The organism is Marinicella meishanensis, assembly GCF_019931145.1.
Classification (GTDB): domain Bacteria; phylum Pseudomonadota; class Gammaproteobacteria; order Xanthomonadales; family Marinicellaceae; genus Marinicella; species Marinicella meishanensis.
Map to the genome: position 1 here is coordinate 346029 of NZ_JAIOUV010000002.1, position 57285 is coordinate 403313.

Genomic DNA, 57285 nt, shown 5'->3' on the forward strand with positions numbered 1-57285 from the left:
ATCACCCACACATCGGCCGGCAAGCGCAACCACTCGGCCCGCACAGATGGGTTGGTCACCACGTCGAAGCACGGGGCCTGCACCGCTTGCAGGCCGGCGGCTTGGTACACGGCGGCGGCTTGGGCGACCACCGGCTGGGGCCGGGTGATGATGACGGTGGTCATTGATCAACCAGCCATGGCCAGGATCGCGGCCGCGCCTTGGGCCTGCAAATCTTCGGCCACCACAGCACCCAGTTTTTCCGGGTCGTAGCCTTGTTGGCGGGCGGTGATGTGGCGGCTGCCATCGGGGGCGAACACGCCAGCCCGCAGCACCAGCGAATCATCGGCCAATTGCATGGCCAACGCGCCGATGGCCACTGAACAAGAACCACCCAGGCGTTGATTCAAGGCCCGCTCTGCACGCACACATTGCCAAGTGCGTTGATCACTCAGCGGCGCCAACAATGCGGCCAGGTCTGGGCGGTCAGCACGGCATTCCACACCCACCGCACCTTGGGCCACAGCCGGCAACCACTGGGGTGCGGTCAGGCGACTTTTGATGCGTTCATCAAAGCCCAAACGCAACAAACCAGCAGACGCCAAAATGATGGCATCGTAGTGCCCATCATCCAGCTTTTGCAGGCGGGTGTTGACGTTGCCACGCAAGGGCTCCACCTTTAAATCGGGTCGCAGTGAGAGCAACTGGGCTTGGCGCCGGAGGCTGGATGTGCCCACCACCGCCCCGGCTGGCAGGTCGGCCAGTTGAGGGAATTGGTTGGACACCCAGGCGTCGCTTTCATCGGCCCGCTCAAACACCGCACAAATCTGAAACTCTGACGGCAAATCGGCCGGCACGTCCTTCATTGAATGCACCGCGATGTCGGCTTGTCCTGCCAGCATGGCTTGTTCCAACTCTTTCAAAAACAAACCCTTGCCGCCAATTTTATTCAACGACACTTCCAAGCGCTGGTCCCCTTCGGTGGTCATCGGCAACAACTGGGTCACATGGTCGGTCTGGGTTTCTATGAGTTCGGCCACAAAGCGGCTCTGCCACAGGGCCAAGGCTGACTCCCGGGTGGCGATGGTGATGGTTTTGTTCATAATTCCTTCAATAATTTTTTCACCGCGGGCAATTGCCGCCTGCTGATCACCGGCTGGATGGTGACATTTTCCAGCATGGCCTGGGGTGATTGGCCGGGACTGAGGTGGATGCCTTTGAGGTATTGGGTGTTGATCAAAGCATTGCGGTGCACCCGCAAAAACACCGGGTGGCTGTTTTCGATTTCCGCCAGGCTCTGATCCAGCAACAGCGTTTGATCGCTCAAGTGGGCCGTGACGTATTTATCTTCGGCCATCAAACAAACGATGTCATTGACACTGACCATAATCACGTCATTGCCACGCTTGACCCGTATTTTATCATGACTGCAATCCAATCCCACTTTTTCCATGGCCTGTTTCAGCCGCTCCAAAGACAAAGGCTTCATCAAGTAATCGACGGCCGACAAATCAAAAGCTTGCAAAGCAAATTCATCGTGGGCGGTGGAAAAAATGATGGGGATGCTGGGGTGCTGTTGTTTGATCAAAGCGGCGGCTTTGGTGCCACTCATTTCGGGCATTTCAATGTCCAAGAACACCAAATCGGGCAGGTGCTTGCTGACCATGGCCACCCCTTCGGCCCCATGGTTGGCCTCCAGCACTTGTTCAAACGCCAGTTGTTTCAACATCGACTTCAAGCGCATGCGGGCCAATGGTTCATCATCAACGATCAATATTTTCATGTGTTCACTTCCCAGCTGGCAGTGAACAGCTCACCGGCGTCCACTTGCATGTTCACTTGGTTGCCATAGGTCAAGGCCAACCGTTGGCGGATGTTGTCCAAACCGGTTTGGGAGCCCGATTGGACAGATCCCGGGCGATAGGGGTTGGTGACCTGAACCTTGAACCCCTGCTCGGTGCGCCTGACCTGGATGTCTATGGTGCCCCCCTCGGTCAGGTGGGCAATGCCATGAATCACGGCGTTCTCCACCAAGGGCTGGATTGACAACAACGGCACCATCTCATATTCCAAGCCCTCATCCACCGTCAGGCGGTGGTCTAAACGATCCATCAGCCGCAACTTTTCGATGGCCAAATACTGGTTGATCCATTCCAGTTCCTGATGCAAAGGGGTTTGGCTTTGTTCGGTGTGGGTGAAGGCTTTGCGAAACAGGCCCGACAAATTCAACACCGCTTGTTCAGCCGCTGCCTGATCCAACGGAATCAAAGATGCGATTGAATTGAGTGAATTGTACAAAAAATGGGGCTTGATGCGGGCTTGTAAGGCATTCATTTGCGCCTGGGCCAAGGCTTCGATTTGGCGACTCCATTGGTCTTGCACAAAGAAATACCGCAACAAGGCCAGCAAGGTCATGCCCGTGGCGACACTGATTTTCAAGGCCGTCAATCGGTTGTCAGAGATCAGGTCAAACATCAAAGCCTGATCAATCCACCCCAACAGCACCGTGTATGTGGCCGCCAACAACACCGTCAGCAACAACAACAGCATCAAGCCGAGCAACACCGGCAGGCGATTGAAAAACGGCCGCATCAGGGTCAACAGCAGGATCACACTGATGGCGATCAACTGCGCCAACAAACTCAACACCGCCAATCGATTGAGGTAGGAAAAATCAAAACTGAGGAAGCTCAGTGAATACACCAACACCATCATTTCGGCCACCACAATGACGGTGAAAATGCGCACGGGATCAGAAAAATCTGACAACCAAGGCGTGGATTTGGGGTGGTTTTGTGTATTCATGTGCAAACTAATTTCAGGTTTTGCATCAATTTCTCGTCGTTTTGGTTGATTTATCAAGCATTTTATAGAAAAATTCAAACTGTTTAAGCAGTCATTTTGGATTTTATATGAAAGTGGGCCTCTTCATCACCCTTCTGTTGTTGGCATTTGGCATGGCCAAAGCCGGTGATGTGTCCTGCCAAGCTGATTTGCTGAAACCCAAATTCAAGGCCCCGGTGATTGAAGAAGAAGATCACAAGCCTGGCTCATTGACCTTGGCCGAAGCGCGTTTGCGGTTGCAACAAAGCCGCCAGGAAATAGCGGCCATCGATGCGGCCAAAACCAGCCCCCAAACCCCGACCGAAGAAGAAGAGCCCACGCCCGAAGAGGACAGTGAAGTCACCAACAAGTCGGCCAAAAAAGAATCTCGCATGGGTGGATTGTTTGACATCCTGTTGCCATCGAAACTGAGAAACCCGGTCAAATAAAACCAACCTTTATTGCCCCACACCCACCATGGACCAGCCAACCGGCGCATTGCGCACGTTTCAAGCCTTCATTGATCAACACATACCGCTGGTGCCGCACATGCAATGGCGGCTGCAAAACATCAATGCCGAATCGTTGTCGGCCAGCGCCCCATTGACGCCCAACATCAACGACAAGGGCACGGTGTTCGGGGGCTCAAGCGCCGCCTTGATGACCATTTGTGGTTGGTCCCTGATCAAGTTCAACCTGGAACAACAAGGGCTGCATAACGACGTGGTGATTCACCGCACGCAAATCGATTGGCAACTAGCCCAAAGCGATGACCTGCGACTGCAGGCCCGCTTGGAAAAACCCATCGACTGGACCGCATTGTGTCAACAATTACAAACCAAAAATCGGCCACAAAAAATCAATGTTCACATCCAATCATTGAATCAAGCCGGCGTCCCCTGCAGCCAAATGCAGGGACGTTATGTGATCCTCAAGCAATGAGACCTCGCCTGAAAAATTAATTCTTTTTTAATGTTTGTTGTGTCATACTCATGACCACTTGGATCGCAACCCGTTGGGAAAACCGCATGAAAAAGATCACCATCATCATTTTAATTGGCGTGCTGTTGACCGCTTGTGGCGGCCGCATGAGCAAGAAACAATCCTTGGACCACACCCTCTATCAATACGCCAAAGTGATGCGCTGGGCCGATTTCAACACCGCCATGACCTTCTTCAGTCCAGACATGGAACCGGCCAACAAACCTTCCAATACCGACATCGAACGCCTGAAACAATTCGGCGTGAGTTCTTATGTGTCCTCACCCATCTTGCCGGGTGAGACCGAGAACCAAATCATCCAAGACGTCCAGATCAAGTTTTACAACCTCCACACCAAACGCGAGAAAGTGGTGATCGATCGACAGGTGTGGGAATACGATGACGAAAACAAGCGTTGGTTGCTGGTCAGTGGCCTGCCCAGAATCGTGAACTGAATCACCCCGTTCGTACTCCAACCGCCGAAGATGGCTGATCAAATCCTCATCAGACAATTGCGCGCCGATGCCGTCATCGGCATTCATGATTGGGAAAAACGCCACCCCCAACCGCTGTATTTCGACTTGGACTTGAACACCGATTGTGCCCGCGCGGCTGCCAGTGATGACATCGCCGATGCGCTGGACTATTTTGCCGTGTGTGCCGACATCCAAACGTGGGTCAGCCACAGCCGTTGTGAATTGATTGAGACCCTGGCCGAACACATTTGCCAACGCCTGTTGGCCCATTACCCCATCGACCAAGTGCAATTGACCTTGCGCAAACCGCAGGCGGTCGAGGATGCCCAAACCGTGGGTTTGCGCATCACCCGCCGCCGTTCGTAAAGCTCCGCAATCAGGGGTTGTAATAAGTCGCCGCGCCGGGGCCGACCGGGAAGCCCATAACGAACACCCACAAATAGAACAACAGGGTCCAGCCGACAAAAAAGATCATGCTGTAAGGCAGCATCGTAGCGATCAATGTACCGATACCCAGGTTCTTCTTGTATTGAGTTGCCACCGCCAAGATCAAGCCAAAATAACTCATCATCGGGGTGATGACATTGGTCACCGAATCACCAATCCGGTACGCCGCCTGGATGGTTTCAGGGGCATAACCAATCAACATCAGCATCGGCACAAAGATCGGGGCCGTCACCGCCCACTGGGCCGAAGCACTGCCTAAGGACAGGTTCACCATGCCACAGACCATGATGAAGAAGACAAAAATCATCGGCCCATCCAGGCCCAGCATTTGCAGCATGGCCGCCCCTTTGACCGCCATCACCGTGCCCAGGTTGGTCCACTTGAAGAAGGCCACAAACTGCGATGCAAAAAACACCAGCACGATGTACATGCCCATGCTGCTCATGCCTTTGCTCATGGCATCGATCACGTCGCGGTCATTTTTCATGGTGCCAGCGAATTTACCGTAAACAAAACCGGGGATGGCAAAGGTGATGAAGATGTACACCACGATGCCTTTGAGGAACGGTGAATTCTTCACCGCACCGGTCTCTGGGTGGCGCAACACGCCCCATTCTGGCACCACCGTCAGCGCCAGGATACCACAGATGATCAAAAAGGTCAGTCCGGCCATGCGCAGGCCTTTCTTCTCGGCCGCGGTGACTTCATCCACCGTTTGCTGCCCCAGTTCAATGCTGGCTTCTTTGGGGTTGTAAGGCCCCAATCGAGGCTCCACGATTTTTTCGGTCACAAAAGCGCCCATGAGGACGATCAAAAAGGTACTGGCCATCATGAAATACCAGTTGACTTCGGCCCCGACCAAATAAGTTGGATCGAGCATTTGTGCCGCCTCTTGGGTGATGCCTGACAACAAAGGGTCCACAGTGCCGATCAACAGATTGGCGCTGTAACCCGCCGAAACTCCGGCAAAAGCTGCGGCCAGACCGGCCAACGGGTGCCGGCCAAGGGAATGAAAGATCAGGGCCGCCATCGGAATCAACACCACATAACCCAACTCGGAAGCGGTGTTGGACACCACCCCGGCGAACACAATCATCACCGTCACCATGCGCTTGGAAGCACCGATCACCAAGGACCGCATCAAGGCCGACAGCATGCCAGAGTGTTCAGCCACTGACACCCCAAGCAAGGCCACCAACACCGTGCCCAGTGGCGTGAAGCCGGTGAAGTTGGTCACCAGGTTCTGCACAATCCAGCGCAAACCCTCGGCCGACATCAGGGAATTGACCTCGATCAGACCATCCAACTCACGTTTCGATGAGCCCTCGGGTCGGGGGTCGGGCACGCTCATACCGATCCATTCGGCGAAGCCACTGAACAGCACAATGAACACACAGAACAGGGCAAACAAGGTGATCGGATGCGGCAATAAATTACCCAACCATTCCACGGTGGCCAAGAAACGGGCAAACCAGCCACTGGATTGTTCGGGATTTTGCTGCGGTGACGGATTGGGGGTTTCGGTGGTGGTCAAAGTCTTCTCCTTATATATGGGCGACAAAAACCAGTCATTTTCCCCCAAAGTCTGCGTTTTTACAACCGCCTGCCCACAGCCCTGGGCCAGGTTCCGCACAATCGAATGGAACCCCACCCCAAAGCTGCGGTCAGAAATGACAACCCCAGCACCCAGCTGGCATTGATAAAACAACCGCAAAAGAGGAGCACATCATGCAACACAAGACCCGCTTTGGCTGGCTGGCTGTCATCAGCCTGTCCTGGTCATTCAACGGCCAAGCCGCCCCATCAGAGGCACCCGAAAATTGGCGTACACTGCCACAGTACCAACCACTGATTCAACAATTAACCCAACAAAACATGACCATCAAAAGCATCGAGGACAGCGCGGTTGATGGCCTCAAAGAAGTGGTGATTCAGTCCGGACCCAACCAACAAGTGATCTACCTCACCGCCGATGGCGAACACCTGTTGGACGGTCAAATGATGCACCTGAAGAGCAAACAAAACCTGACCGAAATGACCCAACGCAGCCTGCGCAAAGAATTGATGGATTCGTTCAAAAAAGACCACAGCAGCATCGACTTTTTGCCCCAGGAAATGACCGATCACATCACCGTGTTTACGGACATTGATTGTGGCTATTGCCGCAAGCTGCACTCGGAAGTGGCGGCGTACAATGAACTGGGCATCGGGGTGTCCTATTTGTTTTTCCCCCGCGGTGGCTTGCACTCACCTTCACACCAAAAAGCGGTGAATGTGTGGTGTGCCGATGACCAACAAGCGGCCATGACTGCCGCCAAAAGCGGTCAAGAGCTGCCGGTGTTGATGTGCCCCAACCCCATCGAATCACAATTCAACCTCGGTATCGGCGCCGGGGTTCACCAGGTCGGCACCCCTTCGGTGGTGTTCGCCGATGGCACCTTGATCCCTGGCTACTTGCCACCTGAGCGCATGAAACAACGCTTGGATGCGATGAAAAAATAACGGCCTAATCGCAGCCCTGGCAGCGCCGCATGCTCATGGTGCGGCCAGGGCCGCCGAATCGGCACACATAGTTGCGGATTTTTCGGGCCAATTGCGGTACCATAGCGCACTTGATTGCAACCGGCACCCAATATTAGCGACCCATGGCCTTGTCTGAAGACCCCAACATCAAGATGCTGCAGCAAACCATTTACAACATGGAACTGGAATTGTCGGCCGCGTCCTTCGGCGGTGACCGCAAAAAAATCCCCCTGCTGATGAAGCAACTCAAAGAAGCCCGCAAAATCCTGGCCAAGATGACTGGGGAGTATTGAAGGCGAAGCATCATGAATGCAACCGAAGCTTTGATTCATTTCCTGTCGCAAACTTTAGTTAAAAAAACATCGCCTGATCGGATTTGCGCAAAAACCCAAATCCCAGGCCAAATTTTTACAAGCCATTTACCATGATCTTGAGGGGTGTTGGGACCCTGCCAAAATAATCCACTCTTTGCCCGATGGCCTGTAACCATTAAAAGGCCATCTCTTTCAGCCACCACAGACTTTCGGTGAATCAATCAACGACTTGGGTGATTATGCCGAGTCGTTAGATCACTCGTTTCTGGTTGTCTCTGAAGATGGGAAATTGGCCATATACAGCCCTGAAACATTCATCGATTCTCGTGTGATCATAGCCACTCAATACACCCTGACTTAAAAACACATTCAATTTTTTGACGTCATCCTGCGGCTGGACCGCAGATTGAAATGCATGGACTGCTTTTCAACCACGCGAAGCAGCGCCTACAGGGATGTGGGTGTGCCGAGCAAGCATGGAGCAATATCGGCCAAGAAGGGTTGAGTGCAGGGGCACGAAATCAATCCAGGTGTGTGATGTCTCCCCAGCTCGAGAATCTTTGAAAAACACATTAAGTGCTGCCTGGATGATCCGGTCAAGCCGGATCATGACGTCATAAGTTGGGTGACTGATTTTCGTGACATGAACGCAAAAAGTATTCATCGTCATTCCCGACCCCAATCGGGAATCTTGGCAATTCAGCGCCGCATGGGGATTCCTGCCTGCGCAGGAATGACGTGCCCTGCCCCCAGCCGTCATTCTCGACCCCGATCGGGAATCTTGGCAATTCAGCGCCACATGCGGATTCCTGCCTGCGCAGGAATGACGTGCCCTGTCCCCAGCCGTCATTCTCGACCCCGATCGGATTGAAATGCATGGACAGCATTTCAACCACGCGAAGCGACCCGTAGGGTTGAGTGCAGGAGCACGAAATCAAATCTGATCAGCGCCACATGCGGATTCCTGCCTGCGCAGGAATGACGTGCCCTGCCACCAGCCGTCATTCCCGACCCCGATCGGGAATCTTGGCAATTCAGCGCCGCATGGGGTTTCCTGCCTGCGCAGGAATGACGTGCCCTGCCCCCAGCCGTCATTCTCGACCCCGATCGGGAATCTTGGCAATTCAGCGCCACATGTGGATTCCTGCCTGCGCAGGTATGACGTGCCCTGCCCCCAGCCGTCATTCCTGACCCCGATCGGGAATCTTGGCAATTCAGCGCCACATGGGGATTCCTGCCTGCGCAGGTATGACGTGCCCTGCCCCCAACCGTCATTCCCGACCCCGATCAGGAATCTTGGCAATTCAGCGCCACATGCGGATTCCTGCCTGCGCAGGAATGACGTGCCCTGCCCCCAGCCGTCATTCTCGACCCCGATCGGGAATCTTGGCAATTCAGCGCCGCATGGGGATTCCTGCCTGAGCAGGAATGACATATTCTTAAATGAATGGATTGAGGGGATGGGTATTGAGGCCATCCTTGGCCTCTGCAGTTGGTTCCTGATTGAATTCCTGTTTATCGATACCGGTCTGTTTTACATCACGCCGGCTTCTTCGGCACATGCTTGTGCATTTTTGATGGCGTCGGCCTGGACCTGCTCGGTCTTGCCGGCCAGAACCGCCGCATAATCGGTTTTCTTGACGGTGCATTGACACGTCTCCAGGGCCAGTTTGCGGTGTGCCTCAGGCACTTGCTCCATGGACGTTTCACAGGCTTTCAAGGCCTGCTCTTTCAAATCTTCAGCACTCATGGACCAGGCAGGCATCACCGGCACAGTGGCCATTAAAGCGATCAGTTTGATTGAATTTTTCATGTGTTCTCTCCGAAAAGTAATTGTGATTAAATGAATCGATGGTCTTTCACATCAAAGGATGCGGATCAAAGCCCAAATGCTCAGGCCGATCAACACCAGGCCCAATATACCTTGAAAGCCAGACAGTTTGGCGCGCAGGGCTTCGCCTTTTTCCAAAGCCGCTGGCGACTTTGAAAAAACAAATTGGCTCAACAAGCCAAAACTCAACAAAAATCCCACCACCAACATCAGCGCCACCGTCAGCACTGACATCAGATCAAAATAGCCGTGCAGCAAAACCCGAATCAGTTGGATCAAGCTGTATACCCCCCAACCGAGCAAGACCAACCCAATGATGCCTTGGTACGGCGTCAGCTTGTCGATCAGGTTTTTGCTGTCTGGTTTGAAGTTGACGATCAATGAGGCGGCAGCGGCGACGCCACCGAACAGTGCAATGATGATTCCCAGCATGTGTGTTCTCCCAAATGGTTATAATTAATGTGCCGCTCATGGTATCAGGCCGCATTTAACCCAAACTGAACTGATCGCGAGGGGTTTTTGTGACTGGGTTCAAATTTGGGCACGCCGAAGCCACCGGCGCAGGTGGCATGGGGTTGGTCATTGGGTGACTGTTTCAAACAAGTATGCAGCACCCGACTCTTGGCCTGCTTGGTCATGCCGGGTGGCGCCGACCAACCAGCCTTGGCCAGACATCGACACCGCCCAACCAAACAAATCACCGGCCGCGCCATCACTGGCTGTGTGCTTGGATTGAAATTGCCAAACACCCTGCTGATGGACATAGACATAGACAGCACCCGAATTGGCTCCCAGGTCGTCCTGATGCATGGCGCTGATCACGGCTTGGTCTCCTTCGATGGCCACCGCCTGCCCAAAGCGATCATCGGCGGCACCGTCAGGCGCCGTGAGTTTGGCTTGTTGCTGCCATTGGTCGCCTTGGCGCACAAAGACATAAGCGGAACCGGCATCCACGCCCATGCGTTCATCGTCATCGCGGCGCGCGGAGATCAAGGCCGTGTCGCCAGACAAGGCCACCCGCACCCCGAACAGGTCTGTTTGACCACCATCATCAGCCATGAGCTTGTCCTGCAACCGCCATGTGTCAACATCACGCACAAAAACATAGGCCGCTCCGGCATCCATGGCTTGTGCATCATGCAAATCGGCGCCAATCAACAGCGTGTCACCATCCAGATCCAAGCTGATGCCGAAGACATCCCCAGCCGCGCCATCAGGAGCAGTTAATTTCATGTGTTGTTGCCAGCTGCCAGCCACTCGATTGAACAGATAAACAGATCCAGAACTTTCGCCATGCACGTCATCATGGGGTGCACCAATAACCAAGGTGTCACCAGCAATGGCCAGGCTTTGACCAAAAGCATCCCCGGCTGCACCATCAGTGGCCAATAGTTTGGCTTGTTGCTTCCAGCTGGAACCGGCACGGTTGAACACATACACCGCACCGGCATCTGGTCCCACCGCACCGTGGCCAATGGCCCCTATGGCCGCCACATGACCAGACAAAGCCACCCGGCCCCCAAAAGAATCACCGGCCAAACCATCAGCGGTCATCAGCTTGGCTTGTGGTTGCCATCCTTGTTGGGTTCGGGCATAAACATAAGCCGCTCCGACATCTGCAGCCCCAGATGGATGATCCGCTTTGAACGCACCAACCAATGCCGTGTTGCCATCGATGGCCACATCGAAACCAAAAAAATCTTTACCAGCCCCATCATCGGCTAACAACTTGTATTGAGTGTAATCAGTTTCAACTTGGGCAAATGCCGAGTTGATCAACAAGACAGCTGGAACAAGCAACCATTTCATGCGCACATGCGAATTGTGAGAAGTGAACATCTGTGGTTATAAAACATGACTCAATTTGGTTCAAGCACGGTCAGACTGAATGGTCATTTCATGCGACGAAAAGACGGTCAATTTGATGACCCAATAGGACATGAACAAAAATAGGCAACAAAGAATAACCAGCAAGTGAGATAATGCTTTTATCAAACTCATGATTCATTTGTTTTGTTAATGAAGGTATTTCTTATTTTAATATTCTTTTTCTTGTTAAGTTCATGTGCAGCAAGAATCAGCCAAACTCCAACCATGAAGAATGCCGCTTCACTCAAAGCAGCTCTTTGTGATTCTGGTGAATCAGCCGTGGATTTTTGGCGCATTCAGTCAACAGGATTGATCGTCCAATCTTTACAACAACCAAAATTTGAAGCGACCCCTATTGTTTATTTAAGGCGAGGAAGCCATGTCATCGACGTTGGATGTAACCGCAGCCTCAACAAATGTGGTCAAAAGCTGGGTTGGGCCTATGTAGATAATGCCCCCAGTTACGAAGTTAAATTTGCTGATGGAGATGAGGTAGAAGTTGATTGTATTGGAGAATCAGGTGTCGCCACATTCAACAAAATCAATGAATCAAATTTTTAACTTCTAACGACAGTATTTGGTTGCGGGAATTCATTGATATATTGAGCTTTTCTGTATGGATCCCCGGGTCACGATCTCAGATCCCGTCTCGATGTTAGGACTGACATCCATGTCAGACAAACCCGTGGATGACGAAATCAAGTTTTCGGTTGTTTTTTTATTCACAACAACATCGAAAACAATTCGGGTTGGTCGTTGAGGTAGTCGTTGAAGAAGCCGCCGGCTTTCATGCGCTGTAACAAGGGGTCGAAATCGGCGCGGTTTTGCAGTTCAATGCCGACCACCGCCGGACCGTGTTCGCGGTTGTGTTTCTTTTGGTATTGGAAATAGGTGATGTCATCGGCCGGACCCAACACCTCGGCAACAAATTCCTTCAGTGCCCCAGCGCGTTGCGGAAAGCGCACCAGAAAATAATGTTTCTGCCCACCCCACAGCAAGGCACGCTCGCGGATTTCTTCGATGCGGGTGATGTCGTTGTTGCTGCCACTGAGCAGGCAAACCACCCGTTTGCCTAGCAGTTTTGGTCCCAGGCTGTGTAGGCCAGCCAAGGCCAAGGCACCCGCCGGTTCCACCACAATGGCGTCCTTATTATATAGGTTCAATATGGTTTGGCAGATCAAGCCATCGGGCACTTGAATCACCTCATCCAAACCATCGCGACACAACTGGAAGGTCAATTGCCCCACTTCTTGCACCGCCGCGCCATCAACAAATCGATCAATGTGCGCCAGTCGCGTGGTATGCCCGCATTGCAATGCGGCGGTCATTGACGCCGCACCGGCTGGTTCCACCCCAATGACGCGGGTCTGCGGCGACTGTTGCTTGAACACCGTGAGCAAACCGGAGGCCAAGCCCCCGCCACCAATTGGCACCAACAGGTAATCAATGGGGGCCGTCGTTTGGGCCAAAATCTCCTGCGCAATGGTGGCCTGTCCGGCGATGATGTCGGGATCATCAAACGGGTGAATGAACGGGTGGCCATGCTGTTCACTGCAGGCCAGGGCCTCTTGTTGGGCTTGGTCAAAAGTGTCGCCCACCAGCACCAACTCGACCTGTCCGCCGCCGAACATTTTGACCTGTTCGATCTTTTGTTGTGGGGTGGTGACCGGCATGTAGATCGATGCTTTGATGCCCAAACGCTGGCAACTGTGCGCCACCCCTTGGGCGTGGTTGCCGGCGCTGGCGCAGACCACGTGTTGCAGCCCGGGCTGCTGTTCCAACAGTGCCGCCATTTTGTTGTGGGCGCCGCGGATTTTATACGAGCGAACCGTCTGCAGGTCCTCGCGCTTGAGCCACACCTCGGCTTGCAGCAGCTCACTGTAAGTCACATTGGGCAACAAGGGGGTTTGGTTGACCACCCCCTTGAGGCGTCGCTGGGCCGCGGCCACGTCAATGGCCAACGGCGTGGCAAAGTGTTGGGCGGTGGCACTCATCGACAAACCTCAGGCGTTTTCTGGACGCAGTTTGCGGACCTGTTGCCCGGTTTGCCACAACTCGGATTCACGCAGTTCTGCCAATTCCTGGTTGAGCTTTTCCCGGTAATCCACTTTTTGGTTGGCGGCGATCACCACCCGGGCCTCTTCACCACTGGCCACGCTGTCATACAGTTCTTCAAACAACGGGGTGTTGGCTTCGCGAAACTTGTGGCGCCAATCCAAGGCTCCGCGTTGGGCGGTGGTGGAGGTGTTGGCATACATCCAATCCATGCCGTTGTCCGCCACCAAGGGCATCAAACTTTGGGTCAGCTCCTCGACCGTTTCATTGAAAGCCTCCGAGGGTGAATGGCCGTGTTTGCGCAGCACGTTGTATTGGGCCTCGAACAAACCGGCGATGGCCCCCATCAAGATGCCCCGTTCGCCGGTGAGGTCCGAGTACACCTCTTTTTTGAAATCGGTTTCAAACAAATACCCCGAACCGACGCCGATGCCCAGGGCTTTGGCGGTTTCACGGGCCTGGCCGGTGACGTCCTGGAAGATGGCGTAGCTGGAATTCAAGCCTTTGCCTTGCTGAAACAAGGTGCGCAAAGAGCGGCCTGAACCCTTGGGCGCCACCAACACCACATCGACATCGGCCGGTGGCACGATGCCGGTTTGTTCATTGAAGGTGACCCCAAAGCCGTGGGAAAAATACAAGGTGTCTCCGGCATTAAGGTTCGCTTTGACGGTGGGCCAGGCGGCGATTTGGCCAGCATCGGACAGCAGGTACATGACCACATCCGCCCGCTGGGTGGCGCTGGCCAGGTCGAACAAGTTCTCACCTTCCACCCAGCCATCAGCCAGGGCCTTGTCCCAGGAGGCCGAACCTTGGCGTTGACCGACGATGACTTGAAAGCCGTTGTCACGCAGGTTCAAAGCCTGACCGGGCCCTTGCACCCCATAGCCGAGCACCGCAATGGTTTTGTTATGTAAAAAGGATTGGGCTTGGGTCAAAGGGTATTCGTCGCGGGTCACGACTTCTTCCCAAGTGCCGCCAAAATTCAATTGAGCCATGTGGTTCTCCTGTAGTGTTGATTTAATTGTGCCAAGTGGGTCATTGCTCGACCTCACAGGTGGCGTGTTGTTTGTGAAATGACATGTCGGCTGTGGTGGCCAGCGCTGGGTGGCCCTGTGTGGCGTTGGGTTTGCCGATGCTGACGGGGCCAGAACGCACGAACTCCATCACACCCACCACCGCCAGGTCCTCGTACAAGGCTTGGCTTTCGGCCCGACTGCCGGTTTTTTCAATCACCGTGTAATCGCTGTTCATGCTCAGCACCCGGGCATGGTGGCGGTGAATCACCTGTTCGGTCACGGCCTGTTCCAGCATTGATGAGGAGGCAATCTTGTACAGCGCCACCTCTTGCTGGATCGAATCTGCAGCAGTGCGAAACTCGGCGCGAATCACTTCTATTTGCCGCCCCAGTTGTTGCGCCAAACGGTTCGCGGTGGGGTGGTCGCAGCGGACTTGCACGCTGTGTCTGAACACACCCGGCTCAGCCGATTCACACACCGACAAGGCATCGATGTTGAGGTTGATCCGGGAAAACACCGCAGTGATGCGGTTGAGGATGCCGGTTTGGTTGCTGGAATAAATCGCAAAGTCATGGATTGTGGTCATGGTCTTTGACTCCTTCGTTGGTGGATTGCTCGGCGTCTGCTTCGACGGCTGCTTCGACCCCAAGGCACATGTCGGCCACCGAGGCCCCCGGGGTGATGATCGGAAATACGTTGTCTTGTTGTGCCACGCGGACCTCCAGCACATAAGCACCGGGGTGCTGCAGCATGGTTTGGATGGCGCCGGGTAATGCTTGGCGCTCGCTGACGCATTGATTGGCGATGCCATAACCATCGGCCAGGATGCCAAAATCGGGATTGTGCAGCTCGGTGGCGGCATATCGGCGGTCAAAATACAGTTCCTGCCACTGCCGGACCATGCCCAAAAATTGGTTGTTGAGGATGATCACTTTGACCGGCAATTGGTGTTGCATCATCACCCCAAGCTCTTGGATGGTCATTTGCACCCCACCATCACCGACGATGCCCACCACGGTCTGTTCCGGACAGGCAAACTGGGCGCCAATGGCCGCCGGCAAACAAAAGCCCATGGTGCCTAAACCACCGGAAGTGATGAGGCCGCGGCTGTGTGTGAATTGGCGGTAGCGACAGGCCACCATTTGGTGTTGGCCAACGTCGGTAACGATGATGGCATCGGGGTCTTGTTGGTTGAGGCATTGGATCACTTCGGCCATGTTGATGGCGGCGGTGGCCGGCTGCAAATCGGCATCAATGATCAACCGCTGTTCGGTGCGGTGCAGGGCGGCAAAGCGCTGCAACCACCGGTCATGGCGCCGGTGATCCAAGCGTTTCATCACCGCCGCCAAGGTTTGTTTCACATCACCCAACACCGCCACATCGGCCCGCACATTCTTGTTGATTTCACTGGGATCAATCTCGAAATGCACCACTTGGGCTTGTTTGGCGTAATGCGCCAGATTGCTGGTCACCCGATCATCAAAACGCATGCCAATGGCGATCAGCACATCGCATTCGTTGGTCAGGGTGTTCGGCGCGTAGTTGCCATGCATGCCCAACATGCCGACATACTGGGGGTGGTCAGTGGGCAAAGCCGACAGCCCGAGGACGGTGGCCGCCAAAGGTGCGCCAATGCGCTCAGCGAAAGCTTTGAATTCGGCTTCTGCTCGACCCAAGATCACCCCTTGTCCAAACAACACCAAGGGCCGTTTGGCGGCATTGATCAAACTGGCCGCTTGGAGCAGGGCCTGCTGACTGGGGGTCGGATTGGGCTCATAACTGCTGACCTGGTCACAGCTTTGGTAAACAAAATCCAAGGTATCGACCTGGGCATTCTTGGTGATGTCGATCAACACCGGTCCCGGTCGGCCGCTGCGGGCCAGGTAAAAAGCCTTGGCCAGGGCGGTGGGAATCTCCCCCGCTTCGGTCACTTTGTAATTCCACTTGGTCACCGGCATGGAAATGTCCAGGATGTCGATTTCCTGAAAGGCATCGCTGCCCAACAGGTGGGCAAACACCTGCCCGGTGATGCACACCAACGGGGTCGAATCCAGATAGGCATCGGCGATGCCGGTGATCAGGTTGGTGGCCCCAGGACCCGATGTGGCGATGCAAACACCCACTTCGCCGGTGGCCCGGGCATGGCCTTGGGCCGCATGCACCGCGCCTTGTTCATGGCGCATCAACACGTGCTGCAGCCGGTCCTCATGATCCATCATGGCATCGTAGGTGGGCATGATGGCGCCACCCGGATAGCCGAACACCCGCCGCACCCCTTCGGCCAATAAACTCATGATGATGGCTTCCGATCCGGTCACTTGTTGGCTGTTACTGACCGGCTGAGCAACATCGACCGCTGTGTGATCGGCGCTCAAGCCCACGGATTTCATGACGGGGCTCCTTTGCTGGCCAATGGCTGTTGGCTGAAATTGGCCGCCACATCTTCAGCAATCAAATTCAATTCAATGCGTTTGTCTGGCTTGGCTGTGGCCGCTGACTCTCCGGCGTCGCTGCCCTCGGCTGGCGGCAAATCGGTCAAACAGCCGGTCGAAGCAGAGGACACCACCCGGGCATACTTGCCCAAGGCACCGCGCTGGTGGGCCGATTTGGGTGCCTGCCAAGCGGCCCGTCGTTGGGCCAGTTCATGCGCTTCGACGTGCAAAGTCAATTGCTTGTTTTGGGCATCAATGGTGATCAAATCACCATCAGCCACCAAGGCCAGCTGACCACCCACCTGGGCTTCAGGGGTCACGTGCCCCACCACAAAACCGTGGGTGCCACCAGAAAACCGGCCATCGGTGATCAAAGCCACCGAGTCACCCAAACCGGCACCGATGATCGCCGCCGTGGGCTTCAGCATTTCTGGCATGCCCGGGCCACCTTTGGGTCCGACATAACGGATCACCACCACATCTCCGGCTTTGACCCGGCCGGCGGCAATGCCTTGGTTCAAGGCCTGTTCGCTGTCAAAAGTCACCGCCGGACCATGGAAGTACTCACCTTCTTTGCCGGTGATTTTGGCCACCGCCCCCTCGGGTGCCAGGTTGCCCTTGAGGATTTGGATGTGGCCGGTGCTTTTGATCGGCTGCTGGCGCATGCGCAACACATCCTGGCTGGCGTCCAGTGGCTTGACCCTTTCGAGGTTGGTCGCCAGGGTTTGACCGGTGACCGTCATGCAGTCACCATCCAACCAGCCCTGGTCCAGCATGTAGCGCAGCACCGCCGGTACCCCGCCCACCCGATGCAAGTCTTCCATCAGATAGCGGCCACTGGGTTTCAGGTCAGCCAAATAAGGCGTCTGTTCAGAAATGGCTTGGAAATCATCCAAAGTGAAATCGATGCCGGCGGCATCGGCAATGGCCAAAAAGTGCAACACCGCATTGGTTGATCCACCCAGCACCGTGACCAATTTGAAGGCGTTGGTCAAAGCGGCTTTGGTGACGATGTCCCTGGGTTTCAAATCCAGTTCAAGCAAGCGCTGCATGGCCTGGGCCACCTGGCTCATTTCGTCCAATTTGTCTTGGCTGATCGCGGGGTTGGAGGACGAATGCGGCAAGCTCATGCCCATCGCTTCAATGGCCGAAGCCATGGTGTTGGCGGTGTACATGCCACCGCAGGCACCGGCCCCGGGACAGGCTTTTTGGATCACTTGCTGGTATTCGGGTTCATCGATTTGACCGGTGACTTTCTGGCCCCAGGCTTCGAAGGCTGAGACCACATCCAGCTTGCGTCCGGCATGGCAGCCGGCGGCAATGGTACCGCCATAGACCAACAGCGCGGGCCGGTTCAGGCGCAGCATGGCCATCATCGCACCCGGCATGTTTTTGTCACAACCGACCACCGTCACCAGTGCATCGTAATGCATACCGGCGACCACCGTTTCCATCGAATCGGCGATCAGATCCCGCGAAGGCAAGGAATAATGCATGCCATTGGTGCCCATGGCGATGCCATCAGAAATGCCGATGGTGTTAAAAATCAATCCGTTCATGGGGTATTGATTAACCGCTTGCTTGATGTGGCCGGCCAAATCATTCAAGTGCATGTTGCAGGGGTTGCCGTCATAACCGGTGGAAGCGATGCCCACAAACGGTTGCTTCAATTGTTCAGCGCTCAAACCGATGGCGTGCAACATGGCTTTGGCCGCTGGCTGCGAGTCATCCTGGGTCACCGCTCGGGAATATGGATTCATGGGTTTCATGCTGGTATCAGGCCGCCTTGGTTTTTTTGAAATTGATTTTCTCTTCGCGCACCAGCTGTTTGAATTGCCGTTGCAACAATGCCCCATGCGTTTCCGCCCATGGCCGGCTGAAAGGCTCGTCATTGACCGTGCCAATGGCTTGGACTTCCACCGCTGTACCGGTCAGAAAAGCCCCTTCGGCGCCGCGGATGGCATCCGGGGTGAAATGTTTTTGCACCACCCGAATGCCATTGGCCGCGGCCAATTCCATCACCACCGAACGGGTGATGCCAGGCAGGATGTTGCCCTCAGGCGGGGTGTACAGCACGCCGTCTTGTTGCAGGAAGAAGTTGGCCCCACTGGCTTCGGCCACAAAGCCCTTTTGATCCAGCAACAAGGCATCATCGTAGCCCGCCACCTGCGCTTCTTTCATGGCCAAGATCGAATTGACGTAATGGCCGGACACTTTGGCATCCACATGGCACGAGTTGGGATCCGGACGGCAATAAGGCGACACTTTCATGCGCAGCTCACCGGCGGCAAAATACTGGCTCCAATCCCAGGCACACAGGAACACATGGCTGCGGCTTTCGGCTTGCAGACCCAGGCGTTCGGTGGGGTAAACCAAGGGCCTGATGTAGGCATCTTGCAAACCATTTCTGGCCAGCAATTCATAACTCAAGTCGATCAGTTCAGCGACCGACAGGCCCACTTCCAGGTGCATGGTTTGGGCTGAATACAACAGCCGTTCATAATGTTCTTGGGCGCGCAAGATCTTTGGTCCCTGATCGGTGGCGTAGGCGCGAATCCCCTCAAACACCGCATTGCCGTAGTGGAAGGATTGTTGATACAAACCGCCCATGCTGGCTTTGGCCAAGGGCCATTGGCCATCGAGGTAGGTCACTGTGTTGTCGTCGTAATACATGGCTTCACTCTTTTTTTGCTGGTTGTTTTTTCCCGTTTCACACTGACTGAAAATCCGCAGGTAAAAAAAAAGCCCTTCTTGGTGAGAAGGGCTTTTTTTGGATTGACCAATTGTTTGCCGAACTCACCACACACGTGGGCCGATAATCACGAGAATGACCACGACGACGTTGATGTTGATGATGTTGGCAATGCAGTTCATGTTTGGATTTTTCAGTCTTTGCTCAGTTCAAATTGGTACTATTCAGCGGTGACAAACACCGCGCTGTTTCGGCGTATGTTTCCGCAAAAAAAAAGGCTTGTCAACCCTTATGCCGAAAAGTTATTGATCGAGGTGCCAACCTGCCGGCCCCCAAACGCATTCAGAATGAATATGATTTTATGCTGCTTAATCAATGACATAGCCACCACCTGGCAGGAGACATTCTGCCGTCAATTTGGCACCCAAAAAAAATCAAAAAAAACCTGGCGGTCATCCAACGGTCACATTCGACCCCAAAAAATCCCGTGCTTTGAACCGAACTTAAACGGCGGCCGTTGCCAGCCCATAGAACAAAATGATCTAGCAAAAAAACTTTTCAAAAGCCATTGGACTGTGCTAGCTTAAAAAAAGGCGTTGTTATTTGGCCATCCAAATACAGCTGCCAACCGATCATATTATTAGCAACCAAACCAGGAGCAGCGTCATGCATCGACCCGATTCTCACACCAGCCATTCGCCGGGAGCCACCGGCCGCCATTCCGTGTTTCCCGTTACCACCCTCCCCACCCACCTCCTCCTCGGCCTCATTATTCTGATCATTCTCTGATCTTCGAAGTTCACCACTAGGCCTGTTCTGCTCCGCAGAACAACCCAAAAAACCAACAATCAACAAAGCCCAAGGCGAGCATTCGAAGTGTGACTGCTTGATGCAGCGTGCTTGTTTTGTCATGACCTTGGCATGAGAACACCATGAGTAACCAGAAGCAAACAAACAAAAAACACATCAAAATTTTTGACACCACTTTGCGTGATGGCCAGCAGTGCCCCGGCGCCGGCATGAGTCACAGTGAAAACATTGAATACGCCCAATTGGCCAGTTTGATCAAGGTGGATGTGTTGGAGGCTGGCTTCCCAGCGGCCAGTGAGCAAGACCACGCCATTGTCAGCCAGATCGCGCGGATGTATGCCCAGCAAAACCGCAGCCCGAAAGTGGCGGCCTTGAGTCAATTGCGCGAAGCCCAAGTGGTCCAAACCATTGAAGCCTTGGCGCCCTTGGCCAAAACCAAACGGGGCATCGTTCACCTGTACATGCCGGTGGCTCCGGAATTGATGGCCGCTTCACTGGGCAGCTATGCCAACGACAAAGAACGCATCTTGCATGATGTCGAACGCCTGATCCAACTGGCGGTGACTGCTGGCATGGACGTTGAGTTCAGCCCTGAGGCCTATTCACAAATGGGCACCCATTTCGACTTCACCACCGACTTGATCAGCACCGCGATAGCCGCGGGAGCCAACACCATCAATTGTCCCGACACCATTGGCCGGGCGTGCTATTTGCAGGGTGATGATTACTTTGTTAACCACATGAACCAACACGCCGCCATCATGCGTGAGCGGTTTCCAGACCGCGACATCACTTGGTCGGTGCATTGTCACAACGATTTTGGGTTGGCTTTGCAAAACAGCATGCACGCGGTGTTCCATGGCCCTGCCACGCAAATCGAAGGTTGTTTCAACGGCATCGGGGAGCGGGCCGGGAACGTCGCTTTGGAGCAGTGCATCATGTATTTGAATGCCTTTGGGCACAGTCAGCCGGGTCAGGCCTATGGCACCGGCTGCCGCGCCAAACACATCCGCCGCATTTCTGATTTTGTCGCCCAACACATGCTGCCACGCCAACCGCATTGGCCCATTGGTGGCGACAATGCGGCCAAACATTCATCCGGCGGCCACACCAACGCGATCCTGAAAGACGCCCACATTTATCAGCCATTCAATCCCAGCGAAGTGGGGCAGCAAGTGAGCTTTTTGTTTGGTCCTTTGAGTGGCAGCAACCACGCCCAATCAATCATCCACAAACACGGTTATGTGTGTGAAGACCATGAGCGCCAGGCCATCATGCAATTCATCAAAGACCACCACAAAGACCGACGCAAAGGCCTGACCGACGAAGAGTTCATGGCCGCCTACAAAGCCTACCGGCAGCCGATCAAAGTGACTCAAATTGGTTTTGAACGCACCGGCAACAAAAAACACTTTGCCATGCAAGCCACCGTCTTTGGACAAGCGGAGGACATCAACTTCATCTGTCAAGACAGCGACACCGCCACCACGGCCCTGCATGAATACCTGGGCCAACGCTTTGGCTCCTGTGAAATCCAATCCTACCGCAGCGAATCCAAAATGCCTGGGCGTGATGCCCCGGCCCATGCCACCATCACGGTGGCAGCCGAAGGCGAATACCACCAAGGCAAAGGCCAGGACCATGACATCGAAACCGCTGCCTTACTGGCTTTGGTCGACGCCTACAACCAGCTGTTGACCGCGCGTCATTACCGGCATCAGCCTGAACCAGAAACCCATGTCGCCGTGGGCTTGAGGGACTGACATGAGCCACAACATCGTAGAAAAAATATGGCAACAGCATGTGGTCCAGCGGCAAGCGGGGTTTCCGGATGTGTTGGCCATCGATTTTGCCTTGTTGCATGAAGTCACATCAGCGCAAGCCTTTGCCGAATTGGATCGACGGGGCCTGCCGGTGCATGACCCCAAGCGTTTTTTGGCCACCATCGATCACAGCATCCCGACCCGCGAAGACCGCCATCAGGTGCATGACCCCCAGGCCCTCAAACAAATGACGGCCTTGCGAGAGAATTGCCAACAACACGGCATTGCTTTGTGTGATGTGGGCAGCCAAAAGCAAGGCATTGTCCATGTCATCGGGCCGGAATTGGGCTTGACCCAACCGGGCATGACTTTGGTTTGTGGTGATTCTCACACCGCCACCCATGGTGCCTTTGGCGCCTTGGCTTTTGGCATTGGCACCTCCACTTTGGCCCATGTCATGGCCACTGGCGCCTTGTTGATGAACCCACCGCGCGTGATGCAGGTGCAATTCAATGGCCAACTGCCCCAAGGGGTGTACGCCAAAGACATGATCATGCACTTGATCGCCCAAATTGGCGTCGATGGGGGCACTGGATTGGTGCTTGAATACACCGGCCAGGCGGTGCGGGACTTGTCCATGGAACAACGCATGACCTTGTGCAACATGAGCATCGAATGTGGCGCCGTGGCAGGTCTGGTGGCGCCCGACCAGACCACTTTTGAATACTTGCAAGGCCGCCCCCATGCCCCGCAAGGAGCCGAATGGGACGCCGCGGTCAAGCATTGGCAAACGCTGGTCAGTGACCCAGGATGCCGGTATGACCGCAGTGTCACCCTGGACATTGGTCAATTGGCACCCATGGTCAGTTGGGGCACCAATCCGGAACAAGCCATTCCCATCAATCAATCCATACCCCATGCCGCCAGAGACCAAGCAGATGCCCTGAACTATGTCGGCATGACCGTCGAGCAAGCGGTTCAAGGGGTACCGATTGATTGGGCTTTTGTGGGCTCCTGCACCAACGGCCGCATTGAAGACCTCAGGGTGGTGGCCGACATTTTGCGACATCGGGTCATCGATCCCCGGGTCACCATGTATGTGGTGCCAGGCTCAGAAGCGGTGCGCCAACAAGCCATAGACGAAGGCCTGGATCGCATCTTTCAACAGGCCGGCGCCGAGTTCCGCCAGCCGGGATGCTCCATGTGCCTGGGCATGAATGATGACCGGGTACCAGTTGGGGCCCGCTGCATCAGCACCACCAACCGCAACTTCATTGGCCGCCAAGGCACCGGTAGCATCACCCACTTGGCCTCGCCGGCCACGGTGGCCCACAGCGCCTTGGCCGGATACATCACCCACCCAATTAGCCCCATGGCTCAACAGGAGGCTTCATGAAATCAGCCATAAAAACCGTTCGCGGTCGCAGTGTGCCCATGCTGTTGGATGACATCGACACCGACATCATCATTCCGGCCCAGTACCTGACCCAAACGTCGAAATCGGGTTACGGCCAACATGCCTTTGCCCGCCTGCGCCAAGCCGATCCAGATTTCGTGCTTAACCAACCGGCCTACCAAGGGGCCAAGGTGCTGCTCGCTGGGGCCAATTTTGGTTGTGGTTCCTCGCGAGAACATGCGGTTTGGGCCATCCAAGAAATGGGCATTGAAGCAGTGATTGCCCCTTCTTTTGCCGACATTTTCAGCAACAACGCCCAGAAAAACCACCTGCCTTTGATCACCCTGTCGGCCGCTGACTGTCAACGCCTGGCCCAGCTGCCACCGGCCCAAGCCATCGAGATTGATTTGCTGCGATGCACCATTGCGGCAGGTGATGCCGTCATGAGCTTTGCCATCAACCCGTTTTTTCAGCACGTGTTGACTGCCGGGATTGATGAATTGGATCATTTGTTGGCGCAGCAGGCGGCGATTCAACGGTTTCATGCCCAACAGCAACGGCGTCAGTACTTTGTGCGCATGCCCAGGGGGTCGGCATGAGTCGGCCACGCATCGCCGTATTACCAGGCGATGGCATTGGCCCCGAAGTCATGCAACAAACCCTGCGTTTATTGGCAGCGGTGGCCCCCGATGTTGAGCCCATCATGGGCTTGATTGGTGGGGCGGCCTATGTCAAGCATCAGGCCCATTTTCCAGCCGCCACCCGGGATCTGATTGATGACAGTGACGCGGTGTTGTTTGGTTCTGTTGGCGGCCCCATAGAACAGGCACACCTGCCCCAATGGCGGGGCTGTGAGGTGAATTCGATCTTGGCTTTGCGCCAGCACCTGGGGGTGTTCATCAACCACCGACCGGCCCGCATATTTCCGGCCTTGCGGGCGCTGTCCCCACTGAAAAACGAACGCCTCGAAGCCTGTGGCGAGGTGCTGATATTGCGTGAATTGTTGGGCGATGTGTATTTTGGCAAAAAACGAACATTCAAAGAAAATGGCTGCATGATCGCCGAAGATGTCGCCACTTACACCGAACATCAAATCACCCAAATGGCCCATCAGGCGTTCCAAACGGCCGCTGCCCGCGGGGGTCAGTTGTGTTCGGTGGACAAAGCCAATGTGCTGGACACCTCACGCCTGTGGCGGCAGGTGTTCACCGCAGTGGCCACAGACTACCCAACTGTACAATTGCAGCACATGTTGGTGGACAATTGCGCCATGCAGTTGATCCTCAACCCGGCGCAGTTTTCGGTGATTGCCACCAGCAATTTGTTTGGTGACATCTTGTCTGACGCGGCCAGCGCGTTGCCCGGTTCCCTGGGTATGATGCCCTCGGCCAGTTTCAACGCCACCGGTTTCGGTTTGTATGAACCGGCCGGGGGCTCAGCCCCGGAACTGACCGGCAAAGACGTGGCCAATCCCATGGCCCAGATGTTGTCATTGGCCATGCTGCTGCGCCACTCATTGGACCGACCGGCGGCCGCCGCTGCCATTGAGCAAGCCATTGAGGCCACACTGGACCAAGGACATCGCACTCCCGACCTGATGGCTGCGGGCGGTCAGCCGGTCGGGACCACAGGTTTCACCGATCAGGTGTTGCGGCATTTACCATAAAAAAGGGGTGTGGCATGCGCCCACCACTTTGGGGTTGATACCTGGCTCAAGCCTAAGGCAAGGTCACCGTTAAATACACGGTGCCGCCTTGGGCAATGTCTAAGGTTTTGCCCTCGACTGCAAAATCAAGCAACAGCCACCCCGCCAACACAGGGCTGCTGAAAAACTGATGGTTGTTACCGTTACCACGGGCCTGCAACATGGCCACAGGATCACCGTTAACCAACAATTCATAAGTTCCTGCAGGTAAATCTTTGTACCAAACTTTTAATTTGGTGAACTGTGAATTGATTTCCAGCTTGACCCGACCCGATGCATCGTCATCGGCTCCGGTGTTGGTGAATTCATACTGGGCATCCATTGCCGGGTCGGTTGGGGGGCGGTTATCCGAAATACCGCCACTGCAATGAGACCCGATGGTGCGGCTTAATCGTTTTATGGTGTGTGAGCCCGACCCAATGGTGGCATCATAAGCGGCATAAGTGGCGGTGCCCTTGTTACAGTTTTGAAAGGTCAGGGTCAAGGTACCCCAGGCTTCGGCTGAGATACCAGTGGTGTTGATGACACCAGCACTCATTTCACCACCCGTGTGTTCCAACAATTCCATGGTCACAGATTCACCTTCCACTTCCCCCAGACCATTGAGCCAGGTCTGATTACCTTGTGCGTCATATGTGAACCAAAAAACCATGGCAATGTCGTTACCATCTTGTTCGAGAATTTGCAATAAATAGCCGTGACCGGCATTTTCATCATCATACCAAGCGCCGGTAAAAGAGCCTGTAATGAGGATGGCCTGAGAAGAATGACTGAGCAGACTTAAACACAACAAAACAAATAATTTTTTCATGGCTTAAACCAAATTTAGAAAATGCAATTAATATTACAAATTTGGTTTTTAAAGATTGTTAGCCCCATCACATAAGTTGGAATATCTTCATATCAACAACCAAATCCCCGTGACTGGCATCACAATTCAGTGAATTGATTTACCACACCCAAAAAAAAGAGGCCTTATCAGACCCCTTTTTAATGTGACTAAAATTTCGTTTTGTTCACATCGCTTCGGCCGCACAGGCTTCGGCGTTTTTGATCGCATCGGCTTGGATTTTCTCCATATCGCCCGATTGTTGCGCATCGATCACAGCTTGGTAGTCGGTTTTTTTGACATTACACAAGCACACTTTTTTGCTTTTTTCGCGCATTTCAGCGGGCACCGCTTCCATTTGTGTTTCGCAGGCTTTAACGGCCGCTTCTTTCAATTGATCGGCGTCCATGGCCTGACCGACAGCGGCCAACATCAACAACACAATGATCATTATTTTCTTCATATTAAGCTCCCAGATACTTGGCTTATTAAAAGGACGTTCACCGTATCACAGGGCTTCTGCCAGAAAGCTTGATCGGCGTCACAGTTTGTGTCATTGCACCGACACTTAACCGCTAACACACTGAATATTAATGAAATTCTAATGAATGGGCGCCATCACCCAAAGCGGTGACAATCGGTCACTGGTGCGTCTTGTTGGCAGGCCTCTAAATATTGTTGACGCACAATGGCCACCGCTTCATCAAAGCGATCATCCAGGTAATGCATGATTTTTTCTGACAAGATCGAATTGGGATCATGGTGTCCACTCCATTTCACCAATTGCAAGATGGACGGGATCAAATCCAAACCTTTGTCGGTCAGGTGGTACAGTTTTTGTCGGCCGTTTTGTGGGTCTTTGCATTGGGTGATCAAGCCATGGTTGGTCAGGCTTTTCAGGCGGTTGGCCAAAATGTTGGTGGCCACCCCTTCTTCACTCTCTATGAAATGTTTGTAACGACAACAGCCGCGAAACAGCATGTCTCTGATGATCAGGAAACTCCACTTGTCACCCAATATTTCCAACACATAGGTCATGGGACAAACGGTCATTTTGTAGGTTTTATTTTGTGTCATGGGTGAAATTCTAAACAAATAGCTTGCATTTTGCAAGTTTATCAGTAAACTGGGAATTACTTTCAAATTGCAAGTTATAGAGAATCACCATGAAACCCTACCTCACCTTCACCACTTTGTCATTCATTATGGTTTCCTTCTTGGTGGAGATCATGATGTCAACCCAGCCCGGCTTCATCACCTATGCCGGCTTCAGTTGGTTCATCAGCACCGACCTGATCAACTTCAATTACCTGTTGGTCTGGACCCTGGAGGGATTGGTGCTGGGGACAGCGGCCTTCGCCTACATCAACCCCAAATCCGCCTTACAAGACGGTTTCCGCTTTGGCTTGATGACCGGTTTCTTGTTCACCTTGATGGTGTTGTTCAACGTGATGTGGCAGATCGACCACAGCCATTACCCGTTTTTGGCTGAGTCCTTGTTGTCCTTAACCCTGATTCAAGTGTTGGGCTTTGCCCTCAGTGGTTGGCTGTTTGGACTGTTGTATGAAATTACGGCACCCCGATTTCCCAACATCAAAAGCCTCTGGTCTCTGGCTTAATGAGACCCCATGTTTTGCCTCGCAGCACCCCAGGTCAGTCCCCCCAAAATAAATAACACCTGGCCGGTGCTGTGAGGTGGACTTGAGCCACCTCAAAAGGGCGCAATGCGGCATGCTATGATCCAAACTTTCTGCAAGACACCACACCATGAACCCGCCCCACACCTGCAGACCCATGCAAATTATCGACATACCGGCGGTGTTTGCCGTCAGGACCGACACCCGAGAGAATCGCATCAGCATGGTCCAAGGCCGCTTATGGCATCACGCCGCCGACGATGGCGCAACAATTGGCCGCTGATGTTCGTGGCTGGGTGGCGGTGTATCGGGATGACATCGTGGGTTTTTGTATGGGTCAAAAAACCACCGGTGATAATGTTGGTGCTGGCGCTGCTGCCAGATCACGCAGGTCATGCGGTGGCCAAACAATTGATGCAACGGTTTCAGACTTGGCTGTTAGCCCAAGGGCATGACACCCTGTGCTTATTGACCACGGCCGATCCACAACCCAGGGCCTGCGGTTTTTTACCAACACCTGGGCTGGCAACCCACCAATGAATTCATCAACGGCGAGGTCAAATTCACATTGAGCCTTTGACTCAGGCTGCCATCACCACTGGAATTCAGATTTTTTTCAGCACGATGTCATAGCGCAGCCCGCCTTCACTGCCTGCCTTCCTGGCCACCATCATGGCTTGCTCGGCCGGTGATTTGCTTTGCAGCAGCCGATCCACCGCATTCAAGCGCTGATCGGGAAAATACATCTGGGTGACCACTTCTTCATAACCTCCCTTGCTGACTTTGAAGTGGATGTGTGGGGGCCGGGTCCAATCTTTGGATACAGGGTAGGGGCCGGGCACAACGGTTTTGAACTTGAAGCCGCCATCGCCTCCACTTTGGACAATGGCCCAACCCTGAAAATTGGGATCCAATGGGGCCGGATTGCTGTCATGTGGGTGGCGATAGCGGCCGGCGGCATTGGCCTGCCAGATGTCCACGGTGGCGCCACTGATGGCTTCTCCTTCGGTGTCCAACACCTGGCCTTGAATGGTCACCACCTCACCCAGCGCGCTGGCTTCATGGCCCTCGATTTGGGTCAGATCGAAGTCTTGATCGGCTTGGGGTGTGAGGGGGTAAAACGGGCCTTCAATTTCAGGTGGCGTGGCTGCCTGAGCGGCTCCAGCGGGACCCGCAAACAGCCCCCAGGCACCGCCCAATAAGCCACCCTTGAGCAAGGTTCTGCGTTGTTTTTGTGTGTGATTCAGTTTTTTTTTCATGGCTGCACTCGTGAATGTGGTGACAACCATGATATCAAGGCTGAGGACTTGCCTCAAGCCGGGAGACTGGAAGTTGCTTCACTTGGGCTGTTCAAAACCGGTCTTGAAAATCAAATCGGGCCCCAGGGTGTTGATGATCAGGTTGTCAAACAAAAACGACTCATTGGGTGCGGCTTGGGCATTGTTACAAACAAACACAATTTGTTCCAAGGATTGGCCAAATGCCACCCCGGCTGCGGCGGTGTATATTAAAGTGTCATCCACATAATAAGTCAGTTGATTGTTGATGGTGTCAGCCGTGACGCGCAAGTTGAAGTAACTGCCCACCGGATAATCCGCATCGGTGTCGACAAAGCCATTGCTGCCACCGGGTGAATCGTATACTTGGATGTCACCGCTGTTGGTGAATCGAACCCGCCAGGTGATCAAGTTCTGAGACACCGATTGACCAATGACGTCATAGGCTGCACCGTCCAAATCACTGATGGACAAATCCATCGATGCAGTGGGTTGTCGATCAGAAGGTTGCACCCCGAAATTGGGGCTGAGCACCCCAGAAAAAGCACCAAAAGGAATGGTCAGGTCTTTTTTGATGCTGCCATGTAAAGCGCCAGAGGAAGGCATCTCGTCTGACACCGCCGGTTGTTCGTCGTCTTCATCAAACAGAGTCCATTGATTTTGCTGCAATGACATGCCCGCCACAAAACCTTCGGCTTCCTCAAAATCATAGGCAAACACATCTGCCTGACTCACCGCTCCCCACAGCACCATCACAAAAAGGCCAATTGTTCTCATAAATACCTCAGGTTATTCCATTGATACAGGACCCCATTTTACTGCAATGGCAGAAGGGGTTGTGTTAGGTGATTCACTGTTTTGCCTTGAACCCAGGATCAATGCAGTCGGTTTACGGGTCTTTGGCCTGCCAACGACGCTGTCTGAGCACTTCAAACAAGGTGACGCCCGTGGCCACCGCCACATTCAGGCTTTGCACCTCACCTTGCATGGGGATGTGGATCAAGTGATCACAGGATTGTTTGACCAAATGCCGCAGGCCTTTGCCTTCATTGCCCATGACAATGGCCACTGGGCCAGTCAGATCGCTGCGGTACAGGTTGCGGCTGTCGGCCTCCAGCGCGGTGCCATAGACCCAAACACCGGCGGCTTTGATCGCTTCGATGGCCCGCACCAGGTTGGTGACTTGGAAAATTTCCAGGTGTTCCACCGCGCCGGCCGCGGTTTTGTGGGTCACGGCAGTGATCGACGCCGCTTTGTCTTTGCTGAACACCACGGCGGTAACGCCAGCAGCATCGGCGCTGCGCAAACAGGCACCGAGGTTGCGTGGATCCTCGATGCAATCCAGCACCAACAACAACGGATCTTGCCATTCTGCCAAGCGGGCTTTGAGTTGTTTTTCGGTTTTTAACGTCAGGTTTTGGATGCGGGCCACCACCCCTTGGTGGCGCTCGGCACAGAGGCGATCCAACTCCTTGGTGGTGACGGCATGACACGTTACCCCGCTTTGTTCGAGCTGCTGTCGCAGGCGCAACAAGCGCTGGTTGCGGCTGTCTTGTTGGATCCAGACTTCTTGTACCTCACCGGCTTTGAGGGCCAGTTCGGTGGCGTGGATGCCAAAAATCAAGCGCCCGGTTTCAGCACTCATCAGCGACCTTTTTTGCGGCCTTTATGGCGATCCTTTTTGCGATCCTTCTTGCGGTCTTTGTTGCGGTCCTTGTGGCGGCTTTTTTTGCCATCGCTCTGGTTCGAATGGCGGGCCGATTCAGGTTCTTGTCGGGCCCGTTTCAATTCACCTTTGGCATTGATTTTGCCCACATATTCAAAGTCAATGCGGCGCTCATCCAGATCCACCGCCGCGATTTTCACCATCAGGTGGTCGGTCAAGCGAAAGCGGTTGCCGCCACGTTCACCGGTGAGCTGGTGCTTGATGCCATCATAATGGTAATAGTCATTGGGTAAGGAGGTGACATGAATCAAGCCATCCACCTGGTACTGTTCCAATTGCACAAACAAGCCAAAGCGGGTCACCCCAGAGACCACACCCGGCATTTCTTCACCGATGAATTGTTGCATGAACAGACATTTCAAGCGGGCATCCACTTCGCGCGAAGCGGTTTCTGCCCGGCGCTCGGTCATGGAACATTGTTGGTTGATCTCCGCCGCCCGCTCTGGGCTGTATGGGTATTTTTCGCCGCGATGATACAAGATGTGATCAATCGCCCGATGCACCATCAAATCCGGATACCGCCTGATCGGTGAAGTGAAATGGGCGTAATGCGTCAAAGCCAGGCCAAAATGGCCGGCATTTTCGGCCTCATAGGTGGCCAGTGACTGCGACCGCAGCACCACTTGCTCAATCAAGTTTTTGTCTTCTCGGTGCTGAATCTGGTCCAGCAATTTGGCCAAGTCGCGTGGCGATGGGGCATCGCGGAAATTGGGCCGCACACCCAGCCCTTGTAAAAAGGCCACCAGGTCTTTGATTTTGCTCTCCGGTGGTGGGTTGTGACAACGGTAGGAGGCCGGCACGCGGTGCTTCTCAATGAATTTGGCGGCGCACACATTGGCTGAAATCATGAAATTTTCAATCAGTTTGTGGGCGTCGTTGCGGGTATACGGTTGGATGTCATCCACCATGCCGTCCTCGCCAATGTGGATGAACACATCGGTGGAATTGAACTCAATGCCGCCTCGGGCCCGTTTTTCATGCTGGAAAATTTGGAACAGGTGGTATTGATGATCCAGTGAGTCGGTCACCGCTTGTGGCCAAGCTTTGGGGTTTTCTCCCCGGTCCAAGTAGGCCCAAGCCTCGTCATAGGTGATGCGGGCATGGGAATGCATCAAACCGCGGTAGAACTCATAGGATTGGATCTCACCGGCACCATTGATGTGCATCTCGCAGACCATGCTCAGGCGATCCACATTGGGGTTCAAAGAACAGATGCCATTGGACAACTCCAAGGGCAACATCGGAATCACCCGCCCAGGAAAGTACACCGAAGTGCCGCGGCGATAGGCTTCCCGGTCCAGGGGGTAATCGGGTCTGACATAAGTCGACACGTCGGCAATGGCCACCAACAATTTATAGCCACTGGCGGTGGGTTCGGCGTAAACCGCGTCATCAAAATCACGCGCATCGGCGCCATCGATGGTCACCAACGGCAGGTGCCGGATGTCTTTGTGGGGCCCCAAATGGGCTTCATCCACCTCGGTCGGGATTTGGTTGCGGAACTGTTCCACCGTGTCTGGCCATTCGTGGGGCAAGCCTTCACTGACAATGGTCAGTTGCATCGACAGCTCATGGTTCAGTTGTTGTCCGAGGATGGCGATCACTGCACCAAAGGCCGGTCGGTGTTTGTCCGGGTATTTCTTGATGCTGACGGTCACATAGTCATTGTGTTTGGCGCTGCCCATGGCTTCGCGCGGCACCATGATGTCGCTGATGCGGGCATTATCGGCTTTGACATAAGCCAGGCCTTCTTCATCGATCAAGCGACCGGCCACCGTGGCATGCGCCCGGTGCAACACCTCGACGATGAAGGCATCTTGTTTGCCTTTGTGCGATGACTGCACATCGGCCAGCACCACGTCACCATCCATCACCGTGCGCATTTGTTTGGGGGTGATGAAAGCGTCATCGTCCAGCTCATCTGAAATCAAGAAGCCAAAACCATCGCTGTGGGCGCTGACCCGCCCCTGGATCAACTCCAACTTGGTCCGCACACCATAACCACCGCGGCGGTTGACCAACAGTTGGCCATCGCGCACCATGGAACGCAGGCGAATCCGCAGCCCTTCAAGTTGTGCGTCATTTTGGATGCCAATCTTCACCGCCATGCTTTCTAAGTTGAGCAGTTTTTTTTCATTTTCCAAGAATTGGATCAGGGCGGTGCGACTGGGAATGGGGTTGTCGTATTGTTTGACCTGATCGGCAAATTCGGGATCAGGGATATTAAATGGGTTTTTCATGGGCGCTATTATACTGGTTTTGTTGGCCTGGATTTTTGTTGAGTCCATAAAGATGCTAAAATGGTGCAAAAAATCACAGGCACACCCATGATCAAAGCCGAAGTTGTTGAAGACATAGTCAATAAAGTCGAACAATACATCCCCGAAGACCTCAAAACCATGCGTCAGGAATTCAGCCAAAACATGCGCGCCATCCTCACCGCCAGCCTGCAAAAAGCCGATTTGGTGACCCGCGAAGAATTTGAAGTGCAAAAAGCGGTGTTGGCCAAAACCCGCGCCAAACTCGAGGCGCTGGAACAAGAATTGGACCGCTTGCAATCCTGACCCCAAAGAGGACCCCACCATGAAACCAATGTTGATTTGTGCCGCCTGGCTGAGTTTGTGTCTCAGCCAAAACTCCCATGCCATAGAATCACCGGTGCTGGGTATTGACCACCCACACCCCTACCCAATCGTCGTGCGGGCTTATGACGTGGCACCTGAGCAACTGCAGTTCATCGCCGACCACGCTGATTTGTGGTCGATCAATCGAACCCAACAATTTGCGGTGGTGCAAGTGGCCAACGAAGCCACCTTCCAACGGCTGTTGACATTGAACCTCACCATGCGCTTGGATCAACCGCTGATGCAACAACTGGCTGCAGACCGCAAGCGCTTGTCCAGCACAAACAAAGCCGGCAGCGGCATACCCGGCTTTGCTTGCTACGGCACGGTCGCTGAAACGTTTCAGCGGATGGACCAAATGGTGGCCAACCACCCCAACCTGGCGGCCATTGCCGACATCGGCGACAGTTGGGAAAAGGTGCAAAACGGTGCCCAAGGTGAGGACCTCAGGGTGTTGGTGTTGACCAACCAAAGCATCCCTGGCGACAAGCCGATCATGTTTGCTGCCTCAGCCATCCACGCCCGGGAATACACCACCGCCGAGCTCAACACCCGATTTGCTGAGCACCTGTTGGCCCAATACGGCACCGATCCGGATGTCACCTGGATCCTCGATCACCATGAAATTCATTTGTCTCTGATCACCAACCCCGATGGCCGCAAACAAGCCCAAACTGGTATTTTATGGCGCAAAAACACCAACAACAACCACTGCCCAAACAGCGACAGCCGGGGGGTGGATTTGAACCGCAATTACCCGTTTGAATGGGGCATTGGCGGCTCCAATTCAGCCTGCAGTGAGACCTTCATTGGCCCCAGCGGCGAGAGTGAACCAGAAATCATGGCGCAAATGGATTACATCCGCACCATCTTTGATGACAACCGCGGCAATGGAGCCAATGACCCAGCCCCTGCCGACACCCCGGGTCTGTTCATCGACATCCACAGTTTCAGTCAATTGGTGTTGTGGCCGTGGGGCTACACCTCAAGCAACTCAGCCAATGACAACCAGTTTCAAGCCCTGGGTAAACGCACCGCATTTTTCAACGGTTACCGCCCTCAGCCAGTCAACGATTTGGTGATCACCGGTGGTGGTTCCATCGATGCCGCCTACGGTGAACTGGGCGTGGCGTCACTGGCATTTGAGTTGGGCACCTCGTTTTTCCAAGACTGCGACACCTTTGAAAACCAAATTTATCCGGACAACCTCGATGCTTTGTTGTATCTGGCCCGGGTCACCCAAGCCCCATACATCCAACCGTTGGGTCCGGACATCGAAGACTTGTTGGTGATCCCCAACGTGGTGGTGGGCGACACCACCGCCCAGGTCACTGGGGTGGCCGATGATGACCGCTACAACCAGTCCAATGGCAGCCAAGCCGTGGGCTCGGTGCAAGCGGTCACCGCCTATGTCAATGAATTACCGATCCAAGCCACCGGTGGCCAAGCCCTGTCCCCCACCGACGGCCAGTTCAACAGCAGCCGCGAGGCCTTCAGCGGCCAAGTCACCACCAACGGCTTGAACCCAGGACAAAACTTGCTCTATGTACAAGCCCATGACGGTTCCCAACCCGGGGCCACTTTTGCCCGCTTCATCGACGTGGTGGAACCCCAAAACGTGGCCCGCTTGACCGGCACCGTGCGCAATGCCTTGACCGGCGTCCCCGTGTCCGGGGCCTTGCTGTCCATCAACCAATCGCAAGCCTTGTCCGCAGTCAATGGCGGCTACGTCCAATACGTGCAACCAGGCACTGCCGATTTACAGGTGAGTGCCGCCGAATTTGCCCCATTCACCTTGAGCAGTTTGAACCTCACGGCCGGCAGCGACAACCAGGAAGACATCTGGTTACAACCCTTTTGTGATTTACTCAATGACGACGTGGAAAGCGGCAACATCGGTTGGCAGGCCCAGTCGCCATGGGCCATCAGCACCGATCGCAGTGTCAGCCCCACCCATGCCTGGACCGACAGCCCGGGTGGCGATTATGCCAACAACCGCAATGTGGCTTTGACCTCTCCGCTGTTGGATGTGGCCGATGCCGACTCGGTGGCCATCAGCTACCAAAGCTGGTGTGACACCGAAGCCACATTTGATTTTGGCTATTTTGAGGTGCAATACAACGGTGGCAGCTGGCAAACCATCAGCCGTTGTGACAACCAAGCCAACTGGCAAAGGGTCACCCACCCAATGACTTTACCGGCAGGCACGCTAAACATGCGATTTCGCTTCCGCCTGGAAACCGATGGCTTTGTCACCGAAGACGGCTGGCACCTTGACGACATCCAGGTCAAAGTCTCTGGACCGGTCTGTGGCGAGGTGTTTGACGACATCATATTTGCGGACAATTTTGATTCCTGAAAGCAAAATACGGCAAAAATAATGTCGAATTGATTGGTTTATCGACTTCACATCGGTTAAAGTACGCATCCCGCCAAAGCAGCGGATGAGATTGGACCCATGGTCCACCGCGTGCGCAAAACAGCATTGACCCATCGATTTTTCTGATACCCGTTTGTTCTGATATTTGTTGCACAACACCCAACGTGCATTCAGGCCCAGCCATTGAACCCAGCAACCAGCAGTTGCTGCAGTCTCGGTTGTTCCTGGCTGACCACCAGAGAAATCATGAAATTTACTGAACTAGGCTTATCCAAGCCCATCCAACAAGCCGTGGCCGAACAAGGCTATGACACCCCATCACCGATTCAGGCTCAAGCCATACCTGCCGTGTTGTCAGGCCAAGATGTGATGGCCGCTGCCCAAACCGGCACCGGCAAGACCGCCGGCTTCACCCTACCGATTTTGGAATTGCTCAGCCGTGGCCACGGCGCCCGCTTCAATGCCGCCCGGGCTTTGATCCTGACCCCAACCCGTGAGTTGGCCGCTCAGGTCGAAGCCAGTGTGCAAACCTATGGCCAACACCTGCAATTGCGCTCAGCCGTGGTCTTCGGCGGGGTCAAAATCAGCCCCCAAATGCAGAAGCTGCGTCGTGGCGTGGATGTGTTGGTGGCCACCCCAGGCCGCTTGTTGGACTTGTACCAACAAAATGCCGTGCGCTTTGACGACCTGGAAATCCTGGTGTTGGATGAGGCCGATCGCATGTTGGACATGGGGTTTATCCATGACATCAAGCGCATCATGCAATTGTTGCCGAAAAAACGGCAAAACCTGATGTTCTCTGCGACCTTCTCCCATGAGATCAAACAATTGGCAAAAAGCATCACCCACCACCCGATTGAGATTGCCGTGGCCCCCAAACAAACCACCGCCGAGAAAGTGGCGCAAAAAATGCACCCGGTGGACAAAAAACGCAAAAAGGAATTGCTGTTGCATTTGATTGCCGACGGTCAGTGGCAACAAGTGCTGGTTTTTTGCCGCACCAAACATGGCTCAAATAAATTGTCTGATTACCTGAACAAATTTGGGGTCACGTCTTTGGCGATCCATGGCAACAAAAGCCAAGGGGCTCGGACCCGGGCTTTGGCAGAATTCAAACAAGGTAAGGTGCGGGTGCTGGTGGCCACAGACATCGCCGCCCGTGGCATCGACATCGATCTGTTGCCTCATGTGGTGAATTTTGACTTGCCCAATGTGCCTGAAGATTACGTGCATCGCATCGGCAGAACCGGTCGCGCAGGCGCAGAAGGTGAAGCCGTATCATTGGTCAGCGCCGATGAATTTGTGCAATTGTTCGACATTGAAAAACTGTTGGGACACCCTTTAAAAAGGGAGTTTGTGGATGACTATGAACCCAGTCATGAGGTGCCTGAATCAAAACAAGCCCAACGGGGAAATTATGCCAACAAACCGAAAAGGCCCAAAAATCACGCCCATCAGGCCAAATCCAAGCAACAACAGTTGCAAAAAGACCGACGCCGTTTTCAAGCCCAATTGGACACCGAGGAGCGCAACAAGAAAAAGCCCAAAAAACCCAAAACCAGACCCTTTGTCAAAGCCGCGGTCAAAGAAAAATGGGCCAACCGTTCAGAGGCAGAAAACCAAGCAGCCCGTGAGCGCAGTCAACGTGCCAAACTAGGACAAGACAAAACCAATGGCACCACCTGGCCTCAAGTTCAAGATGACCAACCCAGCTCAAAAAATGCTGCAAGACGACGCAGAAAACCCAACGGTGCTGGTGGCTACAAAGGAAAAAATTCTGGCAGCTTAACAGGCCAAGGCCGCATCAAAAAGCATCAAGGCAAACGTCCCAATAATGGCCCAAGCGAGCCAAACAATGGCCGGCGCCGCACAGCCAACGGCAACCGATGAAGAAACTGGGGGTTTTTGTCGATGTCCAAAACATCTACTACACCACCCGGGATGCTTATGGCCGGTCATTTAACTACCGGTCATTTTGGGACCACCTCCAACAATTGGGCGAGGTCAAGGTGGCCCATGCCTATGCCATCAACAGCCAAGATATCCAGCAAAAGAGATTTCAACGGTCCTTGAGCCACATTGGCTTTGACGTCAAGTTGAAACCTTTCATTCAGCGCAGTGATGGATCAGCCAAATGTGACTGGGATGTGGGCATCGCCATCGACATCATGGAATCGGCACAAGACCTTGATTTGATGTTGCTGTTATCTGGCGATGGTGATTTTGCCATGTTGTTAGAGCACATCATGAACAAGCATCAGATCCAAACCGAAGTCATTGGGGTTCCAGAACTCACAGCCAATGCTTTGGCCCAAGCCTGCACCACATTCACTCCCATTCGACCTGAGTGGTTGCTTTCAGCCAATACCCTGTGAGGGCCGCTGACCTTCAAATCCTCTGAAGGCCTGCTCCAGGCAGGCCTTGGTCTTGGGGTGCCGATTCAAGTAATCTTTGTACCACTTCTTTGCAGTATGTGAACCAGCCTTGGACGCATCCTCGGCCAATGCGTATCTTGGTTTGGCCCCAGGTTGCCAAGCTCAACCCAAATTCGTTGACTGCCGAACAGGCCACAGTGGCTGTCCACAAAATCAGGGGAACCGGTGCTGTTGTGACACGATCTGTGGGCCGGCGGTGCGGGGACTCAATGCCACTTGTCAAGAAGTTTTGATCATGCCACCACTGAGACAAAACAAAAACCCCACTTTGTTGGCATTCGCGACCCTGGCTTGAAAACTTCACAGGACTCTTTAGCCACAGAATATTTATTTTTTATCATTATTTATTTTATTTTTTCAAAAAGATTCCCAAAAGATTAGATTCACACCGGAAAAAGTGCTATATTTTCTACCCAGAAAAAACAGCAACCAAATTCGCATGTTTATTCGCTAAATCATTGATAAATAAGAATTACATCAGCACGCAAACTTGTAGATCATGTGACAATAACCTTTGAAATCAATGAGATAAATAATTGTTTCTGTCCATTTATAAAATGATTTATTTTGTGAATAAGGCGTTTCAATTACATTGCCGTTACATTTATTTTTTATCACTGCCATTGTTTAAAAGGGGACCCAAAACATGCAAGCCAAACAATTGAGAACCACAGAACGAACTTTTACTCAGGAAGAAGCCTACCAAAGTGCCTTGGCCTATTTCAAAGGCGACGACCTGGCGGCCAGGGTGTGGGTCAACAAATACGCCCTGAAGGACTCTGCTGGCAACATTTATGAAAGCACCCCGGATGACATGCACCAACGGTTGGCGGCAGAAATTGCCCGGGTAGAAAAGAAATACCCCAATCCCCTGTCGCAGGCCGATGTGTTTGCGTTGATCGCCAACTTCAAATACCTGGTGCCGCAAGGTGGCCCCATGACCGGCATAGGCAACCCCCACCAAATTGCTTCACTGTCCAACTGTTTCGTGATCGGCAACGACGGCTCTTCCGACTCATATGGCGGCATCATGAAGATCGATCAGGAACAGGTGCAATTGATGAAACGCCGTGGTGGCGTGGGCCACGACTTGTCTCATGTGCGCCCCCATGGATCAGCGGTGAAAAATTCCGCCTTGACCTCCACCGGCATCGTGCCTTTCATGGAACGGTATTCCAATTCCACCCGCGAAGTGGCCCAGGACGGCCGCCGTGGGGCGCTGATGCTGTCGGTCTCGATCAACCACCCAGATGCGGAAAATTTCATTGACGCCAAAATGGAGCAAGGCAAAGTCACCGGCGCCAATGTCTCGGTGCGCATCGATGATGGTTTCATGCAAGCGGTCAACGACAACGCCGAATACACGCAAAAATATCCGGTGTTCAGCGACCAACCCCAATTCAGTCAAACCATCAATGCCAAGAAATTGTGGAAAAAAATCATCCACAACGCCTGGCAATCGGCCGAACCCGGCATCCTGTTTTGGGACACCATCACCCGCGAATCGGTGCCCGATTGTTATGCCGACTTGGGTTACCAAACGGTGTCGACCAACCCCTGTGGTGAAATCCCCTTGTGTCCTTATGATTCCTGTCGCTTGTTGGCCATCAACCTGTTCTCATATGTGGACCAGCCGTTCACCCAAAACGCGGCTTTCAACCATGAATTGTTCAAGGAACACGTGGCCATGGCCCAACGTTTGATGGATGACATCATTGACTTGGAGCTGGAAAAAATCGATCAAATTCTGGCCAAGATTGATGCCGATCCTGAAAGCGAAGAAGTCAAAAGCATTGAAAAAAACCTGTGGCTGAGCATCCGCAAAAAAGCCCAGGAAGGTCGCCGCACCGGCATTGGCATCACCGCCGAAGGCGACATGTTGGCTGCATTGGGTATCCGCTATGGCAGTCAAATGGGCAATGACTTTTCTGAAGAGATCCACAAATCCATTGCTTTGGAAACTTACCGCGCTTCGGTCAAACTGGCCCAACAGCGTGGTGCCTTCGCCATTTACGATGCCGAACGTGAACAAGACAACCCCTTCATTCAACGCCTCAAAGCCGCCGATGCCGGGCTGTATGCCGACATGCAACAACATGGCCGGCGCAACATCGCCTTGTTGACCATCGCCCCAACCGGCACCACCAGTTTAATGACCCAAACCACCTCAGGCATTGAGCCGGTGTTTTTACCGGTCTACAAACGCCGCCGCAAGGTGAACCCCAATGACAAAAATGTGCGGGTCGATTTCGTTGATGAAGTCGGCGATTCCTGGGAAGAGTACACCGTGTTCCACCACCGTTTCAAACAATGGATGCAAGCCAATGGCCATGACACCGAACACAACTACTCACAAAAAGAAATCAATGCCTTGATCAAAAAATCGCCGTACCACAAAGCCACCTCCAATGACGTTGATTGGCTGAGTAAAGTGCGCATGCAAGGCGCGGTGCAAAAATGGGTGGATCACAGCATCTCAGTGACCATCAACCTGCCCGAAGATGTCAGTGAAGCCTTGGTCGGTAAGCTGTACATGGAAGCTTGGAAAGTCGGCTGTAAAGGTGTCACGGTGTATCGCGACGGTTCCCGTTCTGGCGTGTTGGTGTCGAATGAGGAAAAAACCGAAGAACTGAATGATTTTCCTACCAAACGGCCTGAAGTGCTGGATGCCGAGGTGGTGCGGTTCCACAACAACAAAGAAAAGTGGATTGCTTTTGTTGGCACCATCAATGGCAAACCCTATGAGATCTTCACCGGTTTGGCCGATGACGAGGACGGCATTTTCTTGCCCCGCTCGGTGCACACTGGTTTGATCATCAAGAGTTTCTTGGATGACGGCACCTCGCGTTACGATTTTCAATTCACCAACAAACGCGGTTACAAAACCACCATCGAAGGCTTGTCACACAAATTCAATCCAGAGTTCTGGAACTACGCCAAGTTGATCTCCAGCACCTTGCGTCATGGCATGCCGATTGAAAAAGTGGTGGAGTTGATCAACAGCCTGCAGTTGGACTCAGAGTCGATCAACACCTGGAAAAATGGCGTCACCCGCGCCTTGAAAAAATACATCAAAGACGGCACCAAAGTGGAAAAAGGCACCTGCGAAAATTGCCAATCCACCGAATTGATTTACCAAGAAGGCTGCCTCACCTGCAAGAGCTGCGGCTCTTCCAAATGCGGCTGATTGCCCCTTATTGACAACCCCAAGGCACCCGATGGGTGCTTGGGGGATGGGTAACCAAGCCTGCTTGCGGGTGGCGCTTGGTCACCCAACAATCTAACCCTTGTATGCCAACATGACCCAGTGATGGCGGTTACCGACTCAACGCAACCAAACAATCAAGCATCCAGTCCTCGACTCGCAGCAGTGGCTGAAAAACACCGCCATGAATCCCAACCCCATGCCCGGATCAGGCCATTCTGATGCCGCACAATATCACCCTGTTCAAGAAATGTCCTGCCGCAAAAAAAATCCGCTATACATTGATTTAGAGATAAAATGTACGTTTAATCTTTAATTATTTATCGGATTTTGTCTACCTGGCTTTCGCAAAAAAGATTCTTCTTGGGTGACTGGCTGGTGATCCCCAGTCAAAACCAATTGTTGCAAGGCAAACACACCACCCCGTTGGAACCCAAGTTGATGGAAGTTTTGGTTTGTTTGTGTCAAGCCGCGCCTGAAGTGGTCAGCAATGACGCGCTGATCAGCCAATGCTGGCCCAATCAGTTCATCAGTGACAACCCCATTCATAAATGTGTGGCCCAATTGCGCAAAGCCCTGAAAGATGATGCGCGCCAACCCCAATACATCAAAACCATCCCCAAGAAAGGGTATGCCATCATCGGCCAGATCCAGGATTGGCAAGGACCACGCCAACAGCCCAGTCCCACCTGGCAACAGGGACCACCCTACCTGGGCTCCAAACCCTATACCGCCTCCCACCGCAGCATTTTTTTCGGTCGCGATCAAATCACTTCAGCCATCAAACACATGATCAACCAGGTGGACATGGATGACTGCCCAGTGATGTTTATCATGGGGGCGCAAAAAGTGGGCAAAACCTCTTTGCTGCGGTCCCAAATTTTGCCCTTCTTGCAACAGCCCAAAACCCCTTTCAAACAAGCCTTGGCCGCACCGTTTTACCACGCCATCCAAGCATCGGTGACTGATGTGGTCAAGGATTTCACCAGCGCCTGGCTGCAGCACACCGGCGCCGACTCTTTGGCAACCTGGACAGACAGCCAATCCCACGCCCCCAAAAGCGTCATCATCCTCGACCAACTGGAAGTCTTGTTGGACGCCCAATTAGACGATCAAGCCGCTGCCATGCTGGCCTTGATCACCCAATTGAAGGACAGCGGGCACTGTTTCATCATCCTGGTGCTGGGCCATGAGCACTACGCCCAATTCATGCTTTCGAACGCCTTTCAACAACTCAAACTCGGTGCTTGCCAGGTGGATGTGATGCCGCCCAACACCGACGAGATCAAAACCATCATCCAACAACCGGTGGCCGCAGCAGGCTGGGGGTTTGAGTTTGACCGAAAACGATTTGAGTCACTGTCAACCGTGATTGCCCGCGATGCCAGCCAACTCAGCAACGCGCTGCCGATCTTGTCCCAAGCCATGCGTGACTTGTGTTTGCAGTTGAATGATCACCATGAATTGACGTTTGATGCCTATCAAATGATGGGTCAATTGGCTGGCTTCTTGGCCAACAAAGCCGAATCGGTGTTGGCCGCCAGTTCGGCTGCTGAAGTGGCCGCATTCAAACATTGTTTTTCCGCTTTGGTCACCATCGACACCGAAGGCCAACCCCACTTGGCCACCTTGAACTCACAGCGCATCCAACAAACGGCGCAATCAATCATCCAGCGCTTGATCGAAGCCGATTTACTCAGCACCGAGACCATTGACGGCCACACCCACATCAAACTGGTGCATCATTCATTGCTCAAGGAATGCCCCACCTTTGATCAATGGTTGCAACAAAGTCGCTTGGCCCTGGGGGTGCAATCCGAAATTCAAAGGCAGGCCACGGTGTGGCAAAACAACCAACAAAAACCCGCTTATTTGTTGAAAAACCCCTTCCTGCTGACGCAAGCCAGTCAGCAAAACTTGAGCCCCAAACAAGCGGAATTTTTGCATCTGTCCCAACAACAGGAACAAAGCAAACAACGCTTCAAACAATTGGCCACTTTTGGCTTCATGGCTTTGTTGATGGTGGTGACCCTGTTGTGGTTTAACAACCGCATCATCAATGCCGATTTGCGGATCAGTCAGCAACGGGCAGAAGCTTTGAATCTGTTCATGATGCAAGATTTGAAAGAAAAACTGCAGCCCATCGGCCAACTGGAATTGTTGGAAATGGTCAGCACTGAAGTGATCCGGTATCACCAAGACCGCACCGGTGAGCAGCCAACACAATCGGTCAACCACCTCAATGCCCTGAACACATTGGCCGAGGTGTACCTCAACCAAGGCCACCATGAAGCCGCCCGGGAATTGCTGGTCCAAGCCCAAGATTTATCCGCGCCATTGGCTGAGTCCAAAAACGACACGGCCTTGTTATTTCAACAAAGCCAAACCCACTACTGGTTGGGGTATTTGCAATACCTTCAACAAGACTGGCCAGCCACCGAAATTCATTGGCAAAATTACCTGCAGCATGCCCAATTGCTGAACGAAATGGAACCGGAAAACAAGCAATGGCAATTGGAACACTCCTATGCCTTGAACAACATGGGCAGCCTCAAATTGAAAATGCATCAATGGCAATCAGCCCATGACCACATCATGGCTTCGGCCGCGATCAAGCAACAATTGGTTGACAACCACCCCGACAACAGCCAATACCTGGCCGATTTGTCTGACACCATCAGCTGGCAAGCCAGTGTGCTGGCCAGCAACAGCCAACTGCATGCAGCACGGGAAAAATATTTTGAATCCACCCACTTGGCCCAACAGTTGGTCAATCAAGAACCCCACAACCACCAATGGATACACCGCTTGGCTTTGGCTTGGTATCGCTTGGGATTGAGTCATTATGACCTGGGTGAACTGTTGTTGGCACAACAATACGCCGAACAATCCCATGCCGCTTTTGGGCAATTGCTGGCGCATGACCCCAACAACCAATCATGGCACAAAACCCACATCAACATCACCACCTTGTTGAGTAAAATTCACCGCCATCAAGGCGATTTAGACATGGCGCAGCTGTATGTCAATCAAGGCCTGCTCTATTTCAACCAATACCCCGAATCGGTCAAAGCCAAAACCAACGCCCAACAACAATGGTACCGCTTACAAGCCCAAGCCAGCTTGATCCTCAAGTCCCTGGGACAACACAAAGCGGCTTTGAACCTGTATGAAAACATCCCGCAGTCCGATGCCGCCGCAGTGGGTTCCAAGCCATCGGCCAAAGCCATCATCGAACGGGTCAAGCGACAGTTGGTACACAGCGATTTGCTGCTGGCCGCCAATCAGCCCATCAATGAAACCGCCTTGCGACAAATGCAACAAACCTTGACTGCCTGGGACGAGGACAACCACCACAAGGCCATGGCCTTACAAATTCGCATCGCCGAGTTGTTGCAACAAACTCCGGCTCCAGAACACCTGTTGTTCTTGAGCCAATCGCCCTTTAAAAATCCTGATTATTTGAGAACCGAGGAACTGTTATGAACATCAATCTCACTGTGGCCAAAGTCGAATTTGGCGGCAACACCTGCGAAGGCCAATACTTTTATGCCTTTTCCCCCAAAACCGTCTTGATCAAGCACAACAAAACCCCGATCAACATCACCTTCACCAAAAGCACCAGTGATGATTTTAAAATGGTGGCCCTGCTCAGCAGTGACAACCACCGCACCTTCAACCCACCGGTGTTTGGCACGGGCAATCGCAGCTTACAAATCGAAACCAACAGCCTGGAACGACAACTGATCAATGTCTCGGTGTTGGTCCAAGACATCAATAACCCAGAAGCCATCATCAATTGTGACCCACAGGTCTTGAACGACCCGGATCCGGACATCTGAAGGCGCTGCCCAACACCAAGCCACCACCAGCCCTGGCAACGACAGGGCTGGTGGTGATGCCTGTAGCTTATGGACAGGCATTGGCCGCACAATTGGCCAGGTACTGTGCGGTGTTGGTGGGAGACAACTTGCCGGCCGCTTGGGCCCGCAAGAACGACGAGCGACACAAGGTTTGCCCCAGCATTGGGGCGGCTTGGGCCACCGCATTCAAGCGGTTCACGTAATTTTGGATGTTGACCTGGCAGACCATGCCCGGTTGTCCGGCCATGATGGCCAAACCCGCGGGCCAAAGCCCGGTCAACTGACTTTGACCCTGACAATTGGGTGGTGCCGGGTTGTGGCGAACCGTCACGTGCAAATTGGTCACCGCATTGAAGGTGGTGTGGATGTCTGGCGAACCGCCGGTTAAATCACACACCCACAGGTTTTGGTTGCCCGGACTGAGGCCTTTGCACAAACCTTCTCGCACCGCATTGCCATATAGATTCAAGGCGTCACAAGTGGCCACCTGGGCCTGGGCCGTGGGACCACAAAGCAACCACAAAAGGACTGTCAAAGTGGGGGTTTTGATTGATTTCTGATTCATGAGATTCTCCTGCATGGGTTCATATCTTGTGCTGTTGCCAGCACCCTGCACCATGGCCTGCTGGAGCCGAATGGTGTTCACCCAATGTAGGCTCAGGTCACCGCAAAGTTCTTACCGAAAGATGGAGAATCCCGTTGATTTTCTGTGAGCCATGCTTGGTGCCTGGCCACTGTGCACAGGGGCCGCTCACTGGGTCATGGTCGTGGCCATCAAATGCGCGGCCTGTTGCACCTCCTCAGCCAGAGCAGAATCCGGTAAGGTGCGGGCCAAGACCATGCCACCCACGCACAAGGCCGCCAAAGCCAGGGCTTGTTGCCTGTTGGCGGCGGCCTCAGGCGTTTTGGTTTGTTGTGACAAGGAGTGCTCAAACAAAAATACCATGGCCTCAAGCAACCGCTGATAAGCCTGTTGCACTTCCGTGCTGGCCCGCGCCACATCCGAGGGCAAGGCAATCATCGGGCATTGGCCCTCGATGTCACCCAGGTGGGCTTGTGACAAATAGCTGTCAATCATTTGTCGGGCCGCCGCCGCGTCCAGCTGTTCTGGGTCAATCCCCGCTGCTTCACGCCATTGGGCGCCGCGTCCCATCAAAAAACCGTCGACCGCGGCTTTGAACAAAGCCTCTTTGCTGCTGAAATGGTTGTAAAAACCGCCGCGAGTCAGACCGGCCATCGCCATCACTTGATCGATGGTGACTTTTTCATAGCCAAATCGGTTGAACAAAATGCGGGCGGTTTCGGTGATCTTCTGCTTGACGGCGGCTTTGTGGTTTTTGCTGTAGGGCATCGGCATGTCCCAGTTGGAGAAAGCCCAGTCTACCAATAATGTTTAATATGTTCTTTAACATATTTTGTTTTTAGGCAAAATGGGGGCATCATTCAAGCAAGAGGACTTCACCATGAAAAAATTTGTATTGGTTTACCGCGGCGCGGTGCAACCCGATGACGGCTCACAACACATGCAAGACTGGATGGCCTGGGTCCATGGTCTGGGCACAGCCATGCTGGATCCGGGCCTACCGGTCATGGCTTCGAAAACCGTTTCGACCACCGGGGTGCATGACACCGAAAGCGATGATCCCGTGGCCGGCATCAGCATTCTGCAAGCCGCTGATTTCGAGGCGGCATTGGCCATGGTTAAACCCTGCCCGCATTTGTCCATTGGCGGCACCATTGAGGTGGCCGAAGCCATGGACATGCCGATGGCATAACAGGAGGTGATGAGATGCATGAATCGAGCACTTTGATGCCCTGGTTGGCTGCTTATGACTGGGCCTTGCTGGCTTTTGCCCTGTTGTGCCTGGTGGTGATGGCCCAATCATTCCTGACCGCACCTCTGGCTTTCCTCAAACAAGAGCAAGCCCCCGGCATGCCCTTACAAGGCGATCATTCGCTGTTGAGCTTTCGGGTTCTGCGCACCCACTTGAATTCAGTGGAAAGCCTCGGACCTTTTGGCTTCACCCTGATGTTGGCCCTGTTGCTGGGCACCAACCCCACCTGGGTCAATGGCCTGGCCTTGACCCATGTGGCTTTCCGCCTGTTGTTTTGGGTGGTTTATTACAGTGGCTTGGGCAAAGTGGCTGGCGGCGCCAGAACCCTGTGCTTTGTCGGCGGGCTGCTGGCTAATTTGGCGCTGGTTACCCTGGTTTTGTTTGGCCTGTTGCAGTAACTTCAATGCCATGTCAACAGCAACCAAGCAGCCAGAAAGCACAATAAGGCCAACAGCGAACCCCACAACGGCACCTTGAACCAATATTGTTTGGCCATCATGGCATAGGCAGCGGCCAGCACCACCGGTAAACCAGCGAACCAAGCGCTGTTTGCCAGTAAGGTCATGTGATTGAGCGCCAAGGGCACATAGACCAAGGGCAACAGCAACACCCCCACCGAGTGACTGACATTAAAACCCACCCAGGCCCGCCACACCGTGGTCTGGCCGGTGATGATCGGAGCGGATTGCTGCATGGCAGCGGTGACGGCAGGGTCACGGGCGTGGAATTTATTTGTGGCCAGGGTATAGATCAGGTGAATCAGACCCAACAAACCAAGGATCAGACAGCCGGTAATGATCAATATCTGCGTCAGTTCCATACTCACCTCACTTGAATTGTTGGCCGGTCATCTGGCCGATGTAAACCGGTTGGTAGTCAAGGATTTCGAAGTCACGGATGCGGGCCATGTCCTGCCACATCATGGCATGCCCACGGGTGTGTCTGAACACCCGGACCCGCCGCTGGAAGCGATAGGCCTCGGCTTCAGTGGCCTCACGCAATGGGCCCAATTTCACATTCAGGCGCATGGCCGGTGGCGCCTTGAATCGGCCTTTGAGCAAAGACTTCAACCAAAACCACTTGCCGTCATTGACCGCCATGATGGTGGCGAACTCACAATGCTCGGCATTGGCCGGGATGTTCTTGGTGAACTTTTGAAAAAACCAACCCCGCTGGGGATCAGTCAGCACCACACTGCCGATCGGGGTGACGTGCGGCTTACCGGCGGCATTGACCGTGGCCACCGAGCAAAACACGGCACCGGCAAACAGGGGTTTGATTTTGGTTTGGAACAATTGTTGGTCGACTTGCATGGGTTTCTCCGAATGAATTCAACAAAACATACCTTGCGGTATGTTGGAGAACAATGTAACATACCTCAAGGTATGCTGCAAGCTATTTTGCGCCATATGAATGACTATGAAGATGAAAACAACCACATGAAACACCACCCCAACGGATCCATCAACCATGAGCAATGACAACAACAGCCAACTGGCATGGCTCAAAATCGGCATCCAAACCTTGGACCAAATCGGTTGGCGCGCCTTGAAAATCAACGATCTGTGTCAGCAGCTGAAAGTCACCAAAGGCAGCTTCTACCATTGGTTCCAATCCAAACGGGACTACGAAATGCAGGTTTTGGGCTATTGGAAACAGCGCTTTACCCAAGGCTTCATTGATCAGGCCGAAAGCGGCCACAGCAGCCGGGAAAAACTGTCCTTATTGGGCCAACAAATCATCCAAGGGGCCTTGGATGGCAACCGGCTGGAGTTTGAAATCAACGCCTGGGCCCAACAAGATGACGAGGTCAAAGCCTTCGTCACCTCGGTTTATGAGCAACGTTATGCTTACTTGGTGCGTTTGCTGAAAGACATTTACCCAGACCCACAAGCGGTGCAAAAACACAGCTTGACCCTGTATTCACTGGTGATCGGCATCGACCTGTTTTACCGGCGACTGAGCCGCGCCGAGTTGGAATTGATTTTTGAAGATTACTTGGTGCCGGTCAAAAAAAACTGATGGCCCTCACTTTTTCTTTTTACCCATGGCCCGCACCAAGCCTTGGCGGATGAAGTCAAAGCGGTCTTTGTGGATGGCGCGACCGAGGGCTTTGAGGATGGGTTTGCGGCTGCGCAACTTGCTGGCGGTGTGGGCCGTCAGGTCCAATTCATTGAAATGTTGCGCCCATTGGCCAGCGGTGGTGTTCAATTCTTCAGGCGCCACCACCTGGTCCATGAAACCAGCGGCAATGGCGCTTTGTGGGTGGTATAACTCCGACAAATTGATGGCCCGTTCACAGTGCGAGCGGTGCAGTCGTTGGCGACAAATTTCGACTGCGGAATACGGCATGGTCAGACCGATTTGCACTTCATTGGCCACCACCTTGAAATCCCCTGCCACACCGATGCGGTAATCACCTGACAACAACAGAAAGGCCCCCATGGCGATGGCATGGCCATTGCAGGCAATGATCACCGGGGTGGGAAAGGACAACAAGCGTTTGGACAATTTGAAGCCGCCCATCAGCATGCGCAGGGTTTCTTTGGGATTGCCGGCTTTGAACACCTGCAAATCAAAGCCCGCGCTGAAGACCTCTTGACGACCGGTGAGCACCACCACCGCCCCGGCTTGTTCGGCTTGGTCCAGGGCCGCGTTCAACTGGTCAATCATGGTGGGTGAGATGACGTTGTTTTTGCCATCATCCATCATGATCCAGGCGATGTTGTGTTCAATTTGTTGTTTGACCAAGGCACCCATGGTAGCTCCTGAATGAGTCTGTTTGAAAAATGACGAGCATAGCACAAGCCGATGCCGGCAACCAACGGAATGTGCTCAGCAGTGACAACTCACTGAACACCATCAATCAATACAACGATCCACAAAAGTGACGTCATCAATCCGCGTCAAGTTCAGCGCCACGGTATCATCACCATAATCAATCACAGCCAGCATGGCATCACAGCCGGTGAAACCCATGGTCAAAGAGCCAAACGCTTGTTGCTCGGGTGTGTTGCCTTGTTCAAACAAATCAATGCCACGGTACTCGCTGATGGCCATGGTGATGGTCTGCTGGTTGTTTTCTATGTTGGCCGATCCTGCCAGCCACAATGGTTGCCCGTTGCGGAAGGTATAAATGGTGACGAACAGGTATGCCGAACCATCGGCGCGTTGCCCTTTGGTGATGACCAAGCCTTGCCGCTCGCGACTGAGGTCAACCCAAGGACCATTGGCCTGGTCACCCATCGTTGGTTGTTGCTCAATGGCATGGATGCCTTTGACTTGGGTGATGTTGTTGGTGGTGTTCAGATAGGCCACTTGAGAACCTGGATCGGCCACCACCTGATCGATCCTGATTTCGCGGTATTTGAGGGTGCCTGCTGCATTGATGGCTGTTGGTACCACCAGCAAATCCTGCACCAGTCCTTGGTAATCTTTGTCCAATTTCAACAAGCTGTTGGTGGCCGTTGGATACACTTGCACGGGGCGAAAGTAACGGTCGTTACCAATCAGCACACTCGATTCTACCCGTTGCAAGTTGGCATCAAAAAAGGACAAAAACCGTGGTGGCGGATCGGCTGTGATTGTTTCCAGCACCACAATGTGGTCTTGGAAAACTTGGGCACCGGTGAAACTGCTGCGCCCCCAATAATCGTCAGTCAATTCAGTGGCCAAATCGATCGTTTGGAAGGTGGGATCCAAACGGTAAAAACCAGCCAAACCGGCCCCAAAAACACGGCCATTGATGGTCAAAAACTCTTGGGTGCGATAAGCAGCGATGTCTGGATCGTCCTGATATCTTTGAATCCCACCATCCACATTCACCCGCAAAATTTCTGGCAACTGAGAACTGTTCCGTTGCTTCACGGCAATGAAGCACTGGTGGTCCACCAGAAACATGGATTTGACCTCCAAATTAAAACGCTCAGGGACCAGACCCGTTAGTTCCACCACCTCACCATTGAAGTAACGGCTGATCACTGTGACATCGTCTGGTTTGGTGGTCAAGACCACCACATGCTGTGGACCAAAGGCACACACATGGAGCCCATCGAGATAAGCCGTAACCGACAAGTCAAACTGAGCCACCCCATCGCTGGTGACCCGCGCCAACCGGTAATCATGCGAATCACTGCTGTTCACCGGCTGTTTGGTGAACAGCAGGTCATTGCTGATCACCAAACCTATGGAGCCAGGTGCGCCTGGAAGTTCGACGGTGCCACCAGCCGTGAGGTCGGTGCGCCAAACACCAGAACCCTGGGAACCGTCAATGTCGCCGTTGAAGTAAACCGCCCCTTGATACACCCGATAATTTCGAAGCCTCTGGCCAAACCGGGTACTCAAGGTCATCAAATTCCGGTGCTGGTTGGTGTCAGGATCAAAAGCCCACAACTCAGTGGTGGCATCGATCCCAGAGGTGGGCTCGAATGTTTTTTCATACAATAAGCGATCATCCAACACCGCCACAGCCTGAAAATGGACCCCTGCTTGATCGATCAAAATTGGGTTGATGGTGTTGGCACGGGTTCCCATCACCATCATCAATAACACAATACCCGTTAACAAAACCTGTTTCATTTTCCTCTCCCTAGTTCTTTGATTCTGTGAAAGACAAGTGTCCAATTGTCTCTTGGAATCCATTAAATCAGGGTTAAGAAAATGTATCTAAATGTATGGCCTCGTGTGTTGTCTCAGGTGTTGTCTCGGATGTTGTCTCAACTGTTGATCTCACCATTGGATCATTCAAAAGCGTCGGCAAAAATCAAATCCAGTGAGTCGGTGTAAAAGCGGCGGTCGACCCGGGTGATGTTGCCTTGGTGATCGGCCACCTCAGCCAACAGGTGTCGTTCCATTTGGTTCACCGGCAAAGGCGCATCCAGGGTGATGGTATGGATGCCATCACCGCTGGTGACTGCCAGGTCGCTGAGTTCGCTCATGGCTGGACGCCCGTTGACCACAAAGTTGGCCTGGATCGACAGGGTGCTGAGGTCAATGCCGGAGTGGCCATCGGCCAGGCCGAGACGCAACAACTGCACCGGACCGGGGTTGACATTGGGTCGTGGCGCACTGATGGTCAAGGTGGGTTTCAAATCATCCAAAAACCAACCCATACCCGGATTGCCACGGATCACCGACAGGTCAATCGGTGCGCCCAAGTCGATCCAGCGGGCCACGGTCATTTTTTCGGCCATGGTCAAGGCGGTCATGCCACCGGCTGGGTGGGCGGCGCTGGGCACATAGTCCAAATCGGCTTCGTTGGGATTGGCCCCGGCCGGTAAGGTGTTGGCATCACCAGGCACCGTTTCGGTGGGGTGGTCGGCATTGGTCCAACCATCCAAACGCTCACCGAACAACACCCAAGTCAACAAGGAGCGGCGACTTTGGAACTTGCGCAAGTAGCGGCTGGCATTGGTTTGTCGCCAAATGCCGTTGGTGATGACCGGTGGGTGACCGTACTCGGCCACTTCATCTCGGGCCAGGCGGCGGTAATCACCGGGCAGGTCGTCAACCAGACTCAAGTCAGCCAAATTCAACTGACCGGCCATCTGGCTGCCGTTGTGACAACTGACACAGTGGGTTTGTAACAACGGCCTGATGTCTTGAAAAAATTCCACATCGACCACCGACGCAGCCACGGTGTCTACTCCATTCACCCCACCTTCGGACAAGGTCACCATGGGCGTGGCCACAGACAAATCGGTGATGCTGTAATCCGGGGCATTGGCGGCGGTGGTGGCAAAATCCAAAGGCTGCTGACTGTGGGCGTGACAACCGCCACAATCGGCCCGCATTTCACCGGGTCTGACCTGGTGCCAGGTTTGTGACATGTTCAAGACCATGCCTTGGCGGTCGATGGTTTGGAAGGTGAATGGGGTATCGGCTGGAATTTTGACCAAAAAACTGGTGTCCGGGTTGCCTTCTTGATCCAAAATCGGGGCGCCGCCGGTGGTGAACTTGCGCACCGGAATTTCGCCCATGATGCGCAAGCGCTCATTGGCGTGGTTGTAATAATCGGTGGCGGTGCCGTGGTGCGCGGCATTGGGTCCATAGCGCCGATCGGTGTTGGGCTCCATGGCCAACAAACGAATCGCCCAGATGTCGCTGTCGGCGTATTTACCGGCATCGGCACCCTGCCAACTCCAGTTGCTGCTGGCCCGATTTTCCGAGGTGTTGAATGGGTCCAAGCCATCAAAATCAGCGTCCCCACGACCCGGGAAGGTGTCGCGCTTGTACAGGCTGCTGGTGCCGACCAAACCATGGGGTGTGCCCGCCGGCAGTGCGGTGTGTACCGACCCATCGTTGGGCAGCCAAGGCCGTTGGTTTGGTTCGGCCTGACCATGGATGGCCGACCAGGGCACCACCGCCCGCGGCCAGGCTTCGTTGTAATCCGGGTCATTTTTGATCAACACCAAATCACCGGGTTGCCACACCTGCTCGGTGTTGTTGATCAGATACAAACCACCGTCGTAATAAGGGATGGTGGTGGGTCGGTTCAGGTCATTGGCCGGGCCCGGGGTCCACACCACCAACAAGTCGTTGTTCGGCGCCGCCGAAGGGTGGGTGAATTTACCGACCCGATCGACGTTGTTGTCGCCGATGGGGGCGGCACTGTCGCCCGGATGGGTCATCGGGGTAACGGCTTCATAACCCCAAGGGGTGAAAGACATTTGGAACGGTTGCAAACCGATGCTTTGACTGACGGTCTGCTCAATACTGGGATTCAAAGCAGGAAACGGGCTGCCAAATTTGGCGGTCCCTTGGGGCACCGTCAAAGGCAGCTTAAACAAGGCACCAAAACCGTTGTTGTTGAGGTTGTAATACTGCTCCACGATGGCGTCGCCGGCCGAATTTTGGGTCATGAAGTGAAAGGCATTGGGCGAGGTCATGGCGCTGACCATGGGTTCCCACTGGCGACCATCCGGCTCGATGCTCCAGATGCCCCACAAACGGCGGTCGCGGATGCCCTGGGGTTCATAACTGGAGAACATCAAACGCCCGTCATTGAGCACCGTCGGGTGCAGGGCACTGCCGATGGTCATCGGCGCGATGGCCTCGACGTTGTTGCCATCGACATCCATCACATACAACTGCATGGTGGGGTTGGTGAAGCCTTTGGTCGGTACCAAGCCATTGCGGTTGCTGGTGAACGCCAGTTGGCCACCGGGCAGTGGCATCGGCCCCAGATTCAGGATGCCATAACCCAAGCGGTTGTATTCGTTGCTGGGATTCAGTGGGTTGCCCTCGTCCCAGTTGCCGGCACCGGTGTTGGGGGTGAACTCACCGAAGGTCAATTGTTCGATCACCCGGCTGTGTAAGTTGATGCGAAAAATGTCGGCGCCTTGGTGGGGCAAATCGCCACGCTGGGTGTTCAGGCTGCCGGCGCTCAAGTCATGAAACAAACTGTAATAGACCCAATTGGCATCGAATGACACCATCGGATCAGTGACCCCACAGACCTCACAATCGACCAACACCTCTTCACTGCCATCGGGGTGTAACAGCATCAAATCGGCCCCCGGGTCCAGCCGCGCTGGATGAAAAATTTCTGGCCAAGTGGTGTTGACCATGTCCCCGAATCGGGCTTGTCGGACATAGACGATGTCGTAGTCAATTTGGGCCCGGGCTTCGATCCAGGCGGCGCCCAACAAGCAGGCCATGAGCCAAGTGAGTCGTCGTGTGTGCATGTGATTCAAGCCAGTAAAGGTGATCTCCCATTGTAGGTTGATCACACTGACACAAAAGAGAACACAATCACAAACCGCCGCTTGCCATGCTGAAATTATGTGAACCACGCCTCAATCAGCCAATCATCAGCCAATAATCAGGCAGAATCATCGCAGTCCCAAGACCGTTCTGCTACATTCATCATATTGCATAACCGTAAGCACAACCATGAAACCATTTGATCGCATGTCATGGACCACCGCCAGTCTGTTGTGGTTCACCGCCCATACGGCTGTGGCCGGCGGACCGTTTGATGATGAATTCACGGGCCAGGTGGATTTGTTGAACAACAACACCAGCGCTTGGTCGGTGCTGGGTGCTGGCAGCATGGATGAACGCGCCACCACCATCGACATCGATGGCGGCCTGTTGACGGTGATCCCTGAAGTGTTCACCATGAACGCCTGGTTTGAAGACGAATATGGCCCATTGGTGTATCAAGATGTCACCGGTAATTTTGCTGTGGTCATCAATTTGCGGGTCTCTCAAACGGCGGACATTGACCTGCCACCGGACACCGGTTTCAATGCCGGCGGTTTCATCATCCGCGATGCCAGTGGCACCCACAACAACGATGAAAACTGGATGATGTATAACATGGGTGGCCAAGGCGAGGACGGCGTGACTTTTGCCCGAGAAATGAAAAAAACCGTGGGCTCAACTTCCAATTTATTTTTGACCGAACAAATCGGCATGGAAGAATACCTGCTGGCTTGTCGGGTGGGCGCTGACTTTTATTTTTATTACTGGGCCGATGCCGTCGGTGGCTGGCGCCAGGAAACTTACTACAACCAGTTCAATGTCGATGGCACCCCCACCACCACTTGGCACAATTCAAGTTCGGTCACCCCCGAAATTTCACCACCCGGACCCGGTGGTGCCACACCCATGCATTTCAATCACCCAGCCATGCCCAACACCATTCAAGTGGGTTTGATGGGTGGCACCTGGTCCAATGGCAGCAACGGCGTGCGGGCCGATTTTGACTTCATCCGTTTTGCACCCATCCCACCGGTCACTGAAAATGATTGCACCGCTGCCTTCGCCGACATCAACGACCTGATTTTTGCCGATGATTTTGAGTGAGGCTTGAGCCTTTATCCGGAATACACATGGCACACCACCCATGGTTTGAAGCCATGGGTGGTGGTAGGGGTTCACTGTTTGTCAGCCTGCTTGGCGGCGGCTGAACTTGGGCAGCCACAGCAGTAATAAGAACACCACCCCGCCAGCAATGGCGATGCTCAGCGGCCAGAAAGGATCTGATTTCAAATAACCAAAGGACAACAACAGCCCAGCCAGTCCCATGACCAGCACCGGAATCAGCACCCGCGCACTGACGGTGGTGGCTTTGATGGCAAAGATCACCAACCAGATGAGCACCACACTGACCAGGCTGATCAACAAGCCAATGTGATCACCGCTGGATGAAGCATAGCGAATTTCGAATCCTGCGGGGGTGTCCGACTGGTTGGCGTACAATTTTTCAAAGCGATATAAAATGCCTTGTTGAGGCACCGACATGCGCAAGGGTTTGCCCACTTGCAAAGAGCCCTGGCGATCAAGGGTGCTTGTTTTGAGGCCTTGTTCAACTGGATTGACCCGGCGCCGTTCACTGACCACTTGCATGTTGCTGTCCACCGCTTGGTAATTCGGTCCTTGCGGCAAATACACGTCCCAGAAACTGTGGGTTACCACCATATCGGGGATCGGCAATTGTGCCTGCAAGGTGCCAAACAACCCCATCTTGGCCATGGGCACGGCATACACCACTTCCACGGGAAAACCACTGGCTGAGTTGAGCATCTTGATCAGGATGTCCTGACGCTCGGCGGTCTGGTCCTGGGCATTGGCGGGTTTCTCGGCTTGTCCATCGACAAACACCGACCACACTTCGGCCTGGGCGGGCAGGCTCAAGCGCAAAAACTGCATGCGGCTGTTGCGCACATCGAAGCGGGCGGTGGTCACCGCCAAACCATCATCGGTGATCAAGGTTTGGTAATCGGCGGTTTCTATGGCCGCCACCTGGGTGGCCAACTCTTGGTGGCGGGTCATCTGCAAGGTCAATTGGTGCGCGGCATCGGCATTGACGTATTTGAAGGCCAAAAGGATTGGGTTGGTGGTTTTTAACACCAACTGCTGGGGCAATTCATTGATCTCCAAGGTCGACAGCTGGGTTTGTCCAGCGGCCTGAATTTCGATCGCGGTCAAGGCCTCCACAGCGATGCGACCATGCTGCACTTCGGCGCCGGTGACCTGGATGGTGGGCACGGCCAATTCAGACTGGCTGTCGCTGAGGATGTATTCATAGTTGACCTCCAGTTGGAATTGTCCCGACATTTCCTGGGTAAACTCGACGGCAATCAATTGGCCGTCTTGGGCGGCTTTGACCTGGTGCTGGCGCAAGGAAGGGCCGGTCACATTCAGCACATTGACCCCGGCGGGTAAAGCCAGATTGAGGTCCAGCACACTGCCTGACTTGACGTCAATTTGAATCCCGGCACTGCCGCGCATGGTCACCTCACCCAAAGACACCAGGGTGTCGACCTGGGCGTCGTATTTGCCTTGCTGGCGAATCGGCGCCATGGTTTTGACCGTCAACAACGGCTCGGCACTGGTGTACTTGAAGGTGTGGGC

56 protein-coding genes (2 of these 56 running past the window's edge) are annotated in these 57285 nt (G+C 53.8%); 26 read left to right on the forward strand and 30 right to left on the reverse strand.

Annotated elements, in window-relative coordinates; genetic code table 11:
- The 4 genes in view from K7G70_RS04040 to K7G70_RS04055 are tightly spaced (at most 3 nt apart) and all read right to left on the reverse strand, a layout consistent with a single transcriptional unit that may run on beyond the window.
- On the reverse strand, positions 1–164 hold the 5' portion of the coding sequence (locus tag K7G70_RS04040) for a uroporphyrinogen-III synthase (RefSeq protein WP_223787317.1). Its footprint begins 763 nt before the window's first position; 164 of the gene's 927 nt are visible here — the first part of the coding sequence; its start codon is at positions 162–164; the stop codon falls past the left edge of the window.
- Positions 165–167: 3 nt separating this feature from the next.
- A complete protein-coding gene (gene hemC, locus K7G70_RS04045) occupies positions 168–1082 on the reverse strand; it encodes a hydroxymethylbilane synthase (protein ID WP_255589851.1) in 915 nt (304 codons plus the stop codon).
- A complete protein-coding gene (locus tag K7G70_RS04050) occupies positions 1079–1762 on the reverse strand; it encodes a LytR/AlgR family response regulator transcription factor (protein WP_223787318.1) in 684 nt (227 codons plus the stop codon). Before K7G70_RS04050 ends, hemC begins: the two co-directional genes overlap by 4 nt.
- Positions 1759–2784: a sensor histidine kinase gene (locus K7G70_RS04055; RefSeq protein ID WP_223787319.1), complete on the reverse strand. Its 1026-nt coding sequence runs from the start codon at positions 2782–2784 to the stop codon at positions 1759–1761. The genes K7G70_RS04050 and K7G70_RS04055 overlap by 4 nt, the downstream gene beginning before the upstream one ends.
- Positions 2785–2891: 107 nt before the next feature.
- Between K7G70_RS04055 and K7G70_RS04060 the strand changes: the two genes are divergently transcribed.
- The 4 genes from K7G70_RS04060 to folB are packed head-to-tail and all read left to right on the forward strand — an operon-like array spanning position 2892 to position 4625.
- Positions 2892–3251 (forward strand): hypothetical protein, encoded by a 360-nt coding sequence (locus tag K7G70_RS04060; RefSeq protein WP_223787320.1) that lies wholly within the window; start codon positions 2892–2894, stop codon positions 3249–3251.
- Positions 3252–3279: 28 nt separating this feature from the next.
- Positions 3280–3744 (forward strand): YiiD C-terminal domain-containing protein, encoded by a 465-nt coding sequence (locus K7G70_RS04065; RefSeq protein ID WP_223787321.1) that lies wholly within the window; start codon positions 3280–3282, stop codon positions 3742–3744.
- Positions 3745–3794: 50 nt separating this feature from the next.
- Positions 3795–4238 carry a hypothetical protein gene (locus tag K7G70_RS04070; protein ID WP_223787322.1) on the forward strand — a complete coding sequence of 148 codons (444 nt, stop codon included), beginning with the start codon at positions 3795–3797 and terminating at the stop codon, positions 4236–4238.
- Between the two features lie 30 nt (positions 4239–4268).
- Positions 4269–4625, forward strand: a complete 357-nt coding sequence (folB, locus tag K7G70_RS04075) for a dihydroneopterin aldolase (RefSeq protein WP_223787323.1) — start codon at positions 4269–4271, stop codon at positions 4623–4625.
- A gap of 10 nt (positions 4626–4635) precedes the next feature.
- Here folB and K7G70_RS04080 read toward each other — a convergent pair whose 3' ends face one another.
- Positions 4636–6240: an AbgT family transporter gene (locus K7G70_RS04080; RefSeq protein ID WP_305067285.1), complete on the reverse strand. Its 1605-nt coding sequence runs from the start codon at positions 6238–6240 to the stop codon at positions 4636–4638.
- Positions 6241–6434: 194 nt separating this feature from the next.
- Between K7G70_RS04080 and K7G70_RS04085 the strand changes: the two genes are divergently transcribed.
- Both K7G70_RS04085 and K7G70_RS04090 read left to right on the forward strand, forming a co-directional pair.
- Positions 6435–7208, forward strand: coding sequence for a thioredoxin fold domain-containing protein (locus K7G70_RS04085; protein WP_223787324.1), 774 nt, complete (start codon positions 6435–6437; stop codon positions 7206–7208).
- A gap of 143 nt (positions 7209–7351) precedes the next feature.
- Positions 7352–7522, forward strand: coding sequence for a hypothetical protein (locus K7G70_RS04090; protein ID WP_223787325.1), 171 nt, complete (start codon positions 7352–7354; stop codon positions 7520–7522).
- Positions 7523–8157: 635 nt separating this feature from the next.
- On the opposite strand, the gene K7G70_RS04095 is transcribed toward K7G70_RS04090, so the two are convergent.
- From K7G70_RS04095 to K7G70_RS04110, 4 genes are all read right to left on the reverse strand, one after another.
- A complete protein-coding gene (locus K7G70_RS04095) occupies positions 8158–8421 on the reverse strand; it encodes a hypothetical protein (RefSeq protein ID WP_223787326.1) in 264 nt (87 codons plus the stop codon).
- Positions 8422–9077: 656 nt separating this feature from the next.
- Positions 9078–9356, reverse strand: a complete 279-nt coding sequence (locus K7G70_RS04100; protein ID WP_223787327.1) for a hypothetical protein — start codon at positions 9354–9356, stop codon at positions 9078–9080.
- 51 nt (positions 9357–9407) lie between these two features.
- Complete coding sequence (locus K7G70_RS04105; RefSeq protein ID WP_223787328.1) at positions 9408–9806, reverse strand: hypothetical protein; 399 nt, start codon at positions 9804–9806, stop codon at positions 9408–9410.
- Positions 9807–9953: 147 nt separating this feature from the next.
- Positions 9954–11183, reverse strand: a complete 1230-nt coding sequence (locus K7G70_RS04110) for an FG-GAP repeat protein (RefSeq protein WP_223787329.1) — start codon at positions 11181–11183, stop codon at positions 9954–9956.
- A 285-nt stretch (positions 11184–11468) separates the two neighbouring features.
- On the opposite strand from K7G70_RS04110, the gene K7G70_RS04115 reads away from it, so the two are divergent.
- Positions 11469–11804, forward strand: coding sequence for a hypothetical protein (locus K7G70_RS04115; RefSeq protein ID WP_223787330.1), 336 nt, complete (start codon positions 11469–11471; stop codon positions 11802–11804).
- 161 nt (positions 11805–11965) lie between these two features.
- Here K7G70_RS04115 and ilvA read toward each other — a convergent pair whose 3' ends face one another.
- From ilvA to ilvE, 6 genes are read right to left on the reverse strand one after another with little or no spacing between them, the layout of a single operon-like run.
- Positions 11966–13237 carry a threonine ammonia-lyase IlvA gene (gene ilvA / locus K7G70_RS04120; RefSeq protein WP_223787331.1) on the reverse strand — a complete coding sequence of 424 codons (1272 nt, stop codon included), beginning with the start codon at positions 13235–13237 and terminating at the stop codon, positions 11966–11968.
- Positions 13238–13246: 9 nt separating this feature from the next.
- Positions 13247–14293, reverse strand: a complete 1047-nt coding sequence (ilvC, locus tag K7G70_RS04125) for a ketol-acid reductoisomerase (protein ID WP_223787332.1) — start codon at positions 14291–14293, stop codon at positions 13247–13249.
- A gap of 40 nt (positions 14294–14333) precedes the next feature.
- Positions 14334–14900 (reverse strand): acetolactate synthase small subunit, encoded by a 567-nt coding sequence (gene ilvN / locus K7G70_RS04130; protein ID WP_223787333.1) that lies wholly within the window; start codon positions 14898–14900, stop codon positions 14334–14336.
- Positions 14884–16704: a biosynthetic-type acetolactate synthase large subunit gene (gene ilvB / locus K7G70_RS04135; protein WP_223787334.1), complete on the reverse strand. Its 1821-nt coding sequence runs from the start codon at positions 16702–16704 to the stop codon at positions 14884–14886. Before ilvB ends, ilvN begins: the two co-directional genes overlap by 17 nt.
- Complete coding sequence (gene ilvD, locus K7G70_RS04140) at positions 16701–18506, reverse strand: dihydroxy-acid dehydratase (protein ID WP_223787335.1); 1806 nt, start codon at positions 18504–18506, stop codon at positions 16701–16703. The genes ilvB and ilvD overlap by 4 nt, the downstream gene beginning before the upstream one ends.
- 16 nt (positions 18507–18522) lie before the next feature.
- Positions 18523–19419 carry a branched-chain-amino-acid transaminase gene (gene ilvE, locus K7G70_RS04145; protein WP_223787336.1) on the reverse strand — a complete coding sequence of 299 codons (897 nt, stop codon included), beginning with the start codon at positions 19417–19419 and terminating at the stop codon, positions 18523–18525.
- Positions 19420–19434: 15 nt separating this feature from the next.
- Between ilvE and K7G70_RS04150 the strand changes: the two genes are divergently transcribed.
- The 5 genes from K7G70_RS04150 (at position 19435) to leuB (ending at position 25073) form a co-directional block, all read left to right on the forward strand.
- On the forward strand, positions 19435–20025 hold the full coding sequence (locus K7G70_RS04150) for a hypothetical protein (protein WP_223787337.1): 591 nt from the start codon (positions 19435–19437) through the stop codon (positions 20023–20025).
- Between the two features lie 345 nt (positions 20026–20370).
- A complete protein-coding gene (locus K7G70_RS04155; protein WP_223787338.1) occupies positions 20371–22011 on the forward strand; it encodes an alpha-isopropylmalate synthase regulatory domain-containing protein in 1641 nt (546 codons plus the stop codon).
- A gap of 1 nt (position 22012) precedes the next feature.
- Entirely contained in the window at positions 22013–23407 is a 1395-nt protein-coding gene (leuC, locus tag K7G70_RS04160) for a 3-isopropylmalate dehydratase large subunit (protein WP_223787339.1), read from the forward strand.
- The gene (gene leuD / locus K7G70_RS04165) at positions 23404–24006 is read left to right on the forward strand and encodes a 3-isopropylmalate dehydratase small subunit (RefSeq protein ID WP_223787340.1); all 603 of its coding nucleotides are present in this window, start codon (positions 23404–23406) and stop codon (positions 24004–24006) included. The genes leuC and leuD overlap by 4 nt, the downstream gene beginning before the upstream one ends.
- Positions 24003–25073, forward strand: a complete 1071-nt coding sequence (gene leuB, locus K7G70_RS04170) for a 3-isopropylmalate dehydrogenase (RefSeq protein ID WP_223787341.1) — start codon at positions 24003–24005, stop codon at positions 25071–25073. Before leuD ends, leuB begins: the two co-directional genes overlap by 4 nt.
- A gap of 52 nt (positions 25074–25125) precedes the next feature.
- Here the strand turns inward: leuB and K7G70_RS04175 are convergent, their stop codons facing one another.
- From K7G70_RS04175 to K7G70_RS04185, 3 genes are all read right to left on the reverse strand, one after another.
- On the reverse strand, positions 25126–25923 hold the full coding sequence (locus tag K7G70_RS04175) for a hypothetical protein (RefSeq protein ID WP_223787342.1): 798 nt from the start codon (positions 25921–25923) through the stop codon (positions 25126–25128).
- A gap of 205 nt (positions 25924–26128) precedes the next feature.
- The gene (locus K7G70_RS04180) at positions 26129–26404 is read right to left on the reverse strand and encodes a hypothetical protein (protein WP_223787343.1); all 276 of its coding nucleotides are present in this window, start codon (positions 26402–26404) and stop codon (positions 26129–26131) included.
- Between the two features lie 155 nt (positions 26405–26559).
- Entirely contained in the window at positions 26560–27018 is a 459-nt protein-coding gene (locus tag K7G70_RS04185) for a winged helix-turn-helix transcriptional regulator (RefSeq protein ID WP_223787344.1), read from the reverse strand.
- Positions 27019–27107: 89 nt separating this feature from the next.
- On the opposite strand from K7G70_RS04185, the gene K7G70_RS04190 reads away from it, so the two are divergent.
- The 3 genes from K7G70_RS04190 to K7G70_RS04195 all read left to right on the forward strand — a co-directional run bounded on the left by K7G70_RS04190 (position 27108) and on the right by K7G70_RS04195 (position 28118).
- A complete protein-coding gene (locus K7G70_RS04190) occupies positions 27108–27560 on the forward strand; it encodes a hypothetical protein (protein ID WP_223787345.1) in 453 nt (150 codons plus the stop codon).
- Positions 27561–27735: 175 nt separating this feature from the next.
- A complete protein-coding gene (locus K7G70_RS17860; RefSeq protein WP_255589853.1) occupies positions 27736–27861 on the forward strand; it encodes a hypothetical protein in 126 nt (41 codons plus the stop codon).
- Positions 27819–28118, forward strand: a complete 300-nt coding sequence (locus K7G70_RS04195) for a GNAT family N-acetyltransferase (protein ID WP_223787346.1) — start codon at positions 27819–27821, stop codon at positions 28116–28118. The genes K7G70_RS17860 and K7G70_RS04195 overlap by 43 nt, the downstream gene beginning before the upstream one ends.
- A 65-nt stretch (positions 28119–28183) precedes the next feature.
- On the opposite strand, the gene K7G70_RS04200 is transcribed toward K7G70_RS04195, so the two are convergent.
- The 4 genes from K7G70_RS04200 to rnr all read right to left on the reverse strand — a co-directional run bounded on the left by K7G70_RS04200 (position 28184) and on the right by rnr (position 32821).
- Positions 28184–28837, reverse strand: coding sequence for a dioxygenase family protein (locus K7G70_RS04200; RefSeq protein WP_223787347.1), 654 nt, complete (start codon positions 28835–28837; stop codon positions 28184–28186).
- Positions 28838–28915: 78 nt separating this feature from the next.
- On the reverse strand, positions 28916–29632 hold the full coding sequence (locus K7G70_RS04205) for a hypothetical protein (RefSeq protein WP_223787348.1): 717 nt from the start codon (positions 29630–29632) through the stop codon (positions 28916–28918).
- Between the two features lie 112 nt (positions 29633–29744).
- The gene (rlmB, locus tag K7G70_RS04210; RefSeq protein WP_223787349.1) at positions 29745–30500 is read right to left on the reverse strand and encodes a 23S rRNA (guanosine(2251)-2'-O)-methyltransferase RlmB; all 756 of its coding nucleotides are present in this window, start codon (positions 30498–30500) and stop codon (positions 29745–29747) included.
- Positions 30500–32821, reverse strand: coding sequence for a ribonuclease R (gene rnr, locus K7G70_RS04215; RefSeq protein WP_223787350.1), 2322 nt, complete (start codon positions 32819–32821; stop codon positions 30500–30502). Before rnr ends, rlmB begins: the two co-directional genes overlap by 1 nt.
- 87 nt (positions 32822–32908) lie before the next feature.
- Between rnr and K7G70_RS04220 the strand changes: the two genes are divergently transcribed.
- The 7 genes from K7G70_RS04220 (at position 32909) to K7G70_RS04250 (ending at position 45067) form a co-directional block, all read left to right on the forward strand.
- Complete coding sequence (locus K7G70_RS04220) at positions 32909–33145, forward strand: accessory factor UbiK family protein (RefSeq protein WP_223787351.1); 237 nt, start codon at positions 32909–32911, stop codon at positions 33143–33145.
- 19 nt (positions 33146–33164) lie between these two features.
- Positions 33165–35564, forward strand: a complete 2400-nt coding sequence (locus K7G70_RS04225; RefSeq protein ID WP_223787352.1) for a M14 family zinc carboxypeptidase — start codon at positions 33165–33167, stop codon at positions 35562–35564.
- 267 nt (positions 35565–35831) lie between these two features.
- Entirely contained in the window at positions 35832–37475 is a 1644-nt protein-coding gene (locus K7G70_RS04230) for a DEAD/DEAH box helicase (protein WP_431310017.1), read from the forward strand.
- Positions 37472–37960 carry a LabA-like NYN domain-containing protein gene (locus tag K7G70_RS04235; protein WP_223787353.1) on the forward strand — a complete coding sequence of 163 codons (489 nt, stop codon included), beginning with the start codon at positions 37472–37474 and terminating at the stop codon, positions 37958–37960. The genes K7G70_RS04230 and K7G70_RS04235 overlap by 4 nt, the downstream gene beginning before the upstream one ends.
- Before the next feature lie 706 nt (positions 37961–38666).
- Positions 38667–41207 (forward strand): adenosylcobalamin-dependent ribonucleoside-diphosphate reductase, encoded by a 2541-nt coding sequence (locus K7G70_RS04240; protein WP_223787354.1) that lies wholly within the window; start codon positions 38667–38669, stop codon positions 41205–41207.
- A 348-nt stretch (positions 41208–41555) separates the two neighbouring features.
- Positions 41556–44711 carry an nSTAND1 domain-containing NTPase gene (locus K7G70_RS04245; protein WP_223787355.1) on the forward strand — a complete coding sequence of 1052 codons (3156 nt, stop codon included), beginning with the start codon at positions 41556–41558 and terminating at the stop codon, positions 44709–44711.
- On the forward strand, positions 44708–45067 hold the full coding sequence (locus K7G70_RS04250; protein WP_223787356.1) for a hypothetical protein: 360 nt from the start codon (positions 44708–44710) through the stop codon (positions 45065–45067). Before K7G70_RS04245 ends, K7G70_RS04250 begins: the two co-directional genes overlap by 4 nt.
- Before the next feature lie 67 nt (positions 45068–45134).
- On the opposite strand, the gene K7G70_RS04255 is transcribed toward K7G70_RS04250, so the two are convergent.
- Positions 45135–45653, reverse strand: a complete 519-nt coding sequence (locus K7G70_RS04255) for a hypothetical protein (protein ID WP_223787357.1) — start codon at positions 45651–45653, stop codon at positions 45135–45137.
- Positions 45654–45839: 186 nt separating this feature from the next.
- Positions 45840–46439: a TetR/AcrR family transcriptional regulator gene (locus tag K7G70_RS04260; RefSeq protein WP_223787358.1), complete on the reverse strand. Its 600-nt coding sequence runs from the start codon at positions 46437–46439 to the stop codon at positions 45840–45842.
- Positions 46440–46551: 112 nt separating this feature from the next.
- Between K7G70_RS04260 and K7G70_RS04265 the strand changes: the two genes are divergently transcribed.
- Together K7G70_RS04265 and K7G70_RS04270 are read left to right on the forward strand one after the other, a co-directional pair.
- Positions 46552–46863, forward strand: coding sequence for a YciI family protein (locus tag K7G70_RS04265; RefSeq protein WP_223787359.1), 312 nt, complete (start codon positions 46552–46554; stop codon positions 46861–46863).
- A 14-nt stretch (positions 46864–46877) separates the two neighbouring features.
- Positions 46878–47321, forward strand: coding sequence for an MAPEG family protein (locus tag K7G70_RS04270; RefSeq protein WP_223787360.1), 444 nt, complete (start codon positions 46878–46880; stop codon positions 47319–47321).
- Between the two features lie 2 nt (positions 47322–47323).
- On the opposite strand, the gene K7G70_RS04275 is transcribed toward K7G70_RS04270, so the two are convergent.
- Positions 47324–47743 carry an LIC_13387 family protein gene (locus K7G70_RS04275; protein ID WP_223787361.1) on the reverse strand — a complete coding sequence of 140 codons (420 nt, stop codon included), beginning with the start codon at positions 47741–47743 and terminating at the stop codon, positions 47324–47326.
- 7 nt (positions 47744–47750) lie between these two features.
- On the reverse strand, positions 47751–48236 hold the full coding sequence (locus K7G70_RS04280) for a pyridoxamine 5'-phosphate oxidase family protein (RefSeq protein ID WP_223787362.1): 486 nt from the start codon (positions 48234–48236) through the stop codon (positions 47751–47753).
- A 157-nt stretch (positions 48237–48393) separates the two neighbouring features.
- On the opposite strand from K7G70_RS04280, the gene K7G70_RS04285 reads away from it, so the two are divergent.
- On the forward strand, positions 48394–48945 hold the full coding sequence (locus K7G70_RS04285; protein WP_223787363.1) for a TetR/AcrR family transcriptional regulator: 552 nt from the start codon (positions 48394–48396) through the stop codon (positions 48943–48945).
- 6 nt (positions 48946–48951) lie between these two features.
- On the opposite strand, the gene K7G70_RS04290 is transcribed toward K7G70_RS04285, so the two are convergent.
- The 3 genes from K7G70_RS04290 to K7G70_RS17865 all read right to left on the reverse strand — a co-directional run bounded on the left by K7G70_RS04290 (position 48952) and on the right by K7G70_RS17865 (position 54608).
- Complete coding sequence (locus K7G70_RS04290) at positions 48952–49683, reverse strand: crotonase/enoyl-CoA hydratase family protein (protein WP_223787364.1); 732 nt, start codon at positions 49681–49683, stop codon at positions 48952–48954.
- 102 nt (positions 49684–49785) lie between these two features.
- On the reverse strand, positions 49786–51501 hold the full coding sequence (locus K7G70_RS04295; protein WP_223787365.1) for a hypothetical protein: 1716 nt from the start codon (positions 51499–51501) through the stop codon (positions 49786–49788).
- 161 nt (positions 51502–51662) lie between these two features.
- Positions 51663–54608, reverse strand: a complete 2946-nt coding sequence (locus K7G70_RS17865; protein WP_255589857.1) for an HzsA-related protein — start codon at positions 54606–54608, stop codon at positions 51663–51665.
- Positions 54609–54816: 208 nt separating this feature from the next.
- Here K7G70_RS17865 and K7G70_RS04310 point away from each other — a divergent pair, with 208 nt between their 5' ends.
- The gene (locus K7G70_RS04310; protein WP_223787366.1) at positions 54817–55734 is read left to right on the forward strand and encodes a hypothetical protein; all 918 of its coding nucleotides are present in this window, start codon (positions 54817–54819) and stop codon (positions 55732–55734) included.
- An 81-nt stretch (positions 55735–55815) separates the two neighbouring features.
- Here K7G70_RS04310 and K7G70_RS04315 read toward each other — a convergent pair whose 3' ends face one another.
- On the reverse strand, positions 55816–57285 hold the final stretch of the coding sequence (locus K7G70_RS04315) for a hypothetical protein (protein WP_223787367.1). 1614 nt of this gene lie beyond the right edge of the window; the window shows 1470 of its 3084 coding nt (coding positions 1615–3084); its start codon lies beyond the right edge, outside the window; its stop codon occupies positions 55816–55818.

What these genes read in the sequence shown, in the direction of transcription:
- hemC (WP_255589851.1), bottom strand. Translation starts at nt 1,082, where the DNA reads ATGAACAAAACCATCACCATCGCCACCCGGGAGTCAGCCTTGGCCCTG.
- K7G70_RS04050 (WP_223787318.1), bottom strand. Translation starts at nt 1,762, where the DNA reads ATGAAAATATTGATCGTTGATGATGAACCATTGGCCCGCATGCGCTTG.
- K7G70_RS04055 (WP_223787319.1), bottom strand. Translation starts at nt 2,784, where the DNA reads ATGAATACACAAAACCACCCCAAATCCACGCCTTGGTTGTCAGATTTT.
- K7G70_RS04060 (WP_223787320.1), top strand. Translation starts at nt 2,892, where the DNA reads ATGAAAGTGGGCCTCTTCATCACCCTTCTGTTGTTGGCATTTGGCATG.
- K7G70_RS04065 (WP_223787321.1), top strand. Translation starts at nt 3,280, where the DNA reads ATGGACCAGCCAACCGGCGCATTGCGCACGTTTCAAGCCTTCATTGAT.
- K7G70_RS04070 (WP_223787322.1), top strand. Translation starts at nt 3,795, where the DNA reads ATGACCACTTGGATCGCAACCCGTTGGGAAAACCGCATGAAAAAGATC.
- folB (WP_223787323.1), top strand. Translation starts at nt 4,269, where the DNA reads ATGGCTGATCAAATCCTCATCAGACAATTGCGCGCCGATGCCGTCATC.
- K7G70_RS04085 (WP_223787324.1), top strand. Translation starts at nt 6,435, where the DNA reads ATGCAACACAAGACCCGCTTTGGCTGGCTGGCTGTCATCAGCCTGTCC.
- K7G70_RS04090 (WP_223787325.1), top strand. Translation starts at nt 7,352, where the DNA reads ATGGCCTTGTCTGAAGACCCCAACATCAAGATGCTGCAGCAAACCATT.
- K7G70_RS04095 (WP_223787326.1), bottom strand. Translation starts at nt 8,421, where the DNA reads ATGCATTTCAATCCGATCGGGGTCGAGAATGACGGCTGGGGACAGGGC.
- K7G70_RS04100 (WP_223787327.1), bottom strand. Translation starts at nt 9,356, where the DNA reads ATGAAAAATTCAATCAAACTGATCGCTTTAATGGCCACTGTGCCGGTG.
- K7G70_RS04105 (WP_223787328.1), bottom strand. Translation starts at nt 9,806, where the DNA reads ATGCTGGGAATCATCATTGCACTGTTCGGTGGCGTCGCCGCTGCCGCC.
- K7G70_RS04110 (WP_223787329.1), bottom strand. Translation starts at nt 11,183, where the DNA reads ATGAAATGGTTGCTTGTTCCAGCTGTCTTGTTGATCAACTCGGCATTT.
- K7G70_RS04115 (WP_223787330.1), top strand. Translation starts at nt 11,469, where the DNA reads ATGAAGAATGCCGCTTCACTCAAAGCAGCTCTTTGTGATTCTGGTGAA.
- ilvA (WP_223787331.1), bottom strand. Translation starts at nt 13,237, where the DNA reads ATGAGTGCCACCGCCCAACACTTTGCCACGCCGTTGGCCATTGACGTG.
- ilvC (WP_223787332.1), bottom strand. Translation starts at nt 14,293, where the DNA reads ATGGCTCAATTGAATTTTGGCGGCACTTGGGAAGAAGTCGTGACCCGC.
- ilvN (WP_223787333.1), bottom strand. Translation starts at nt 14,900, where the DNA reads ATGACCACAATCCATGACTTTGCGATTTATTCCAGCAACCAAACCGGC.
- ilvB (WP_223787334.1), bottom strand. Translation starts at nt 16,704, where the DNA reads ATGAAATCCGTGGGCTTGAGCGCCGATCACACAGCGGTCGATGTTGCT.
- ilvD (WP_223787335.1), bottom strand. Translation starts at nt 18,506, where the DNA reads ATGAATCCATATTCCCGAGCGGTGACCCAGGATGACTCGCAGCCAGCG.
- ilvE (WP_223787336.1), bottom strand. Translation starts at nt 19,419, where the DNA reads ATGTATTACGACGACAACACAGTGACCTACCTCGATGGCCAATGGCCC.
- K7G70_RS04155 (WP_223787338.1), top strand. Translation starts at nt 20,371, where the DNA reads ATGAGTAACCAGAAGCAAACAAACAAAAAACACATCAAAATTTTTGAC.
- leuC (WP_223787339.1), top strand. Translation starts at nt 22,013, where the DNA reads ATGAGCCACAACATCGTAGAAAAAATATGGCAACAGCATGTGGTCCAG.
- leuD (WP_223787340.1), top strand. Translation starts at nt 23,404, where the DNA reads ATGAAATCAGCCATAAAAACCGTTCGCGGTCGCAGTGTGCCCATGCTG.
- leuB (WP_223787341.1), top strand. Translation starts at nt 24,003, where the DNA reads ATGAGTCGGCCACGCATCGCCGTATTACCAGGCGATGGCATTGGCCCC.
- K7G70_RS04175 (WP_223787342.1), bottom strand. Translation starts at nt 25,923, where the DNA reads ATGAAAAAATTATTTGTTTTGTTGTGTTTAAGTCTGCTCAGTCATTCT.
- K7G70_RS04180 (WP_223787343.1), bottom strand. Translation starts at nt 26,404, where the DNA reads ATGAAGAAAATAATGATCATTGTGTTGTTGATGTTGGCCGCTGTCGGT.
- K7G70_RS04185 (WP_223787344.1), bottom strand. Translation starts at nt 27,018, where the DNA reads ATGACACAAAATAAAACCTACAAAATGACCGTTTGTCCCATGACCTAT.
- K7G70_RS04190 (WP_223787345.1), top strand. Translation starts at nt 27,108, where the DNA reads ATGAAACCCTACCTCACCTTCACCACTTTGTCATTCATTATGGTTTCC.
- K7G70_RS17860 (WP_255589853.1), top strand. Translation starts at nt 27,736, where the DNA reads ATGCAAATTATCGACATACCGGCGGTGTTTGCCGTCAGGACCGACACC.
- K7G70_RS04195 (WP_223787346.1), top strand. Translation starts at nt 27,819, where the DNA reads ATGGCATCACGCCGCCGACGATGGCGCAACAATTGGCCGCTGATGTTC.
- K7G70_RS04200 (WP_223787347.1), bottom strand. Translation starts at nt 28,837, where the DNA reads ATGAAAAAAAAACTGAATCACACACAAAAACAACGCAGAACCTTGCTC.
- K7G70_RS04205 (WP_223787348.1), bottom strand. Translation starts at nt 29,632, where the DNA reads ATGAGAACAATTGGCCTTTTTGTGATGGTGCTGTGGGGAGCGGTGAGT.
- rlmB (WP_223787349.1), bottom strand. Translation starts at nt 30,500, where the DNA reads ATGAGTGCTGAAACCGGGCGCTTGATTTTTGGCATCCACGCCACCGAA.
- rnr (WP_223787350.1), bottom strand. Translation starts at nt 32,821, where the DNA reads ATGAAAAACCCATTTAATATCCCTGATCCCGAATTTGCCGATCAGGTC.
- K7G70_RS04220 (WP_223787351.1), top strand. Translation starts at nt 32,909, where the DNA reads ATGATCAAAGCCGAAGTTGTTGAAGACATAGTCAATAAAGTCGAACAA.
- K7G70_RS04225 (WP_223787352.1), top strand. Translation starts at nt 33,165, where the DNA reads ATGAAACCAATGTTGATTTGTGCCGCCTGGCTGAGTTTGTGTCTCAGC.
- K7G70_RS04230 (WP_431310017.1), top strand. Translation starts at nt 35,832, where the DNA reads ATGAAATTTACTGAACTAGGCTTATCCAAGCCCATCCAACAAGCCGTG.
- K7G70_RS04235 (WP_223787353.1), top strand. Translation starts at nt 37,472, where the DNA reads ATGAAGAAACTGGGGGTTTTTGTCGATGTCCAAAACATCTACTACACC.
- K7G70_RS04240 (WP_223787354.1), top strand. Translation starts at nt 38,667, where the DNA reads ATGCAAGCCAAACAATTGAGAACCACAGAACGAACTTTTACTCAGGAA.
- K7G70_RS04250 (WP_223787356.1), top strand. Translation starts at nt 44,708, where the DNA reads ATGAACATCAATCTCACTGTGGCCAAAGTCGAATTTGGCGGCAACACC.
- K7G70_RS04255 (WP_223787357.1), bottom strand. Translation starts at nt 45,653, where the DNA reads ATGAATCAGAAATCAATCAAAACCCCCACTTTGACAGTCCTTTTGTGG.
- K7G70_RS04260 (WP_223787358.1), bottom strand. Translation starts at nt 46,439, where the DNA reads ATGCCCTACAGCAAAAACCACAAAGCCGCCGTCAAGCAGAAGATCACC.
- K7G70_RS04265 (WP_223787359.1), top strand. Translation starts at nt 46,552, where the DNA reads ATGAAAAAATTTGTATTGGTTTACCGCGGCGCGGTGCAACCCGATGAC.
- K7G70_RS04270 (WP_223787360.1), top strand. Translation starts at nt 46,878, where the DNA reads ATGCATGAATCGAGCACTTTGATGCCCTGGTTGGCTGCTTATGACTGG.
- K7G70_RS04275 (WP_223787361.1), bottom strand. Translation starts at nt 47,743, where the DNA reads ATGGAACTGACGCAGATATTGATCATTACCGGCTGTCTGATCCTTGGT.
- K7G70_RS04280 (WP_223787362.1), bottom strand. Translation starts at nt 48,236, where the DNA reads ATGCAAGTCGACCAACAATTGTTCCAAACCAAAATCAAACCCCTGTTT.
- K7G70_RS04285 (WP_223787363.1), top strand. Translation starts at nt 48,394, where the DNA reads ATGAGCAATGACAACAACAGCCAACTGGCATGGCTCAAAATCGGCATC.
- K7G70_RS04290 (WP_223787364.1), bottom strand. Translation starts at nt 49,683, where the DNA reads ATGGGTGCCTTGGTCAAACAACAAATTGAACACAACATCGCCTGGATC.
- K7G70_RS04295 (WP_223787365.1), bottom strand. Translation starts at nt 51,501, where the DNA reads ATGAAACAGGTTTTGTTAACGGGTATTGTGTTATTGATGATGGTGATG.
- K7G70_RS17865 (WP_255589857.1), bottom strand. Translation starts at nt 54,608, where the DNA reads ATGCACACACGACGACTCACTTGGCTCATGGCCTGCTTGTTGGGCGCC.
- K7G70_RS04310 (WP_223787366.1), top strand. Translation starts at nt 54,817, where the DNA reads ATGAAACCATTTGATCGCATGTCATGGACCACCGCCAGTCTGTTGTGG.